Source organism: Clostridium sp. AUH-JLR23 (genome assembly GCF_964238065.1).
GTDB classification, from domain to species: Bacteria; Bacillota_I; Bacilli_A; order Erysipelotrichales; family Coprobacillaceae; genus Allocoprobacillus; species Allocoprobacillus merdigallinarum.
This window is the reverse complement of record NZ_CAXSKY010000001.1, coordinates 1-57,671: the sequence shown is the minus strand read 5'-3', so window position 1 is coordinate 57,671 and position 57,671 is coordinate 1. Positions and strand designations below refer to the sequence as shown.

Annotated in this window: 59 protein-coding genes, 1 tRNA gene and 1 other annotated feature (1 of these 61 running past the window's edge); of the genes, 2 read left to right on the top strand and 58 right to left on the bottom strand. The window is 31.9% G+C overall.

What is annotated here, in order from left to right:
- The 43 genes from ACESR5_RS00300 to ACESR5_RS00090 form a co-directional block, all read right to left on the bottom strand.
- Positions 1 to 238 carry the 5' end (the start) of a DNA internalization-related competence protein ComEC/Rec2 gene (locus tag ACESR5_RS00300; protein WP_373153717.1) on the bottom strand. 1,751 nt of this gene lie to the left of the window's left edge, so only the first 238 of its 1,989 coding nucleotides appear in the window; it begins with the start codon at positions 236 to 238; its stop codon lies beyond the left edge, outside the window.
- Positions 229 to 702 (bottom strand): ComEA family DNA-binding protein, encoded by a 474-nt coding sequence (locus ACESR5_RS00295; protein ID WP_373153716.1) that lies wholly within the window; start codon positions 700 to 702, stop codon positions 229 to 231. Before ACESR5_RS00295 ends, ACESR5_RS00300 begins: the two co-directional genes overlap by 10 nt.
- A 28-nt stretch (positions 703 to 730) precedes the next feature.
- On the bottom strand, positions 731 to 1,729 hold the full coding sequence (gene ruvB, locus ACESR5_RS00290; RefSeq protein ID WP_087242876.1) for a Holliday junction branch migration DNA helicase RuvB: 999 nt from the start codon (positions 1,727 to 1,729) through the stop codon (positions 731 to 733).
- A gap of 10 nt (positions 1,730 to 1,739) precedes the next feature.
- Positions 1,740 to 2,306 carry a Holliday junction branch migration protein RuvA gene (ruvA, locus tag ACESR5_RS00285; RefSeq protein WP_087242880.1) on the bottom strand — a complete coding sequence of 189 codons (567 nt, stop codon included), beginning with the start codon at positions 2,304 to 2,306 and terminating at the stop codon, positions 1,740 to 1,742.
- A gap of 115 nt (positions 2,307 to 2,421) precedes the next feature.
- Complete coding sequence (obgE, locus tag ACESR5_RS00280; protein ID WP_087242882.1) at positions 2,422 to 3,708, bottom strand: GTPase ObgE; 1,287 nt, start codon at positions 3,706 to 3,708, stop codon at positions 2,422 to 2,424.
- A 57-nt stretch (positions 3,709 to 3,765) separates the two neighbouring features.
- A complete protein-coding gene (gene rpmA / locus ACESR5_RS00275; RefSeq protein WP_191341437.1) occupies positions 3,766 to 4,047 on the bottom strand; it encodes a 50S ribosomal protein L27 in 282 nt (93 codons plus the stop codon).
- Positions 4,048 to 4,054: 7 nt separating this feature from the next.
- On the bottom strand, positions 4,055 to 4,378 hold the full coding sequence (locus tag ACESR5_RS00270) for a ribosomal-processing cysteine protease Prp (RefSeq protein WP_168081805.1): 324 nt from the start codon (positions 4,376 to 4,378) through the stop codon (positions 4,055 to 4,057).
- On the bottom strand, positions 4,378 to 4,734 hold the full coding sequence (gene rplU, locus ACESR5_RS00265) for a 50S ribosomal protein L21 (protein WP_087242889.1): 357 nt from the start codon (positions 4,732 to 4,734) through the stop codon (positions 4,378 to 4,380). The genes ACESR5_RS00270 and rplU overlap by 1 nt, the downstream gene beginning before the upstream one ends.
- A 20-nt stretch (positions 4,735 to 4,754) precedes the next feature.
- Positions 4,755 to 4,823 (bottom strand) — a sequence feature (ribosomal protein L21 leader region).
- 69 nt (positions 4,824 to 4,892) lie between these two features.
- On the bottom strand, positions 4,893 to 5,807 hold the full coding sequence (gene xerA / locus ACESR5_RS00260) for a site-specific tyrosine recombinase/integron integrase (protein ID WP_373153714.1): 915 nt from the start codon (positions 5,805 to 5,807) through the stop codon (positions 4,893 to 4,895).
- Positions 5,800 to 7,089: a methylenetetrahydrofolate--tRNA-(uracil(54)-C(5))-methyltransferase (FADH(2)-oxidizing) TrmFO gene (trmFO, locus tag ACESR5_RS00255; protein WP_373153713.1), complete on the bottom strand. Its 1,290-nt coding sequence runs from the start codon at positions 7,087 to 7,089 to the stop codon at positions 5,800 to 5,802. The genes xerA and trmFO overlap by 8 nt, the downstream gene beginning before the upstream one ends.
- Before the next feature lie 36 nt (positions 7,090 to 7,125).
- The gene (gene topA / locus ACESR5_RS00250; RefSeq protein ID WP_373153712.1) at positions 7,126 to 9,201 is read right to left on the bottom strand and encodes a type I DNA topoisomerase; all 2,076 of its coding nucleotides are present in this window, start codon (positions 9,199 to 9,201) and stop codon (positions 7,126 to 7,128) included.
- Between the two features lie 49 nt (positions 9,202 to 9,250).
- On the bottom strand, positions 9,251 to 10,015 hold the full coding sequence (dprA, locus tag ACESR5_RS00245; protein ID WP_373153711.1) for a DNA-processing protein DprA: 765 nt from the start codon (positions 10,013 to 10,015) through the stop codon (positions 9,251 to 9,253).
- A gap of 94 nt (positions 10,016 to 10,109) precedes the next feature.
- Positions 10,110 to 10,871, bottom strand: coding sequence for an aminoglycoside adenylyltransferase domain-containing protein (locus ACESR5_RS00240; RefSeq protein WP_373153710.1), 762 nt, complete (start codon positions 10,869 to 10,871; stop codon positions 10,110 to 10,112).
- On the bottom strand, positions 10,871 to 11,500 hold the full coding sequence (locus ACESR5_RS00235; protein ID WP_087242899.1) for a ribonuclease HII: 630 nt from the start codon (positions 11,498 to 11,500) through the stop codon (positions 10,871 to 10,873). Before ACESR5_RS00235 ends, ACESR5_RS00240 begins: the two co-directional genes overlap by 1 nt.
- Positions 11,485 to 12,372, bottom strand: a complete 888-nt coding sequence (ylqF, locus tag ACESR5_RS00230; RefSeq protein WP_224759470.1) for a ribosome biogenesis GTPase YlqF — start codon at positions 12,370 to 12,372, stop codon at positions 11,485 to 11,487. Before ylqF ends, ACESR5_RS00235 begins: the two co-directional genes overlap by 16 nt.
- 17 nt (positions 12,373 to 12,389) lie before the next feature.
- A complete protein-coding gene (lepB, locus tag ACESR5_RS00225; protein ID WP_373153708.1) occupies positions 12,390 to 12,932 on the bottom strand; it encodes a signal peptidase I in 543 nt (180 codons plus the stop codon).
- Positions 12,933 to 13,021: 89 nt separating this feature from the next.
- Positions 13,022 to 13,372 (bottom strand): 50S ribosomal protein L19, encoded by a 351-nt coding sequence (gene rplS / locus ACESR5_RS00220; RefSeq protein ID WP_373153707.1) that lies wholly within the window; start codon positions 13,370 to 13,372, stop codon positions 13,022 to 13,024.
- Positions 13,373 to 13,482: 110 nt separating this feature from the next.
- Positions 13,483 to 14,202 (bottom strand): tRNA (guanosine(37)-N1)-methyltransferase TrmD, encoded by a 720-nt coding sequence (gene trmD, locus ACESR5_RS00215; RefSeq protein ID WP_087242905.1) that lies wholly within the window; start codon positions 14,200 to 14,202, stop codon positions 13,483 to 13,485.
- Complete coding sequence (gene rimM / locus ACESR5_RS00210; RefSeq protein ID WP_224762536.1) at positions 14,202 to 14,696, bottom strand: ribosome maturation factor RimM; 495 nt, start codon at positions 14,694 to 14,696, stop codon at positions 14,202 to 14,204. The genes trmD and rimM overlap by 1 nt, the downstream gene beginning before the upstream one ends.
- Positions 14,697 to 14,735: 39 nt before the next feature.
- Positions 14,736 to 14,987, bottom strand: a complete 252-nt coding sequence (locus tag ACESR5_RS00205; RefSeq protein WP_087242907.1) for a KH domain-containing protein — start codon at positions 14,985 to 14,987, stop codon at positions 14,736 to 14,738.
- A 14-nt stretch (positions 14,988 to 15,001) separates the two neighbouring features.
- Positions 15,002 to 15,274 carry a 30S ribosomal protein S16 gene (gene rpsP, locus ACESR5_RS00200; protein WP_087242909.1) on the bottom strand — a complete coding sequence of 91 codons (273 nt, stop codon included), beginning with the start codon at positions 15,272 to 15,274 and terminating at the stop codon, positions 15,002 to 15,004.
- A 67-nt stretch (positions 15,275 to 15,341) separates the two neighbouring features.
- Positions 15,342 to 17,660 (bottom strand): cation-translocating P-type ATPase, encoded by a 2,319-nt coding sequence (locus ACESR5_RS00195; protein WP_373153705.1) that lies wholly within the window; start codon positions 17,658 to 17,660, stop codon positions 15,342 to 15,344.
- Positions 17,661 to 17,795: 135 nt separating this feature from the next.
- Complete coding sequence (gene ffh, locus ACESR5_RS00190; RefSeq protein WP_087297697.1) at positions 17,796 to 19,187, bottom strand: signal recognition particle protein; 1,392 nt, start codon at positions 19,185 to 19,187, stop codon at positions 17,796 to 17,798.
- Positions 19,188 to 19,198: 11 nt separating this feature from the next.
- Positions 19,199 to 19,525 (bottom strand): YlxM family DNA-binding protein, encoded by a 327-nt coding sequence (gene ylxM, locus ACESR5_RS00185; protein ID WP_373153704.1) that lies wholly within the window; start codon positions 19,523 to 19,525, stop codon positions 19,199 to 19,201.
- A gap of 1 nt (position 19,526) precedes the next feature.
- Positions 19,527 to 20,507 carry a signal recognition particle-docking protein FtsY gene (gene ftsY / locus ACESR5_RS00180; protein ID WP_087242917.1) on the bottom strand — a complete coding sequence of 327 codons (981 nt, stop codon included), beginning with the start codon at positions 20,505 to 20,507 and terminating at the stop codon, positions 19,527 to 19,529.
- Positions 20,508 to 20,579: 72 nt separating this feature from the next.
- Complete coding sequence (locus ACESR5_RS00175) at positions 20,580 to 23,528, bottom strand: chromosome segregation protein SMC (RefSeq protein ID WP_087297698.1); 2,949 nt, start codon at positions 23,526 to 23,528, stop codon at positions 20,580 to 20,582.
- 14 nt (positions 23,529 to 23,542) lie between these two features.
- Positions 23,543 to 24,931, bottom strand: coding sequence for a cell wall metabolism sensor histidine kinase WalK (locus ACESR5_RS00170; RefSeq protein ID WP_087297699.1), 1,389 nt, complete (start codon positions 24,929 to 24,931; stop codon positions 23,543 to 23,545).
- Positions 24,928 to 25,602 (bottom strand): response regulator transcription factor, encoded by a 675-nt coding sequence (locus tag ACESR5_RS00165; protein ID WP_087242923.1) that lies wholly within the window; start codon positions 25,600 to 25,602, stop codon positions 24,928 to 24,930. The genes ACESR5_RS00170 and ACESR5_RS00165 overlap by 4 nt, the downstream gene beginning before the upstream one ends.
- A gap of 128 nt (positions 25,603 to 25,730) precedes the next feature.
- On the bottom strand, positions 25,731 to 29,051 hold the full coding sequence (locus ACESR5_RS00160; RefSeq protein ID WP_373153701.1) for an SEL1-like repeat protein: 3,321 nt from the start codon (positions 29,049 to 29,051) through the stop codon (positions 25,731 to 25,733).
- A gap of 11 nt (positions 29,052 to 29,062) precedes the next feature.
- Entirely contained in the window at positions 29,063 to 30,718 is a 1,656-nt protein-coding gene (locus tag ACESR5_RS00155) for a CvpA family protein (protein WP_373153700.1), read from the bottom strand.
- A complete protein-coding gene (locus ACESR5_RS00150; protein WP_087936105.1) occupies positions 30,702 to 31,634 on the bottom strand; it encodes a bifunctional oligoribonuclease/PAP phosphatase NrnA in 933 nt (310 codons plus the stop codon). Before ACESR5_RS00150 ends, ACESR5_RS00155 begins: the two co-directional genes overlap by 17 nt.
- A 117-nt stretch (positions 31,635 to 31,751) precedes the next feature.
- Entirely contained in the window at positions 31,752 to 32,948 is a 1,197-nt protein-coding gene (locus ACESR5_RS00145) for an acetate/propionate family kinase (RefSeq protein ID WP_087242930.1), read from the bottom strand.
- A 152-nt stretch (positions 32,949 to 33,100) separates the two neighbouring features.
- A complete protein-coding gene (locus ACESR5_RS00140; RefSeq protein ID WP_087242931.1) occupies positions 33,101 to 33,313 on the bottom strand; it encodes an alpha/beta-type small acid-soluble spore protein in 213 nt (70 codons plus the stop codon).
- Positions 33,314 to 33,605: 292 nt separating this feature from the next.
- Positions 33,606 to 34,037 carry a hypothetical protein gene (locus ACESR5_RS00135; RefSeq protein ID WP_373153698.1) on the bottom strand — a complete coding sequence of 144 codons (432 nt, stop codon included), beginning with the start codon at positions 34,035 to 34,037 and terminating at the stop codon, positions 33,606 to 33,608.
- A 96-nt stretch (positions 34,038 to 34,133) separates the two neighbouring features.
- Complete coding sequence (locus tag ACESR5_RS00130) at positions 34,134 to 34,358, bottom strand: hypothetical protein (RefSeq protein WP_373153697.1); 225 nt, start codon at positions 34,356 to 34,358, stop codon at positions 34,134 to 34,136.
- Positions 34,355 to 34,657: an NUDIX domain-containing protein gene (locus ACESR5_RS00125; RefSeq protein WP_241147449.1), complete on the bottom strand. Its 303-nt coding sequence runs from the start codon at positions 34,655 to 34,657 to the stop codon at positions 34,355 to 34,357. The genes ACESR5_RS00130 and ACESR5_RS00125 overlap by 4 nt, the downstream gene beginning before the upstream one ends.
- Entirely contained in the window at positions 34,657 to 35,853 is a 1,197-nt protein-coding gene (gene thiI, locus ACESR5_RS00120; protein WP_373153696.1) for a tRNA uracil 4-sulfurtransferase ThiI, read from the bottom strand. The genes ACESR5_RS00125 and thiI overlap by 1 nt, the downstream gene beginning before the upstream one ends.
- Positions 35,854 to 35,859: 6 nt before the next feature.
- A complete protein-coding gene (locus ACESR5_RS00115; RefSeq protein WP_087304551.1) occupies positions 35,860 to 36,999 on the bottom strand; it encodes a cysteine desulfurase family protein in 1,140 nt (379 codons plus the stop codon).
- A gap of 72 nt (positions 37,000 to 37,071) precedes the next feature.
- On the bottom strand, positions 37,072 to 38,811 hold the full coding sequence (locus tag ACESR5_RS00110) for a septation ring formation regulator EzrA (RefSeq protein WP_373153695.1): 1,740 nt from the start codon (positions 38,809 to 38,811) through the stop codon (positions 37,072 to 37,074).
- A gap of 159 nt (positions 38,812 to 38,970) precedes the next feature.
- A complete protein-coding gene (rpsD, locus tag ACESR5_RS00105) occupies positions 38,971 to 39,576 on the bottom strand; it encodes a 30S ribosomal protein S4 (RefSeq protein WP_087242940.1) in 606 nt (201 codons plus the stop codon).
- A 288-nt stretch (positions 39,577 to 39,864) separates the two neighbouring features.
- Positions 39,865 to 40,695 carry a hypothetical protein gene (locus ACESR5_RS00100; RefSeq protein WP_373153694.1) on the bottom strand — a complete coding sequence of 277 codons (831 nt, stop codon included), beginning with the start codon at positions 40,693 to 40,695 and terminating at the stop codon, positions 39,865 to 39,867.
- 325 nt (positions 40,696 to 41,020) lie between these two features.
- Positions 41,021 to 41,105, bottom strand: a tRNA-Leu gene (locus ACESR5_RS00095).
- Between the two features lie 43 nt (positions 41,106 to 41,148).
- Positions 41,149 to 41,694: a DNA-3-methyladenine glycosylase I gene (locus tag ACESR5_RS00090; RefSeq protein WP_373153693.1), complete on the bottom strand. Its 546-nt coding sequence runs from the start codon at positions 41,692 to 41,694 to the stop codon at positions 41,149 to 41,151.
- 82 nt (positions 41,695 to 41,776) lie between these two features.
- On the opposite strand from ACESR5_RS00090, the gene ACESR5_RS00085 reads away from it, so the two are divergent.
- Together ACESR5_RS00085 and ACESR5_RS00080 are read left to right on the top strand one after the other, a co-directional pair.
- Complete coding sequence (locus tag ACESR5_RS00085; RefSeq protein ID WP_087242947.1) at positions 41,777 to 43,099, top strand: RsmF rRNA methyltransferase first C-terminal domain-containing protein; 1,323 nt, start codon at positions 41,777 to 41,779, stop codon at positions 43,097 to 43,099.
- Positions 43,096 to 43,545, top strand: coding sequence for an HD domain-containing protein (locus tag ACESR5_RS00080; protein ID WP_087304554.1), 450 nt, complete (start codon positions 43,096 to 43,098; stop codon positions 43,543 to 43,545). The genes ACESR5_RS00085 and ACESR5_RS00080 overlap by 4 nt, the downstream gene beginning before the upstream one ends.
- A gap of 10 nt (positions 43,546 to 43,555) precedes the next feature.
- Here ACESR5_RS00080 and trxA read toward each other — a convergent pair whose 3' ends face one another.
- From trxA to ACESR5_RS00005, 15 genes are all read right to left on the bottom strand, one after another.
- Positions 43,556 to 43,864 carry a thioredoxin gene (trxA, locus tag ACESR5_RS00075; RefSeq protein ID WP_373153692.1) on the bottom strand — a complete coding sequence of 103 codons (309 nt, stop codon included), beginning with the start codon at positions 43,862 to 43,864 and terminating at the stop codon, positions 43,556 to 43,558.
- Between the two features lie 114 nt (positions 43,865 to 43,978).
- Positions 43,979 to 45,835: an ABC transporter ATP-binding protein gene (locus ACESR5_RS00070; protein ID WP_373153691.1), complete on the bottom strand. Its 1,857-nt coding sequence runs from the start codon at positions 45,833 to 45,835 to the stop codon at positions 43,979 to 43,981.
- Between the two features lies 1 nt (position 45,836).
- The gene (locus ACESR5_RS00065; protein ID WP_087242957.1) at positions 45,837 to 47,570 is read right to left on the bottom strand and encodes an ABC transporter ATP-binding protein; all 1,734 of its coding nucleotides are present in this window, start codon (positions 47,568 to 47,570) and stop codon (positions 45,837 to 45,839) included.
- A gap of 41 nt (positions 47,571 to 47,611) precedes the next feature.
- Positions 47,612 to 48,070 carry a MarR family winged helix-turn-helix transcriptional regulator gene (locus ACESR5_RS00060; RefSeq protein ID WP_087304557.1) on the bottom strand — a complete coding sequence of 153 codons (459 nt, stop codon included), beginning with the start codon at positions 48,068 to 48,070 and terminating at the stop codon, positions 47,612 to 47,614.
- 164 nt (positions 48,071 to 48,234) lie between these two features.
- Entirely contained in the window at positions 48,235 to 48,546 is a 312-nt protein-coding gene (locus ACESR5_RS00055; protein WP_087305438.1) for an RnfABCDGE type electron transport complex subunit B, read from the bottom strand.
- Positions 48,536 to 48,721: a hypothetical protein gene (locus ACESR5_RS00050; protein WP_087242963.1), complete on the bottom strand. Its 186-nt coding sequence runs from the start codon at positions 48,719 to 48,721 to the stop codon at positions 48,536 to 48,538. Before ACESR5_RS00050 ends, ACESR5_RS00055 begins: the two co-directional genes overlap by 11 nt.
- On the bottom strand, positions 48,721 to 49,293 hold the full coding sequence (locus ACESR5_RS00045) for an electron transport complex protein RnfA (protein ID WP_087297112.1): 573 nt from the start codon (positions 49,291 to 49,293) through the stop codon (positions 48,721 to 48,723). Before ACESR5_RS00045 ends, ACESR5_RS00050 begins: the two co-directional genes overlap by 1 nt.
- Before the next feature lie 3 nt (positions 49,294 to 49,296).
- Positions 49,297 to 49,947: an electron transport complex subunit RsxE gene (gene rsxE, locus ACESR5_RS00040; protein WP_087242967.1), complete on the bottom strand. Its 651-nt coding sequence runs from the start codon at positions 49,945 to 49,947 to the stop codon at positions 49,297 to 49,299.
- Between the two features lie 13 nt (positions 49,948 to 49,960).
- Positions 49,961 to 50,485: an FMN-binding protein gene (locus tag ACESR5_RS00035; protein ID WP_087242969.1), complete on the bottom strand. Its 525-nt coding sequence runs from the start codon at positions 50,483 to 50,485 to the stop codon at positions 49,961 to 49,963.
- Between the two features lie 12 nt (positions 50,486 to 50,497).
- Positions 50,498 to 52,357 (bottom strand): RnfABCDGE type electron transport complex subunit D, encoded by a 1,860-nt coding sequence (locus tag ACESR5_RS00030; protein ID WP_373153689.1) that lies wholly within the window; start codon positions 52,355 to 52,357, stop codon positions 50,498 to 50,500.
- A 15-nt stretch (positions 52,358 to 52,372) separates the two neighbouring features.
- Positions 52,373 to 53,680 (bottom strand): RnfABCDGE type electron transport complex subunit C, encoded by a 1,308-nt coding sequence (locus tag ACESR5_RS00025; protein WP_087297110.1) that lies wholly within the window; start codon positions 53,678 to 53,680, stop codon positions 52,373 to 52,375.
- A gap of 119 nt (positions 53,681 to 53,799) precedes the next feature.
- On the bottom strand, positions 53,800 to 55,104 hold the full coding sequence (gene rlmD, locus ACESR5_RS00020; protein ID WP_087297109.1) for a 23S rRNA (uracil(1939)-C(5))-methyltransferase RlmD: 1,305 nt from the start codon (positions 55,102 to 55,104) through the stop codon (positions 53,800 to 53,802).
- Complete coding sequence (locus ACESR5_RS00015; RefSeq protein ID WP_087242976.1) at positions 55,064 to 55,882, bottom strand: YihY/virulence factor BrkB family protein; 819 nt, start codon at positions 55,880 to 55,882, stop codon at positions 55,064 to 55,066. Before ACESR5_RS00015 ends, rlmD begins: the two co-directional genes overlap by 41 nt.
- A gap of 33 nt (positions 55,883 to 55,915) precedes the next feature.
- Complete coding sequence (locus ACESR5_RS00010; protein WP_087242978.1) at positions 55,916 to 57,205, bottom strand: HlyC/CorC family transporter; 1,290 nt, start codon at positions 57,203 to 57,205, stop codon at positions 55,916 to 55,918.
- Between the two features lie 123 nt (positions 57,206 to 57,328).
- Positions 57,329 to 57,481 (bottom strand): hypothetical protein, encoded by a 153-nt coding sequence (locus ACESR5_RS00005; protein WP_164483495.1) that lies wholly within the window; start codon positions 57,479 to 57,481, stop codon positions 57,329 to 57,331.
- Positions 57,482 to 57,671: the final 190 nt, after the last annotated feature.

The following is a 57,671-nucleotide window of genomic DNA, read 5'->3' as shown; positions in this document are numbered from 1 at the left end:
CACTTGCTTTGACGACTTCACCTTCAATCACTGAAGGTAATTGTAAAATATAATGTGGCTGTAAATAAAAAATGATACATAAAAGTATCATCAAACATAAATGATATAAAGATAATCGTCGATAAACAAAAATAGCATAAACCCCTAATAACAAATAAAAAAGTGGATGAAGAACTTTTCCCAATGTCAGACATAGAAGTCCTAATGCATAATAGAAACAATGATATCTTATAAGCATAGATATTCCCTAAGCCTTAAATATGTTTTTTCTCCAATTCCACTGATATTCATAATATCCTCAATTGTTTCAAAAGGATGTTGTTGACGATAATCAATAATTTTTAACGCTGTTTTTTCGCCTACTCCCTGCAAACTCATAAGTTCCTCTTGGCAAGCATTATTTAAAGAAATCGCATGCTCTTGTTGGGGTGGTATATATAAACGACTTTCATCTTCAACAATCTTATCACCCTTTACAGAGTTTAAATTAGCTTGCTCAGAAACACCAACCTCATCAATAATATCCTGAATTGTTTTTTCACCTTCAAATTCATACTTTCCTGTTTTTAAAAATTCCCCTTCTAAAATAACATAAGACAAAGAAATCATCTCTTCTTTTTGAACATCTGGTTTTTGAAAATCATATACAATAGAACATATCATTAAAATAATCAGACCTAACACTTGATATTTCTTTTTCATAAATACCTCCTCAAATAAAAAAAGAATCCTAAGATTCTTTTAAAATGTGAAAATGCTGATATGCTAATTCAGTAACAACACGCCCTCTAGGCGTTCTTTTAATCAATCCTGTCTGCAATAAATAAGGTTCATAAACATCTTCTAAAGTCAATGGTTCTTCACCAATGCTTGCAGCAATAGCCTCTAAGCCAACTGGCCCACCACGAAAACGTTGAATAATACCTAATAGATATTTATGATCAACATCATCTAAACCTAATTCATCTACTTTTAACGATTGTAAAGCTTCCACTGTTCTTTCTTTTGTAATAACATCATCACCATTATATTGGGCAAAATCTCTCACTCGTCTAAATAAACGATTGGCAATTCTTGGTGTTCCACGTGATCTTTTGGCTAATTCAATTTTAGCTTCATCATCCATTTCAATATGATAAACCTGGCTGGTACGATTAATAATAGATGTTAATTCTTCAACATTGTAATATTCAAGTTTAGAAACAATACCAAAACGATCTCTTAATGGTGCTGATAAATCACCAGCACGTGTTGTCGCTCCAACAAGTGTAAAAGGTGGCAAATCAATGCGAATAGAACGTGTTGAAGCTTCTTTTCCAATAACAACATCTACATAGAAATCTTCCATTGCTGGATATAAAATTTCTTCTACTACTTTATTCAAACGATGAATTTCATCAATAAATAAGACATCTCCAGGTTCAAGCGAAGTTAAAATAGCAACCAAATCACCAGTTTTTTCAATACTTGGTCCAGTTGTTGCTTTTAAATGCGTTCCCATTTCATTAGCAATAATCATGGACATAGTTGTTTTTCCTAAACCAGGTGGCCCATACAATAAAACATGATCCAATGTTTCATTTCTTAGTTTAGCCGCCCCAACAAAAACTTTTAAATTCTTCTTCAAATGACTTTGTCCAATATATTCATCAAAAGATTGAGGTCTTAATTGATTTTCTTCATCTTCTATATGTTCATTGATATCTAAAACATCATGATTTAAATCCATAGTCACCCTCCTATATCTTGACTAATAAACCTAGAGCTTTTTTTACATACCCATTTGTATCTAGCGATTCATGAGAAAGTGTATTCATCACACGATCAACATCCTGACGTTTATATCCTAAAGCTATCAAAACTTCTACAGCTTCATCAAATTCTACTGATGTTAAAACAATTTGTGATGATGGTATATCAAATTTACCTTGTAAATCTAATACAATCTGTTGAGCGGCCTTAGGTCCAATACCTGGGATTTTTCTTAAATAGGTAATATTTTTGGATTCAATTGCTGAAATAATTGCTTGAACATCACCAGTAGCCAAAATACCAATAGCCGTTTTACAACCAATTCCCTTGACAAGTATCAACTTTAAAAATAAATCTTTTTCTTCTTTGGTTAAAAAACCAAACAAAATAATACCATCTTCTCTGACCTGTTGATACACATAAACTAATGTTTCTTTTCCTTTTGTAAACTGATAAGGATTGGAAACATAAATCAAATAACCAATTCCTTGATTATCTACCACGATATGATCTTTACACATATCGACAATAACACCTTTAATATAACTATACATGTGACAACTCCCATTTCATAATATCCACATCATTATAGCACACTTTTAACATAAATAAAAAAATGAGAAGCAATTTTCTCATTTTTTCATCTATTTCATCTATTATGGAATTGGTCTATTCATAAAACTCAAATTCAAAATCTAAAATTGAAACTGTGTCTCCAGCTTGAACACCTGCCACACGCAAAGCATCATCCAAACCAATATTACGCATTTTCTGTGCAAAACGTTTGACACCATCATCGCTACCAAGCGATGCCATTTGAACAATTTTTTCCACTCTTTCACCAGTAACGTGCCATTGCCCATTACCCATATTATGAATTTCAAATCCAATTTCATCTGGTTTTTCATATGTATAGAGAACACTGTTTTCTGTTTCTTCCTCTTCACTGGCAAATGATGGTGTACGATCCAATAAGTCCGCAATTGCATAAAGAACCATATCTACACCTTCTTGAATCAAAGCAATAACAGGAAAAACAGGAATATCTTCATTCAATTGGGCTTTAAAACGTTCAAGATTTTCCTCAGCTGCAGGTTCATCCATCTTATTAGCAACAATGATTTGTGGTCTATCTAATAAACGATATTTATATTCACCAAGCTCTTTATTAATAGCCAAATAATCTTCATAAGGATCACGACCTTCAGTACCACCCATATCAATAACATGAACAATAACACGACATCTTTCAATATGACGTAAGAACTGATGCCCTAATCCTTTTCCTTGACTGGCTCCTTCAATTAAACCTGGTAAATCAGCCATAACAAATGAACGTCCATCTTTAGATTGAGCCACTCCTAAATTAGGAACAATTGTTGTGAAATGATAATCAGCAATCTCTGGCTTTGCACGTGTTACAACTGATAATAACGTTGATTTCCCCACTGATGGGAATCCAACCAACCCAACATCCGCAAGTAATTTTAATTCACAAATCAAATTATATTTTTCACCAGGTTCTCCGCGTTCGCAAATAGTTGGAGCAGGATTACGACTTGTTGCGAATCGTGCATTTCCACGTCCACCACGTCCACCTTTAGCAATCACCGCTCTTTGCTTATCATGAGTTAAATCAGCTAAAACACGTCCACTATCTTCATCATAAATGACAGTTCCAACAGGAACTTTTAAAATCATATCAGCACCATCTGCACCATGCATCTTTTTAGCCATTCCCTGACCACCGCTTTTTGCTTTATATTCACGATGATATCTAAAGTCTAATAGAGTGGAAAGTGATGTTGTAGCTTCAAAAATAATGCTACCACCTTTTCCACCATCTCCTCCAGCAGGTCCACCTTTAGGTACATAGGCTTCACGACGAAAGGCCACAACACCGTCGCCACCTTTACCTGCTTCAACATAAATATGTACTTTATCAATAAACTTCATCTTTTCACCTTCTTTACCGTCTTTTTCAAAAAAAGAACCCCATATAAGGGGTTCCTATTAAGCAGCTGGATAAACAGAAACTTTTTTTCTTGTTCTTCCGTCTCTTTCAAATTTCACAACACCATCTACTTTTGCAAATAAAGTGTCATCTCCACCTTTTCCAACATTTACACCTGGATGGATTTTAGTTCCTCTTTGTCTGTAAATGATAGAACCAGCAGTACAGAATTGCCCATCAGATAATTTAGCTCCTAATCTTTTTGATTCAGAATCACGACCATTTTTTGTTGAACCAACACCTTTTTTAGAAGCGAATAATTGTAAATCTAACTTAAACATCATGGTTTCATACCTCCATCTTTTTGATTTTCATGTATTTTGAATAAGATTCTTCAATTGTTTCCAGCATGACTTCAAATGTCCCTAGCACCACTTGAATCTGCTCATTCGTATGTTGAACCTTAATATCAATATATCCATCATTAATCTCAATCGTACCTAGCTCTTGTGATAAAAACTGATAATGCACCAATGCATTTGCAATTCCTATGCAAGCAGTACTTACTCCAGCACATACTAAATCTTTGCCATATTCAGCACTTTGAGCATGTCCAGAAACCGTTATTTGAACAATGGATTGTTTATGCTTTTTAATAACAGCTTCAATCATTATTCAGCAGCTTCTGCAGTTTCGCTTTTTGGAGCTGCTTTTCTAGCAGTTTTTTTAATATCTTTGATCACTAATTTTGTATAAGGTTGTCTATGACCTTGTTTTTTATGATAATGCTTTTTAGGATTATATTTATAGATTAAAACTTTCTTTTCTTTACCTTGTTTTTCAACTTGAGCAGTGACAGTAGCTCCTTTAATATAAGGATTACCGATTTTATTTGTTTTATCTCCAATAAATAAAACTTTATCTAAAACAACTTCTTCTCCTTCAGCAACATCTAATTTTTCAACAAAAATAGAATCTCCAACTTCAACTTTTAATTGTTTTCCACCAGTTTCAATAATTGCGTACATGATGTACCTCCTTCTTTTTATAATAATCTCAGACTCGCCAATCAAGGCAGCTAAGCTTTAATACCTTGTATGTGCGGTTGTAGCTAGAGGTCTACAACATTTGTATATTATCATTTTATCATCTTATCGTCAACATTTTTTTCAAATATTCTCACTTCTTAATGATTTTGTTGATTTCTTGGATGTGAGTGATCATAAATTTCTTTTAAATGCTGTTTTGTAATGTGTGTATAAACCTGTGTTGTTGATAAATGAGCATGTCCTAATAGCTCCTGAACAACACGTAAATCAATACCCTGTTCTAATAAATGCGTTGCAAAGGAATGACGAATGGTATGAGGATGAATTTTCTTAGTGGGATCATATGCTTTGACCACACGATTGACAATATCTTCCACACCACGATTTGTTAAAGGTTTACCAAACTTATTAATAAATACAAAATAATGATCCTGTTGTGATTTTGACATTATCTCTTGGCGATCGTTTTCAATATAATCTTTTAACCATGAAGCCGCATAATCATGAAACGGAACGTAACGATCTTTACCACCTTTTCCGTGAATCAACAGCAGTTGTCTAGAAAAATCAATTTGTGATAACTGCAACTCTACAACTTCTGAACAACGCAGTCCTGAGGCATACATTAATTCAAGCATTGCTTTATTACGACGTCCTAATGATGTATGTGTATCAATACTATCTAACAAATCTAACATTTCATCAATATATAAAAAATCTGGTTGACGTTGTGGTTCTTTCAACGATTCAATAAGTAGAAACGGATTATCATCAATGCGTTCTTCTTTTTGTAAATAGCGATAAAGTCCTCTTAGACTACTCATATGATGATTAATCGTTTTAGGTGATAAATTCTTAGTATGTAAATAAGCCAAATAGCCTCTTAAAAAAGAATACTTCACTGTTTCAAAACAAGAAATATTCTCACGCTGACAGTATTGAACAAACTCTTCAATATCTCTTTGATATCCTTTGATTGTTAAAGATGAATAGTTTTTAAAATACTGCAAATAATGTAAATATTCTTTCATTGTCTTATAAAAATCAGACATTTGAAATAAAATCCTCCATTATTTCAATAGCTCGTTTGGCATAGGCATCCTTACGTTCTTTTTTCTTCACACGCACAGCTAAATCAGGTAAAATCCCAAAATTAGCTTTCATTGGCTGAAAATCATCTTCACTACCATGAGTAATATAATATGCCAAAGAGCCCATCACTGTCTCTCTAGGAAAAATCAGTAATTCCTGATCTTGTAAATATCTTGCCATATTAATACCAGCCACTATGCCACTTTGAGCTGACTCCACATATCCTTCAACTCCTGTCATTTGTCCAGCAAAAAACAGATCATCACGATTTATAAACTGATATGTTGGTTTCAGATAGCGAGGCGAACAGATAAAACAGTTTCGATGCATAACACCATATCGTACAATTTTAGCATTTTCTAAACCAGGAATCATATGAATAATACGTTCCTGTTCTCCCCATTTTAAATGTGTCTGGAAGCCAACAATATTATAAAGTGAACCAACAGCATTGTCTTGTCTTAATTGAACAACCGCATATGGTCTTTGACCATCCTTTTCTAATCCAACAGGTTTCATCGGTCCGAAAAGTAAAGTCTGTTTTCCTCTTCTGGCAATTTCTTCAAAAGGCATGCAGCCTTCAAAAAACTTTTCTTCAAAATCTTTTGGTTTAACAACTTCAGCTTCAATTAAAGCTTTATAAAAAGCTTCAAATTGTTCTTCATTCATCGGACAGTTAATATATTCAGCATCTCCTTTATCATATCTTGATTTGAGATAAGCTTTTGAAAAATCAATACTTTCTTTTTCTATGATAGGTGCTGCTGCATCATAAAAATAAAAATAATCTTTCTGCAACAATTGTTGAATATCTTGTGATAAAGCTGAGCTTGTCAGTGGGCCTGAAGCAATAATTGTTGGACCTTCAGGAATCCGAGTCACTTCTTGTCGTACAACTTCAATTAATGGCTGAGATTCGATGTATTCACTAATTGCTTTTGAAAACCCAAAACGATCAACAGCTAATGAACCTCCAGCAGGAACTTGATGTTCTCTGGCAAATTTCATAATTAAACTGTGATTCATTTCCATTTCTTTTTTTAATACACCTACAGCATTATGAAGTCCATCTGCTCTTAATGAATTAGAACAAACCAATTCAGCAAAGTATTCAGTTTTATGAGCACCAGTTGTCTGATGTGGACGCATTTCATATAGACGCACAGGAATATTGCGTAAAATCAACTGATGAGCAGCTTCTACTCCTGCTAATCCGCCCCCTATAATATTGACTCTTTCCATTTGTTTTTCCTTTCTAAAAAGTCCCATATGGGACTTTTATTTAATAATTGTTTTACATTTTGGATAAGCTGAACAAGCTTTAAATTCTCCAAATCGTCCCTTTTTAATGACAATTGGACTACCACATTTTGGACAAACTTCATCTGTCATCACTGGTTCAGCTTTTTTTCGTTCATTTTTAATATATTTACACTCAGGATAATTTGAACATGCTTCAAACTTTCCATAACGCCCTGTCTTATAAATCATTGGACTACCACATTTTGGACATGTTTCTCCTGTATACTCAATCGTTTCAGGTTCCTTTTTAATATATTTACATGTTGGATAGTTAGAACAAGCAACAAACGATCCATATTTTCCTTTACGAATCACTAGATCACCACCACATTCAGGACATGTTTCCCCTGTTTTTTGTGGTTGAATCTGCTCCATCTTATCATAAGCATTTTCTAACAAAGGTTCAAACTTATCTTCAAATGTTGTTAAAGCATGAACATAATCATCATGTCCTTCAGCAATTTCATCAAGTTCTTTTTCCATTTGAGCTGTATATTCAACATTGATAATACTATCAAAGAATTCAACCAGCTTTTCATTTGTTAATAAACCTGACTCCGTTGGTTTAAATGCTTTATCAACAAGTTCAACATATTGTCTTGTTACAATTGTATCAATAATACTTGCATAAGTACTTGGTCTACCAATTCCTAAATCTTCAAGTTCCTTAATTAATTTTGCTTCACTATAACGAGCTGGTGGTTTTGTAAAATGCTGTGTTTTTTGAATATCCTGACTTAATAATTTTTCATCAACTGTCACTTCAGGTAGAATTTCATCAGTTTGTTTTTCATAAGCGCCATAAACTCTTAAATATCCATCAAAGCAAATAACTGAACCACTCGCTTTAAATTCATAACCATTATTATCCAATGAAAGTGTTGTAGCATTCAATTTAGCTGGAGCCATTAATGAAGCAATTGCTCTAGCATAAATTAAAGAATATAACTTATATTCATCACGACTTAAATACTCTTTCACACTTTCTGGAGTACGCATAATACTTGTTGGTCGAATACCTTCATGAGCATCCTGAACATTGTCTTTTTTCTTTGACACCTTCACACTACCGACATAGTCTTGACCAAACTTTTCACCGATATATTGCTTAGCTTCATGAATAAATCCTTCAGATAAACGAATCGAATCCGTTCTCATATACGTAATAAGACCGACAGTTTCATTACCAATATCGACACCTTCATAAAGTTTTTGGGCAATCATCATTGTACGTTTTGCTTTAAAATTCAACTTTGAAGATGCTTCCTGCTGTAATGTAGATGTAATAAATGGTGGTTTTGAAGCACGTTTCTTCTGTGTTTTCTTCACATCAGAAACACGAAACTCTTTATTTAAAGACTCATAAACAGCATTTGTTTCTTCTTCATTATGAAGTTCAATTTTTTTATTGTGATATTTAGCAAGCTCTGCTTCAAATGTCACATCATCTTTTTCAAATTGAGCTTTGACTTTCCAATATTCTTCAGGAATAAAAGCTTCAATTTCTTTTTCTCTTTCACAAATCAATCTCAATGCAACTGACTGAACACGACCAGCTGATTTCGATTTAATCTTTTTTTGTAGAAGCTTAGAAAGCTTAAATCCAATAATACGATCTAAAACTCTTCTCGTTTCTTGTGATTTAACAAGATTTTGATCAATTGTACGAGGATTTTTCAATGCATTGATAACAGCATCACGTGTAATCTCATTAAAAACAATACGATTTGTTGAATTTTCATCTAATCCCAACACTTCTGCAAGATGCCATGAGATTGCTTCACCTTCACGGTCAGGGTCAGTAGCCAAATAAACATAATCAGCTTCCTTCACGCATTTTTTCAACTCTTTCACAACATCTTTTTTGTCTTTATTAATAACATAATTAGGCTTGAAATTATTTTCCACATCGACTCCTAAACCACCTTTTCCAGTAGTTGCCAAGTCCCTAATATGCCCTTTTGATGAAGTCACTTCAAAATCTGCACCTAAATACTTTTGAATTGTTTTTGATTTTGATGGCGACTCAACAATCACTAAATTCTTACCCATCATATTACCTCCTACGTGTTTTCTATTATTAAGTCTTTTTTTTGATTTGTCAACCATAATCTTCATCTTCCATAATATCCTGAGCACTTAAAACAAGTTTAGCTCCCTGTTTAATAAGCTCATTACACCCCTGATAATCATCAAAACGTCCTGGAATACAATAAATGTCTTTTCCTTGTTCTAAAGCATAGCCAGCTGTAATCATGGTTCCACTTTTTTGTTTTGCCTCACTTATTAATATACTATAAGATAAACCCGCAATAATACGATTACGAAATGGAAACAGACGTTTTTGAGGAGCAGTTAAAAAAGGATATTCACTTAATACCAATTGATGTTCTTTAAGCTCCTCATATAATAGTCTATTCTCTTTAGGATAACAGTATTCAATCCCTGTTCCAAGTACAGCAACGGTACGTCCACCATAGGCAATTGCATTTTGATGAGCTACAGTATCAATACCTCTTGCCATCCCACTGACAATGGTATACCCATTTTGAACTAAATCTTTCACAAACAAATGTGTTGCTCGTTTCCCATATTCACTCATATTACGCATTCCCACAACACCAATTGTTTTTGTTTTCAACAATGATAAGTCCCCATAATAATACAAAACAAATGGTGGACAGTTAATCTGTTTCAGCAATTCTGGATATTCATCACTAAAAATTGTTATGTAACGACAATTCATCCTTTTCATTAATTCTACTTTTAATTCTTCATCAACTCTTTCTTTATTCATTAAAGCTTTATAGATTTTTTGAAAATCCCCTTCATACTTTAAAGAAAAATACAATACTAATTCTTCCATATAATTATCCTCCTATTATTTATATACGCAAAAAATTGTCATTTTTCTTTTTTTCCATGAATTTTTTTCAAAAAATAAAAAACAATCAATTTTTCTATTGATTGTTCTGAAGAATCATCAGTGAAACAGATCTTACAAATTGTTCAATTTCTTCATTAACTTGCATGATTTCATCACTTTGATAACAAGATAAAGCCTTCAATATCACTTCATGATTTTGAAGCGGTAAATGTTTCAATCCATAATAAGCCGCCTGTTCTTTTGATAAATACAAATGTGACTGCACAAAAGCTAGAATACGACATAAAGAAAGAATCACGTACATTGGATTCGTTTTAACATCTTGTTGATAGTTTTCCATATCATAATATAAACTATCTAAATAATACAAATCAGGAACTTGTGAAAAAACTTCTGATATCTCTTGCACATCAATAACTTTTCCAAAACGATAAACAATCGTCATATGTGCTGCCAAATCTCGATCAATCCCATTCATTGTACAAATATAATCTAATGGATCATCAAGATACTTTGATAAATGCATTGGGGAAAAATGCAATTCATAAGGTGTGGGATACTCAAAATTTTGACAATACTGTTTCAAAACAACACTTATTTCTAAACCATGTGGTAAAAGATTATGAAGTTTAATAATTTCTTCCATAAGTTTCTCTTTTTGCTTTCGAGATAAAGCATATTCTACAACCAGTAATACATCAACATCACTTTTTTGCGGATGAAAACATCCAAATGCCAAAGAACCGTGCAAATAGACTCCTACATATTGATGGTTTAAAAATGTTTTTATTTTTTGACTAAATTCCTTTAATAATAAAAATATTCTTTCTTCCATTATTCATCAAATAAACTTAATTGTTGATTTAACATTTCAATAACTGGCTGAAAAGAACGTCTATGAATAGGTGTAACACCATATTTTTTGAGAGCTTCTTTATGTTGCTTTGTGGGATAACCCTTATGCTTATCAAAACCATATTCAGGGTATATCTTAGCATAATCCTGCATGATACGATCACGTGTCACTTTAGCCAAAATACTCGCTGCACCGATACTTAAAGATAATCCATCCCCTTTTATAATAGACTGATGTTCAATACTATCACCTAAAGGCATAGCATCTGTCAATGCATAATCTGGGCGAATAGATATATGTTCAATAGCATCCAGCATTCCTTTTTTACTAGCCTGATAAACGTTTAAACGATCGACATCTTCAACATCAATAATTTCAATTTGATAAGCTAATGCATTTTCAATAATAATACGATAAAGTTCTTCACGTTTTTTTTCAGTTAATTTTTTAGAATCATTAATTCTTTCATCATAATAATCTCGAGGGAAAATAACAGCTCCTACAACCAATGGACCAGCCATTGGACCACGACCAGCTTCGTCAAGTCCCACAATATAATGTTTTCCTAAATCATAAGCCATTTGCTCATATTTTAGTCGTTCACACATGTTGGATCCTCCCATGTGATTTTTCCAATGCTACCATCATTGACTTCACTAAAGAAAAGTTCCATAACACGATCATAATCCGTTTCCCCACGTAATGGTTTTATTTTTCTTATTTTTGCAATATGATCAAATGTATGAATAATCCAATCAGGATCATTTTCATCAATTTCTAATTGATAACGTTCTTTTAAAAGTTCAGGATAATGTTTAGACAAATAACGCATAGCTTCAATAAACAAATCATCTAAAGGTAAAATACTTTGTTTGATTGATCCCAATAATGCTATATTTTTGGCCACATGTTCATCATCAAGTTTTGGCCATAATACACCTGGTGTATCAAATAATTCAAAATCTTTAGCAATGCGAATAATTTGTTGAGCCTTAGTCACACCTGGTTTATTTCCCGTCACTGTAGCTTTACGATTTGCCAGTTTATTAATAAAAGTTGACTTCCCTACATTTGGAATTCCCAAAACCATAGCACGAATAGCACGTGGTTTGAGACCTCTGGCTTTTTCCTTTTCCATTTTATCTTTCAAAACAACACGGCATTTTTCAATAACTTTCTGGTATTCATTGAAATTCTTTAGATTCACACTCATAGCCTGATAGCCACATTTTTCATAATATTGAACCCACTGTTTGGTATACTGGTCATCTGCCATATCCTTCTTTGTTAAAACAATAAGACGAGGCTTATTTTTTGTTATCTCATTAATCATTGGATTTTTTGATGAATAAGGAGCACGTGCATCTACCAATTCAATGACAATATCAATAACTTTTATTTTTTCTGTTATTTCTCTTCTGGCTTTAGCCATATGTCCAGGAAACCAATGAATATTCATTTTTGATCCTTGATTAGCCATTTTCATCACCATCCTTTTTAATCAATCCATTGAATATCAGTAAATGGATAGATCACAAGTCCTTTCATTCCAACAAAATCATCAATAGTAAATGGTCCCAACTCTCGAGAATCAGTGGAACGCAAACGATTATCTCCCATCACAAAATATTCACCATCTTGTAAAGTGACTTCAAAGTCATCTGTAAATTGTTCAACATTATAAGTTAATTTTGATTCTTCAACAAAATTCTGATCTAAAAAATCTTGTTGAACAAGCTCATCATTTATATATAATTCATCATTTTCAAAACGTACTGTTTCATTAGGTAATCCTATAACACGTTTAATAATCTTTTCATTAAGCTGCTGACTATCAATCACTACAATATCAAAACGATGGATATTATCTTCTTGAATTCCCATAGCATTAATCATAGCTATACTATGATCATGTAATGTATTTTCCATTGAAATGCCTTCAATTCTTACTGGTATTACAACAAATTTAAAAATACCGATAGTTACAGCAATCACAACTATAATTTCTACAATAGAAACATAGAGTTTCTTTTTGTTCATTCTCATCGCTCCTTTTCTATGTACCTTTTTATTATACATTTAATAGGCTCAAAAGACTAGAAAAAAAGTATGGGACCATCCCATACTTTTTATTTACGAATTTCTTTAATTCTTGCAGCTTTTCCTGATAATCCACGTAAGTAATGTAATTTAGCTCTACGTACTTTACCAATTTTAGCAACTTCAATTCTATCAATGATTGGTGAATGAAGTGGGAAAACTCTTTCTACACCAACTTGGTAAGAAATTTTTCTAACAGTAAAAGTTTCAGAAATTTCTCCACCTTTTCTAGCAATACAAACACCTTCAAATAACTGAATACGTGTTTTATCTCCTTCTTGAATTTTTACATAAACTTTTAAAGTATCTCCAGGTTTGAAATCTGGAATGTCGTTTCTTAATTGTTTTTTAGTAATTTCTTGTACTAATTGCATATTCATGATATGACTTCCTCCTTCACAAAATTTATCTTCGAAGTTCATACGTTATTTAACCAGCGGAGCTTCTGCGTCCAAAGACTAAGAAATATTATCATTTTTTATTATAAAAATCAATCTTTTTTTGTGATTTTTTCTAATATTTTTAATTCTTCATCAGTAAAGTTTCTTGTTTTTAATAAATCAGGGCGTTTCAAATAAGTTTTCTTTAAAGATTGTTCCAAACGCCATTGTCTAATTTTTTCATGATGACCACTCATCAAAACATCAGGAACACAGTTTCCATCATATTCATAAGGACGTGTGTATTGTGGATATTCTAACAATCCTTGACTAAAAGAATCATCTTCATGAGAAGATTCACGAATAGCGCCTTCCAATAAACGAATAATTGCATCACAACATACCATACTGGCAAGTTCTCCACCTGTTAAGACATAGTCACCAATGGAAAGTTCCATATCCACATAGTCACGAATACGTTCATCAAATCCTTCGTAATGTCCACATATAAAAATCAAATGTTTTTCTAAAGATAATTGATAACTTAATTGCTGATGAAATGTCTGTCCCTGTGGTGACATTAAGATGACAAGACTGTCAGGAGTCGTCAGTGTCTTTAAACAATCAATAATAGGCTGACACATTAAAACCATACCTTGTCCCCCACCATAAGGATAATCGTCTACTTTTTTATGTTTATTATCAGCAAATTCTCTAAAATCATGAACGTGAACTTCCACAACCTGTGCATCAATAGCTCTTTTGATAATAGAAGTTTCTAAGAAACCATTAAACATTTCAGGAAACAATGATAAAATATCAATTTTCATTATAAAAATCCCTCTATTAAATGTACGTCTATACGCTTATTTTCTATATCTTCATCAACAATAAAAGCATCAACATAAGGAATCATAATTTTTTCTTTTCCCTTAACAACTAAAATATCATGATGATCATAGAGTTGAACATCTTGTACAACACCAATCAACTGACCATCATTATAAACCTGACAGCCAATAATATCACTGACATAATATTCATCATCACCTAATAAGTTTTCATCTTTACAAGCATAAAGTAAACATCCTTTATATTTTTCCACTAAATTAATATCACGGTGGTTTTCAAAAGTCACTAACACATGTCCTTTATGAAAACGGTGTGAAGCAACTGTCATTTCTATAGTTTGGCCCTGATATTCCAGATAAAGTGTAGCCCCTTTTTGAAATCTTTCTTCAATAAAATCTGTTGATGCTTTTACTTTCAATTCTCCTTTAATGCCATGTGTATTCACGATTTTTCCAACAATGACTTGATTCATAATGTCCTCCTTGAATAAAAAATAGATGTGGAACCACATCTATTCTCCGTAAGATTCAAATTTGATGTCTAATTTTTGATGATTTAAACGTCCACTTACAGACATAAGTTGACGTATAGAATTAGCCATCATTCCTTTTCTACCGATTAATCTTGCAATATCACTTTTTGAAGCATAGACATATAAAACGATTGTATCTTCATCTAATGAAGGCATCTGTCTGACTTCTAATTTATCTTTTTCAATAACAAGTTCACTTGCAAGTTCCTGTAAAGTTTTGACGTAATCCACTTTATATCACCAGCTTATTTTTTTGCTTTTGAATCAGCAAATTTTTTCATAATACCTTTTTGGCTTAAGATATTTCTTACTGTATCAGAAGGTTGAGCACCTTTATTTAACCATGCTAAAACTTCTTCTTCTTTGATTGTGACAACAGCTGGATCTTGTCTAGGATCATAAGTTCCTAATTGTTCTAAGAAACGTCCATCTCTAGGCATTCTTGAATCTGCCGCTACAATTCTATAAAATGGTGATTTTTTTGCACCCATTCTTTTTAATCTAATTTTTACTGCCATAATCTTTCCTCCATTTATTGATTTTGCTTTCCTAGTATAACATATATTTGCAATGTGTCAAGTATTTTTACTTAACATCTTTTGTTTTGAAAGCAATAATATGTCTAACAACCTCTTTAAAGAGCAATCCAATACAAGTAATAATGATTGTGAGAATGATTTGAGAATATGTAAGCATTGTGATGTGTAATAATTGATGGAATAAAAGGATAGCCAAAATAAATCCTAAAACCATAGTTACACAGACAAATAAACGTAATTTCGTCATTGGGAAACTTGAAACAATGACAGCCTGCATACTTATACATGCAAGTGCCAAATACATCATTGTGACACTTTGTTCCATAGGAATATGGAATAATGGTCGACCTGTATAAACAAGTAAAAAACATAATAAGACACCACAAGCATGAGGGAATGTATTTTTTAATACTGTTGGTAAGAACTGACCTTTGATTTTTTGTGTTTGTGGTTCTAACAATGTTAAAAATGATGGCCAAGCTTCAATTGCAAAGTCAATTAAAGTAATTTGAATAGGAATAAATGGGAATGGAATATTACAGATTGCACATGCTATTGTTAAAATAATAGAATAAATTGTTTTAATAAAGAAAACACTAGCAACTCTTGTTAAGTTATTAACAACTCGACGTCCTTCTAAAACAACTTCAGGCAAACATGAAAACTCTGAATTCAATAAAACAATTTGAGATAACTGTTTAACTGCTTCACTCCCTTCAGCAATCGCAATACTACAATCTGCCTCTTTTAAAGCCAACATATCATTAACCCCATCACCTGTCATTGCGACTGTATGACCTTGTCTTTTTAATGCTTCAACAAGCCATTTTTTCTGTTGAGGTGTCACTCTACCAAAAACTGAATATTGATTCACAAGTTCGTCCATTTGACTTTCACTATTTTGAACTTCACTTAAATCAATATACTTATCATAATTTTTCAATCCTGCCATTTGAGCAATCTTAGAGACAGCCAAAACATGATCTCCTGAAATAACTTTCACATCTACACCCTGACTATCAAAATACTGCAATGTTTTTTCAACATCTTTACGTATCATATCAGTTAAAACAATAGCCAAAACGGGTGTCACTTCAGGAAGGGGAGCTTTAGCATCAAGCTTATTTTGAGTATAGGCAATAATAATCACACGTTTACCATTTTCAATCTGCTGCATTAAAGATGCTGGAAGATTCTTCATTAAACGTTCAGGCGCTCCCATAACAATACTTCCATAATCATCAAATGTCATGGCACTCCATTTTCGTTGTGATGAAAAGGCAACCTTTTGACTTGGAACATATTTTTCATTCAGTGTAAAATGATCACATATCGCTTGATAAGTTGCATTGTTATCATCACTATAATGCAAATAAGAACCAAAATATTCTGTAAATGTATCAGATGATAAAGAAGATAAAAACTCTACCTTTTCAACTTTCATTTTTCCATTTGTTATTGTTCCTGTTTTATCCAAACATAATGTATCAACATGAGCAAGTGTTTCTAAAGAATAAATATCCTGAATTAAAATTTTCTGCTTGGCAAGTTTTGTGACCCCTGCTGCCAAACTTACACTCATCAATAGAACAAGCCCTTTCGGCAACATTCCTAACAAACCTGCAGAACTACTGATCACAGCCTGTGACAAAGCATCTTGTCTAAGAAAATAAGCTTCAAGAAATAAAATAATTCCTAAAGGAACAATCATAAAACTTGTCACTTTTGTTACTTTACGCATTGAATTTAATAATTCTGATTGTAATTCTTTTGCTTTTTTGACTTCATTTGTTAAACGTGATGTATAGTTATCTTCACCAACATGAATAACTTTTGCATAACATTTTCCACTAATAACACTACTTCCTGAAAGCAAATCACTTTCTTGATTTTTATGAATAGGATCAGATTCTCCAGTTAATAAAGATTCATTAGCTTCAATTTCACCATCAATAACAACACTGTCACAACAAATCTGATCTCCTGCTTCTAAAATCATAATATCATCCATTACGATTTCATCAACATGAATTGTCACTTGTTGCTGATCTCTTAAAACTTTAACATGAGGAATCATCAGCAATGATAACTCATCAACCAGCTTTTTAGCGTGTATCTCTTGAATAATTCCTATACAGACATTAGCAATGATAATCACAATAAAAACAAGATTTGACCAAGCTCCAACAAGCGCTAAAGCAATCGCAATTAAAACATTTAATAAATTAAATAATGTACAAATATTTTCGCGAAATATCTGACTATAACTTTTACTAATTGTTTTTTGTTGTCGATTAACTTCACCACGTTGCTGACGTTGTAGCACTTCACCATAAGTTAATCCTTTAATTTGTTTTTGATCCATTTTACTATCTCCAATCATTTATTTTCCTATAATACTATCATACTTTCTGTATAAATTCTTTTATTTTATATTTTTTTACATAGCTTCACAACATGCAAAAGCCTTATTGATTATATCATCAATAAGGACTTTTGGCTATCTTTTCTTTTTCTTCTTATGTCTTTCCTTTTTACGATTAGGATTAAAATTCATACGATTTTGTGGCCTTTGCGTAGGCATACCCGTTGTTGGATCTAAATTTCCCATCTGTTTCATCATTTGTTTAGAAGCTTCAAACTGTTTTATCAAACGATTGACATCAGCCACACTACGTCCACATCCTTTTGCAATTCTTTCTTTACGTTTAGCATTTAAAATAGAAGGATCACGTCTTTCTTCTAATGTCATGGAATATATAATGGATTCTGTTAATTTTAATTTTTTATCAGTATCTTCATCATTGATTTGAGGCATTTTTGGCATACCTGGAATCATCTTTAAAATACCAGATAAAGGTCCTAATTTTCTAACTTGATGCATTTGTTCAAGCATATCATCCAAACCAAAAGTACCACGTTTCATACGTTCAAATGTTTTCATTGTTTCTTTTTCATCATAAACATCTTGAACTTTTTCAACCAATGAAACAACATCACCCATTCCTAAAATACGATCTGCCATACGATCTGGATAGAATAAATCAATCGCATCTAATTTTTCACCAGTCCCAATGAACTTAATCGGTACATGTGTAATATGACGAATAGATAGTGCTCCCCCACCTCGTGAATCACCATCTAATTTTGTTAAAACAGCACCTGTAATTTGTAAATGATCATGGAATGATTGAGCAACATTGACAATATCTTGTCCTGTCAAAGCATCAACAACTAATAAGATTTCACTAGGATGAACAATATCTTTAATATTCTGTAATTCATTCATTAAAGGTTCATCAATATGTAAACGCCCAGCAGTATCAATAAGAACAACATCATGATGATTCGCATAAGCATAATTCATAGCCTCACTGACAATTTGTTCTGCTTTCACATCTGTTCCCTTTTCAAAGACTGGAATATCTAATTGTTCCCCAAGCGTCTTTAACTGATCAACTGCGGCTGGACGATAAATATCTGCCGCAACCAATAATGGATTTTTACTATATTTTTTAGATAATAATTTTGCAATCTTTCCAGAAGTTGTTGTTTTCCCAGAACCTTGCAATCCAACCATCATAATAACTGTTGGTTTTTTTGATAAATCTAGTTCACTGACTGTTGTTCCTAATAATTCAACCAACTCATCATGAACAATCTTGACAACGACCTGTCCAGGTTTTAATGAACCTAAGACATCCTGTCCCAAAGCTTTTTGTTTCGTATTTGCAATAAATTCTTTAACAACTTGAAAATTCACGTCTGCTTCTAATAAAGCCAATCTAATTTCTCGAAGCATCTCGTCCATATTTTCTTCTGTTAAAGTTGCTTGTCCTCTAATCTTTTTTAAACTCTCCTGCAATCTTTCAGAAAGCGATTCAAAAGCCATATTTTATCCTCCTATATCTTCTTTAACATTTCTAAATAATCTTTCATTTGTTGATTATCAATTTGCTGATTTTCAATTTTTTGAATCAAAGCCATACGCTCAATATGCTTTTCCATTAAATGAAGCTTTGACTCATATTCTTCTAATGAAGCTACTGCTCGTTTTAGTTGATCATATACAGCATTACGAGAAACCATCAGGTCTTCAGCAATTTCAGACAAAGAAAAATCTTCTTCATAATATAACGATAAATATTGTCTTTGTTTATCTGTCAATAAATCACCATAACAATCCATCAACAAATTCACACGTTGTGTCTTTTCTAAATGTGATGTCATATTATTTCTCCAATAATCCTTTGCATAAACCATAGATATATTGTTCAAGATCAAATTCCTGTAAATCATCCATTTGTTCACCTAAACCAACAAATTTAACTGGAATATTTAAAGCATCTTTAATAGATAAAACAATACCACCTTTAGCAGTTCCATCCATCTTTGTTAAAACAAGACCTGTAATATCTGTGATTTTAGAAAATTCCTGTGCCTGTGAAACTCCATTCTGTCCTGTTGTCGCATCAATAACCAAAAGAGTTTCCTGTGGTCCCTGTGGTACAACACGCTTTATGATACGATTCATCTTTTCTAATTCGTTCATGAGATTCACTTTATTTTGTAAACGTCCGGCTGTATCACAAATCAAAACATCCACTTTTTGTTCTTTTGCACGTTTTAAAGCATCAAAGACAACTGAAGACGGATCTCCACCTTCTTTACCTTTCACACATTCAATACCTAGACGTTTAGCCCAGACATCTAGCTGATCAATGGCCCCAGCTCTAAAAGTATCACCTGCAGCAACCATGACTGTCTTACCTTCATTTAGCATCATATGAGCCAACTTAGCAATCGTTGTTGTTTTCCCTGCACCATTGACACCAATCATTAAAATAACTGTTAAATCTTCATCATCATAATTGATTTTTGTTGTCATATAGGAATCATTGGCATAAATAACAAACATCTTATCAATAATAATTTCATTAATTTCTTTAGGATCTTTGATGTTTTGAAGACGAACCTCTTTTTTAATTTCATCCACTATTGTCATAACCATATTGACACCAACATCACTCATAATCAAAATATTTTCCAGTTCTTCAAAATAATCATCATCTATTTCACGATAACGTGCTGCTAATTCATTAATTTTTGATGAAAATGAAGAATTAGACTTATCCAAACCAGCTACATATTTATCATTTTGTTTCGCTGACTTTCCTACTAATGTTTCTTTGATTTTACTAAAAAAGCCCATAAACATCCTCCTCAAACTGATTGACATATCATAAAGATAACACTTCTTGATGATATGTCAATATTTTTTCATCTATGATGCCGTTTGTGCCAAATCAATAGCATCTTTTAATTTCACACTCACAAGTTTTGTCACACCTTTTTGTTGCATAGTAGCTCCATATAACAAATCACATTCTTCCATTGTTCCCTCACGATGAGTGACAACAATAAATTGTGTCTGATGAGAAAACTCTCTTAAATATTTGGCAAAACGTTCTACATTCGCAACATCCAAAGCGGCTTCAACCTCATCTAAAATACACATTGGCACTGGTCGCACACGTAAAATAGCAAATAGACATGAGATGGCAATCAATGCTTTTTCTCCTCCCGAGAATAAAGTAATATTCTGAACTGCTTTTCCTGGTGGCTGTACGTCAATGTCAATTCCTGTTTCTAAAATATTATCAGGATCACTATATTTCAATTCCGCTTTTCCACCACCAAAAAGATTTCTAAACACAATATTAAATTCATGATTAATCTTTTCAAATGTTTCACTAAAACGTGAAACCATGATTTCATCCATTTCATCAATAGCTTTTAAAATACTATCCTGAGCATGAATAAGATCTAAACGTTGGTGATTTAAAGTTTCATAACGTGTAGACACTTCTTCATAATCTTCAATAGCCTGTAAGTTGACATGTCCCAAAGAATCAATCTGATGTCTTAATAAACGTACTTCTTCTTTGGATTTTTGCATATCAATATCACGAGCATATTCTTCACTGGCAAATTCATATGTCATCTTATATTCTTCATTTAAACGCTGTAAATGATTTTGCAGTTCTGTTTCCTGTTTGGCTTTATCAACCTGCTTTTGTGTCATATCGTTTTGAATTTGTCTTAAATGAGCTCGTGTGACTTTCAAAGTATCTTCCAGCTGATCATTTTCATTAACAAAACTCATACGCAATTCTCGCTTAGCCTGAATACTTTCAGTTAAACGATCTCTTCTTTTTTTAGCTTCATTTAGCTCTTGAAGCAATTGATTATCTTGCGTTCCTTTTTCAATCTCTGATAATTCAACGCTTTGATGTGTTAAACTTTCATATTCACTTTTGGCAATCTGTAATTCACTTTTCTTATTTGTGACAACCAACTCCAATTTAGCAAATGACATCTGTTTTTGTAGAAGATTATGAGAAATTTCTCTTGCTAAATTATCTAATTCATTAAGTTTGGCTTTCTTCATTGTTATATCTTGTTCACTTTGACGGATGGTTTCCTGTAACAATTCTAATTCACGTTTATTTGTTAAAAGTGATGAAGATTGTTTAAAACTTCCTCCAGTTAATGAACCACCCACATTGATGACTTCACCAGCCAAAGTTACAATTTTATATCTGGCATATGTTGCTTTTGATAAAAGAGATGCATTTTCTAATGTATCAGCTACAATCACATGTCCTAATTGATTCAAAACAATCGTTTTAATTTTATCAGGATATCTCACAAAATCACTCATAACACCTAAAAATCCTTGTGTATTTTGACATACCAGTAAATGTTCTTCTCGCAAATGTCTTTCCTTCATTGTTGTGATAGGTAAAAATGTTGCTCGTCCTGATTTATTATTCTTTAAAAAATGAATAGCATGTCTCGCATCTTCATCACTATCAGTCACAATAAACTGCACTGCATTTCCTAAAGCAACTGCTAAAGCTGTTTCATATTCTTCTTGAGTTTCCAATAAATCTCCAAGTACACCTACAATTCCATTCATGGAATCTTTAGCTTTTATAATAGAACGTACACCATAACTATACCCAGATTTGTTTTCTACCAAATCAACCAGCTGCTCTCTACGGTGACGGTCTTGATGCAATTTTAAATTAAGATTTTCAATATCCTGTCTTAAAGCATTCATCTGAGCACGATTTTTTTCCTGAGAAGCTTCCAAAGTTAATTTTTCTTCCTTTGTTTCATTATAACGATTAACACGATCATTATATTCACTAATAGCATCTTGTAAAATAGCTTTTAACTGTTCCATACGTGCCTGTAAATCTTCTTTGTTAGTTGTCTCTAAAATATGTTTACGATTAGCATCAATCTCAACTTTTTGTGTTTCTAATTGATTAACATTATTCATAGCTGTTAAAAGTTGGCCTTGAAGTCCATTGACTTCCTGATCCAAATCAAACATCTTTTTCTTTAAGCTTTCATTTTGTTGTTCATTAATTAAGATTTGTCCTTCAATTGTCACTTTTTCTTTATCCAGTAAATCTAAAGATTGATTTAAATCCTGTAAAGATTGAGATAAAGTTTCAATTCCTTTTACCAGTACACTTACTTCAATAGACTGTAACTGTTCTTTTAAATCCAAGTAAATTTCAGCTTTTTCCTTTTGACGTTTTAATGGTGAAATCTGTTTTTCTAATTCCAAACAAATATCTTCAACACGATCCAAATTATCCTTTGTTCTTTCTAATTTTCGAATCGATTCAAGCTTTCTTTTTTTATACTTCGCCACACCTGCCGCTTCTTCAAACATTCCTCTTCTTTCTTCAGGCTTACTATCAGCGAATGAAGAAATATTCCCCTGTGAAATGATGGAAAGTGAATCTCTTCCTAAACCTGTATCCATAATTAAATCAACAATATCTTTTAAACGACATGGTTCCTTATTAATTAAATATTCTGCCTCATTATTTTGACGATATAAGCGTCTTGTTATTTCTACTTCATTATAATCAACATTCATAAAACGATCTTCATTATCAAATACAAGTGTCACTTCAGCAACATTTTGTGCCTTACGGTCTTCACTACCATTAAAAATAACATCGGACATATTAGAACCACGTAATGATTTCACTGACTGTTCACCTAATACCCATCTGACAGCATCGCTGATATTCGATTTTCCACAACCATTAGGACCAACTATCCCAGTAATTCCTGGTTGAAATTCAATGACTGATTTATCGGCAAATGATTTAAAACCATGTAATTCAATTCTTTTTAAATACATAAATCAATTCCTTTCTAACCATGATTTTCTTTTTTTATAAGTCTTTCACTAATATGAAATGATTTATTCTGAGGCAAATGAACGGTAAAACGACTGCCTCCTTCTTCTCTTGATATAACATCAATACGTCCCTTATGTAAATCAACAATTCTTTTTACAATAGATAACCCTAATCCATTACCTTCTACACTTCGTGATTTATCTTGACGATAAAAACGTTCAAAAATATGTGAAATAGCTTCTTTGCTCATACCAACACCCGTATCCTCGATACTGACTTCCACTTCTTTAGATGTTTTCTTGACATGTACCATGACAACTCCATTATCTTGTGTGTATTTAATCGCATTGTTGATCAAATTAATCCACACTTGTTCTAAACGTGACTCATCTGCTTCAATACGAATATCATTTTTAGGTATTTCAAATTCTATTTCAATATTTTTACTTAACGCAAAATTATCTTGTGTTTCAATAACACGATTTAACTGTTCAATTAACGAGAACTCACTGATTTCCAATTTAACATCTTCACCTTCCAATAAAGTTAACTGTAACATATTTTTAGAAAGTGTAGATAAACGTTTACTATGAAATAAAATGATATCTGCATATTTTTGACGTTGCTCATCAGTTAATTTTTCATTCTTTAAGATTGTCGCAAAACCTTGAATAGCCGTTAAAGGCGTTTGAAACTCATGTGAAACATCAGATATGAACTGTTGACGTGTTTCATCCTGCTTGGCAAGCTGTTGAGCCATTTGATTAAAACTGCGATTTAAACGTGCAATTTCATCCTTACCAGTATAATTAACACGAACACGATAATTTCCTTTTGATAATTCATTTGTTGCTTTAGTTAAACGTGAAATAGGTTTAACAATAATATCAGCAATGACTAAAAATGTGATACTTCCAGCAACAAGCATACAAAAGACAGCTATTAAAGCAGAATCCAGGAAAATCATTTCCCTTTTACTCATATCTTTTTGAACATAGACAATATAATTTTGATTTTTGACTTCAAAAGATTTTGCATAAATACGTATAGATGAATCTTGTAAAATAATACTTTGTCCTATATTTTCTCTTAAAACATCTGTTTCTTCATGAGAGAGATGTTCTCCTTTGATATTTCCATAAGTCTTTTTTTGACCATTACTTTCAATATAAAAACTCACTTCTGAAGTTGAGGCATAACCCTGTAATATTTTATCTAAATCATCTCGGTCGATTAATTGAATAAAATCTTCTATAAGTTCTGTTGAATTTTTAAGTTCTTCAACAGCCAGTAACCCCAGTTCATTTGCATTTTTACGCAATGAAAAATATCCAGCAATTGAAAAACTAAATAAAATACTGACTAAAAATCCAATAATCAGCTTCCCATAAATGGATTTCATGGTTCAACCTCAATCTTATATCCTAATCCCCTGACTGTCACCACTTTAAATCCAGGCAAATGTCCTAAATTTTCACGAATACGTTTAATATGAACATCTACAGTACGATCAAATCCATCATAATCCATTCCCCAAATTTTTTCAATTAACTGTTCACGAGTAAAAATCTGATTAGGATTTTTCGCTAATTCAAAGGCCAATTCAAACTGTTTTAAAGGCAAATGAATTGTTTGATCTTTATATCTGATTTCATATTTATCACCATCAAAAACCACATCATGTAAAGTCACAATATTCTGACTATTGATACTATATCTTTTTAAAATTGTTTTCACTCTTGCTAAAAGTTCATCAGGATCAAATGGTTTTGTCACATAATCATCTATTCCTAATGAAAAACCTCTTAATTTATCTGCTGACTGTGATTTGGCAGTTAACATAATAACGGGAATGTCTTTCATTTCCTTCATTTCCTCTACCAATTGAAATCCATCCATCACTGGCATCATAATATCAACAATTGCTAAATCAATATATTCATTTTCTAAAAGATGTAAAGCTTCCTCTCCACTGGCAGCCTGAACCACTGAGAATCCCTCTTTATCTAAATAAAAACGGATCAATTCTCTAATATGTTCTTCATCATCAACTATTAAAATCTTTGATTTCATAATCTTTCCACCTCAATTCATTTTGTAATTATATCATAATTATGCGTGAATTCCTATATTTATTGTTATTCCCTTATGAAATATACCAAACTTTATTCCATAATAAAAACAACACATCTGTGTTGTCCTTATTTTATCTTTTTAGGATGCAAAAATGACTTTCTTTTAATCACTTTCATTAAATCATTTGCCCCCTCAATATGAGCATCCAGTGCTTTTTGACACCAGTATTTAGCATCTTTTAAAGAAACCTGTGTTCCTTGTCCATACGTATATGCTCTCGCAAGATTGAGATAAGCGTGTCCATTATTAAGGTTGGCAGCTTTTAAAAATAATTCAAAAGCCTTTTTTAAATCTTTGCTGACACCATCTCCTTCTTTATAACAAACTGCCAGATTATTCATGGCCCCTGCATGTCCACAATCAACAGCCTGCTGATAATAGGTGATTGCTTTTTGTTTATCTTCAAACTCTTTACCAGCTTCAAAATCATATAGCACAGCCAGATTATAAAGCGATGAAGCATGATTCATCTTGGCAGCATGTTGAAAATAATCAATCGCTTTTGAATAATCCTGTTGAACACCTTTTCCATCTTTATACATATTTCCAAGTGCATAATAAGCGCGTGGTGATTGCATATCAAGCGCCTTTTGATAATATTCTATAGCTTGATCATTGGATTGTTTCAATATGCCCCATTCATACATTCTCCCCATTTCGACATATCCATCTGCTATACCATTTTGACCAGCCAATTCATAGTATTGTACAGCTTTTTCTATGTCCACTTCAATTCCTAAGCCATCTTCATAGAAACGGCCAACATGATACATAGCTCGAGCCCATTGATTTTTAGCTGCTTTTAAATATAATTCAAAAGCATGTAATAAATCGACCTTTGTCCCTATACCATTTTCATAACATGAGGCTTCATTGCAAATGGCAGGCGAATAATTAAACTTTGCACTTTGACGATAAAGCTGTAAAGCTTTTTCTTCATCCTTTTGACATCCTAGTCCCAGTTCATACATGACACCCAAACCACATAAAGCTCTTGGATATCCTTTTTGAGCTGATAATTCATAATAATATTTGGCCTGAGCAAAATCCTGCTCTACACCGATTCCATGTTCATAACAAAAAGCTAAATTACATTGACAGACTTCATCATTCAGTTGTGCACCCTGTTGATAATATTCAAAAGCTTTCGTTAAATCAACCGGCACTCCTCGACCTTCTTCATAAATAAGACCTAAGCCACATAAAGCACGTGGATTATTTTGTTTAGCAGCCTCCTGATAGTATTGAATAGCCTTAGACATATCCTGTTCTACACCCATACCATCTTCATAACAGTATCCTAAACGCCATTGGGCAACATCAAATCCTAAATCAGCTGCCTGTTGATAACAGGAAATAGCCTGAGATAAATCTTTTTCAACTCCAATACCGAGTTCATAACAGCAACCTAAATTTGTTAAACCACGCAAGTTTCCAGATTCCGCCGATTTTTGATAACACTCTACAGCCTGTTGTTCATCTTTTTGACAGCCAATCCCGTTTTCATAATAGTAGCCTAAAGTACACAAAGCGGCTCCATCATGTAAATTAGCTGCCTGTTGATAATAATCAAATGATTTTTCTAAATCAACATCAACGCCTAATCCTTCATCATAGAAATAACCTAAACAACAAAGTGCACGAGGATATTGATATTGAGCAGCCTGCTCATACCATTTTCTAGCTTCCTGATAATCAGGTTGACCGTCAACGCCCTGTTCATATAAATAAGCCAAGTTACACATAGCTCTTAAATGTCCTTGTTTTGCAGCTAACAAATAAAAGGTTTTGGCTTTTTGTAAATCAGGTTCTACCCCAATTCCCACTTCATAGCAATATCCTAAATTACATTGCGCCACATCATAACCTAAATCAGCAGCTTGTTGATAAATCTCTATAGCCTTTGACAAATCCTGCTCAGTTCCAATACCAGCTTCATAACAATAACCCCAGTTTGTCATACCATGTAAATGACCTGCCTTGGCAGATTGACGATAATATTCAAAAGCTTTGGCTGTATCTTTTTTTGTTCCTATACCCATTTCATAGTAGTATCCTAAAGTACACATCGCTTGTGCATCTTGATCATTGGCAGCTTTTTGAATATATTCAAATGCCAGCTTTTCATTTTTTTCTATACCTATTCCTTTTTCCAAATAATAGGCATACTTATTGATAGCTGGATAATAGCCATAATCCGCACTACGCTTAAGATAATCCAAGGCTAATGCAGGATGTTCATCTTCAATCATATGTCCATAAGCCATCATAGCACGAGGATATCCCATATTCGCACTAAGTAAATACAGTTCTTTTGCTTTTTTTAAGTCAACAGGAGTTCCAATTCCCATTTCATAGCAATATGCCAGATAACAATGAGCAGGTGCATAATTTTGTGACGAAGCCTGCTGATACCAATACACAGCCTGTTCACTATCCTGTTTAACACCTTCACCAACTTCATAGGCAAAACCAACTTGAACCTGTGCAACAGGCAGACCATCTTTGGCACCATCCAAATACCATAAAAAAGCTTTTTCAAGATCTTTAGCGACACCTATACCATATTCATAACAATATCCAATGCTATATTTAGCTTGTGTATATCCTAAATCTACTGCCTGTTTATAATAAGTCATGGCTTTCATTTCATCTTTGAGCGTTCCATAACCAAAGCAATAGCATTCTCCTAAATAATAAACAGCTCGAGGATATTGATCTTGGGCAGACTTTTCAAAATATTCAAAAGCCTGCTGTAAGTTGCTTTGACAGCCTATCCCCTTTAAACAGCAATAAGCATAATTACAGGCTGCCAGACTATCACCTAAATCAGCAGCCTGCTGATAAAAAGCAACTGCCTGTTCCTTATTGACTTTTGTTCCTAACCCCACTTCATTCATATATCCAAGTGAACAAATAGCTTTGGCATGTGAATGATAAGCTGCTTTTTCAAACAATTGATAAGCACGATATTCATCCTGAACTCTATCCTGTCCATTCATATATTGTAGACCTAATTGAAACAATTCATTGGTAGATAAAAGCTGATCGTTATCTTCCTCTAGTGAATATCTTGACAACAAACAGATATCAACACCTTTGGCTTCAGATCCATCTTCAATATAATAATGTTCTTCTTCTAAATAAGGTGAATGTGTTAAATCCGGAAAATCCAAGATGTCATATTTATTCATCAATTCATAAACTTCATTTTCCACATCTTCTTCTAAGCAAAATAAAGTTTTCACTTTCATTAAAGCATCATTGCCATAATCATCTTTCAAATAGACCCATGCCATATCTGTATAAGTGATGGCAATAAAATCTATTTTCCATTTCCCAAATAGAGGTTCATACATTTTTAAACGTTGAAATAATTCACCCATAATCTTCCTCCTTATTGAATCGTAATTGAAGAAACAGTTTGTGAAGTCGATTCATCATTGACATATTCAATCGTCACTGTATCACCCGCTTTGACAAAAGGCAACTGAGCATTTAATGAAATAGGTGCAATAAAGACATGATTCGAATCTTGAAGCTGGAAATAATATTGTGAATTTCCATTAACAACAACTTCATGAATATCACTGACAACAGCTGTTAATTTTTCTGTATCATAATCAACATTTGTTTTACCATTATCTTTCAACAATGCATAATATTCTTTTTCTGCTTCGGCAACGCTATCACCAACTGAAACAATCTGATAATTTTCAACACTGACAAACGCATATTTTTTAACAAGACCTGCACTATCTTTTAAAGACATAAAATATGTTGGTTCTCCTCCAGCATTAATCAAAATAGGGAATGTTGCCGTATATTTTAAATCTGTAACTTTTCCTTCAGCAGAAGACATTGCTGAAAATTCTTCTGCTCCACTAATCGCATAATATTTGGCTTCTTTCGTACGCATATTAATCAATGCAAATCCTACATTGGAAGCATCATTAGATACTGATGTTAAACCTGTATATAAATAAACATCATCATTTAAAGCTATATAATTATATCCGTCTGTTGGTTTTAAAACACCTTTTTGAGAGAAAATCGTATTAAAGAAACCGTGTGTATATTTTCCCCAGTTATTAAGCTGTTCTATTAACAATTCAGAAGGATAAACACGATCAATCCATGTTGGAACATCTTGAATATCATAATATTGACAGTCACCACTCACAGCATCAACTAACACTGCACCTGTGATATCTTTACCACCAAATAAACCAATTTTATAAGTATAAGTCGGTGCTACCCAATATGGATGTCCATCATCATCAATTTCAAATGAAGGTGTTTCAAACATTTTAGTTGGATAGTGAACACGTAAATGACGATCAATATTTCTAAAGAATAAATCAGAATGTGAGTATTTCATTCCTTCATCTAAACGAACAACTTCACTTTCCTGTGTCACCATATCTACGCGAATATAGGCAGGTAATCCCTCACGATGATTCGTAAACCATTTAATCAAATCACTATATGATAATGTTGTGACTCTATAAGGTTTATCCTGATAATTGATTTGAACATAATCATTATCAACTTCAAATTGTGAAACGTAATCGACAATCTCACCCATTTTACGATCTCCTAAACGTTCAGCACTCTCTTTATCAACAACAGGAATTGACTGATAATTCACTTTAGGATTATCTTTATAGAAATCAGCATTTTTATCAACATCTAATTGTTTTTGATAACTCGATGCAAAAAAGATAGGTGAACTGATTAATTGTCCAGCAAAGACATAAACTAACAATAACGCAATCACTACACTAAGTATCTTATTTACTTTATCAAATGAAGCCTGAAATAAACTTCTTAATGCTATAAAAATAACAAGCAGAATACTGAAAAAGAAAACAAAATCAGGTGATCTCAAATTAATAGGAATCAAAACAAAGTATTCAACAATCAAAAAAACAATCAAAACAATGACCAATGCCTTTATTGTCCCGCCTTTTTGGGGCTGACGTTGTTGAAAAAATTGACGTTGCCTATTTTCTGTCATTCTTGTAAAAAACTTTTCAAATATATTTTCCATTGATTTTCTCCTTTAATTTTTCAATAAGTTCTTCCAATTCATCTAATGATTGAAGGGTTGCTCCTGCAGCATAAGCATGTCCACCACCATGGAAAAGCGCTGCCACTTCATTAACAGGAATACCACGACTTCTGATACTCACACGATAGTTGTTGTCTTTTTTATTTTGAGTCACAGCCATCCATACAGAATACTCTTCAAAATTAGCTAACACATTAACATAAGAAGACCCTTGTTCTCGACTCATCTGTAATGCTTTTAAATTTTCATCACTCAAATAATACCATGCGATATGACCATCTTCCTGATAATGATTATAAATAAATTTTGTAATTTCTAAATCCTGTTTTGTACGCATATAAAGCTTCTGATATAATTTTTCAATATCAATTCCCATATCCAATAGATAAGAAGCTGCTTCAAAAGTTTTTTGAGATGTCGAATGATATAAAAAGCGATTGCTATCTCCAATAATTCCTAAATACAAAGCATTGGCAGCTTCTAATGGGATTTGAGCTTTCCCACGTTTCATTAATAAAGTTACAATTTCACTACATGAAGATGCTTTTTCATCTTCAATATTAATATCACCATATGAATCAACAACTATATGATGATCAATCTTTAGTATCTGATCACACACAGATATATCCCCATCAATACGTTCACGATTGGCTGTATCTAAAACAATTCCTAAAGTATAACCTTTTTTGATTTCACCCATTTCAAAAGAAGGATAATACTTTAATAAATCACTGTTCATTTCACCAGCTAAAACAATATTTTTTTGTGGATAGATTGATTTTAATGTCCAATACATTCCCAGTTGTGAACCAAATGCATCTAAATCAGGATTCACATGTCTATATATAATAACCTGATCAAACTCTTTTCTAATTCTTAATATTTTATCCATTTCTCATCACCTTTGTTTATCATAATACCATATTATCACATAAATATGAACTTATAAAAGATTTATTCTTCTATATCAAAATAACCATAATAAAAAAGAGTTGATCATTCAACTCTCTTATAGCCCTAATAATCTGACTGTATCTCTTGCAATCATAACTTCTTCATTTGTTGGAATAACCATAACTTTAATTTGTGAGAACTGATGAGAAATCACTCTATTTTCATCACTTCTCACAGCATTTAGTCTTTCATCCAAGAAGACACCAAAAGCTTTTGAAACATCATCAATAATCAAACGTCTTAAATAAGCTGCATTTTCACCTACACCAGCTGTAAAGGCAATCGCATCGCATCCACCAAGTTCAGCATAATAAGCTCCAATATATTTAGAAACAATTCTTGCATATAATAAACTTGTTAATAATGCTCTATCATCACCTTCTTTAAATAAAGCATTTTCAATATCACGAGAATCTGATGAAATTCCTGAAATACCAAGCATACCAGATTTCTTATTATAAATTTCTAAGACTTCATCTGGTGTTTTATTTAATTTCTTGCATAAATAAGGCATAATAGATGGATCAACATCTCCACAACGTGTTCCCATCATAACTCCTGCAAGTGGTGTGAATCCCATAGATGTATCAATACATTTTCCATTTAATACTGCTGAAATACTTGCACCATTACCTAAATGACAAACAATAACACGTGATTCAGTTGGATTTCCTAACATATCAATCACTTGTTCAGAAACATATTTATGGCTTGTTCCATGTGCTCCATAACGTCTCACTTTTAAATCTGTGTAATATTCTAATGGTAATGGATATAAATATCTTTCTTTATCTAAACTTTGATGAAAAGCTGTATCAAAAGTAAAGACATGCTGTACATTAGGTAATTCTGCTTTAAATGCACGATATCCAATTAGATGTGCTGGATTATGTAAAGGCGCTAATTCACAAAGTTCTTCAACCTTTGCGACAACATCATCATCAACAACAGCACTATCACTAAAATATTCTCCACCATGAACAATACGATGTCCAACAGCATCTATTTCTTTTAATTCTGTCACGACTCCTTCATCAACCAATGCTTTTAAAAGCATTTCTACAGCGACCTGATGATCAGGAATCGGACATGTCGTTGTCTTTTTTTCTCCATTATATTTTATTGTAAAAATACCATCATCCATCCCAATTCTTTCTACAATTCCTGATGTAATGACTGTTTCTTCAGGCATTTCAAATAATTGAAATTTTAAAGATGAACTTCCTGCATTGACTGCCATAATTTTTGTCATATTTTTATTCCTCCTACAATACATAACATATATTTATTGTACATAAATTGTAGAATAAACTCAACAAAAATTTGAAAGCGAATACACTTTTTATCAAAAATGAAAAAACCCTACTCATAATAAAGATTATGACTAGGATTTTTTATAATAGCTTAACGATTTTGAGATTGTCTACCTGCCATCTGATTTTGTCCCATTTCAACTAATCTCTTAGTGATTTCACCACCAACAGATCCGTTAGCACGAGATGTTGCATCAGGTCCAAGATTAACACCAAATTCATTAGCGATTTCGTATTTCATTTGATCAATTGCATTTTGAGCACCAGGAACAACTAATCTATTTTTTGAATTTTTTGAGTTCATTGCTTTCACCTCCTGACACAATTAGTTTGTGTCAAGGTGACAAAATTATTCATTTATTTTAAAAAAATTTTGTAAACTCTCTTTTTAAAAAGAATATGACTGACATCATACTCATTTTTATTAAATGTTCCTGTCAATTTAATATATTATATTTGATATTTTATTACAATTAACGAGATTGAAATATTATAAAATAATTTTACCAAATCATTAAGATATCTCAATTAAAACTTTTATTCATTAGTAACTGCTAATCTTTTTTATAAAAATTAAATTTTCAATTTGATATACATCAATATGATTTCTCTAGCCACACACTATTTTCAATATAAACTTTATTATTACTAAAAGAAATATTTACAGTATTACTACTGATTGCAGATTTATTCGTCATAAAGAACATCATAGATAAGATAAGTGTTATTATACCTACCCCTGCAATTGATAAAAAGATTTGAATCAATTTAAGTAATAAATTCATTTTTTCACTTAATATCTCTATAACCACAAGAATAACAGGTATAAGAAAAATATCTATAATCACAAGTATATTAATCATTATACTTATAAATGGGTGAAAATATGTATGAATATCTAATTGACGATTGATGAAATATTGTACTAAAATCAAACTTACCGAGATAACATACCACCATGATATTCTTTGTTTCCATTTAGGTAGCAAATGAAATTGAGTCGATATATCTTTTAATAACTTTTGCATATAAGATTTCCTTTCAACATAGCAACCTGACTTGAATAATCGGTTATAAATTAACAAAACATCATATATATTCAAAATAAAAAAAACTTTTTATATTTATAATCTTTGTGCTCCATGTTTATTTTTCATTTCAAAATATAATGATATAAGATTTTGATGATATAGAACGAATTTTTCTTGTTTCAAAAGATTTGTTATATCTTCAAGACTTGCCCATTTCACATTTTGTACTTCTTCATCTTGTATAACTAAATTTTGAATATTGACAAGATAACGGATAAGATAAATATCATCAAGATCTTGATCAAAATGAATTGTCAAAAAAGTCTTATATCTTTTAAAGATAATTGAATACCTAATTCTTCATAAACTTCTCTTTCAGCTGCCATATAACTCGTTTCATTCATCAATGCACTATCACCAGCACTCATATCCCATAATCCTGACCATGTTTTTCTTTTCTTAAATCTTTGTTGTATCAACATTTCATCTCGATCATTAAAAAGGCAAATATGAACAGCAAGATGATAAAGATGAGAAGGAATCTTCTCGCTTCTCATCATCTTTTGATTTGTTTTTACTCGATCCTGCGTATACAAATCCCAAATTTCATCATTCATTAAAACAAATCCTCTACTTCTTTATAATGATCATCAATAACAATTGTTTCACATTGTTCAATGCATTCATTAATCATCGTTTGATAATCCCATGTTTCTTCCAATGCTTCAGCTTTATAGCTTTTTGGTTTTGTAGCAGGCTGCTTTGGTGTAAAAATTGTACAGCAGTCTTCGTGTGGTCGAATAGAAATATCATATGTTCCAATTTTTTGAGCAATATCAATAATTTCTAATTTATCCATACAAGCAACTGGTCTAATAACTGGCATATGAATCACTTCATTAATAACAGACATACTTTCTAAAGTTTGAGAAGCCACTTGTCCAATGCTTTCACCATTCACTAATGCTAAACATTGATTTTGATGTGCCACGCCTTCAGCAATTCGATACATCATTCTACGCATAATTGTCATTGCATAACTTTCATCACAATGATCATATACAGCTAACTGCAAATCTGTAAAAGGAATGATATGTACGGTAATTTTTCCATGAGTATAATGTCTTAAAACATCAACAAGATCTAATACTTTTTCTCTTGCCAATTCATTTGTATATGGCGGTGAAGCATAGTGAATACATTCAATATCAACGCCACGTTTTAATGTTAAATATCCGGCAACTGGTGAATCAATCCCACCTGATAACATCAATAAAGCTTTTCCACCAATACCAACAGGATAACCACCAGCACCTTGAATCACATTATCCATAACATAGGTACATTCTTTACGCAATTCAACTTGTATTAATATTTCTGGATGATGAACATCTACTTTTAACTCTTTTGATGTATGATGAAAAATATATCCAGCAATAGCCGTATTGATATCATGTGAGTGAAGTGGATAATCCTTATCATTACGCTTTGTTTTGATTTTAAAAGTATGCCCTTCATTTTTCTCTATAATCTGTAAACATACTTCTTTTATTTTTTCTAAATCACTTTCCACTTTATAACAAACTGAAAAAGAGTGAATGCCAAAGACTGTTTGTAACTTCTGACATACAGCCTCTGGATTTTCATTATTTAACATAATATATAAACGATCAAAAGACATTTCATATCTTAAATGTGAAAACTCTTTTAATATTTCCTTTGTATTCTGTGTTAATTTACGAATAAAAAGTTTACGATTTTTCCCTTTTGTTGTGAGTTCTCCAAATCTGACTAAAATATGACTACATTTCATTGACAATTACCTCTGTTTCTTAATAGTTTTTAAAGTTTTCTTTAAATAAAATAAAAATTCATCTAATTCATCTTGTGTCGTATGATGAGAAAAACTAATACGAATCGCACTTTTAGCAATATCTTCTCGAATTCCCATCGCCTGTAATGTTCTTGAAATATCATTTTTATGAGATGAACAGGTACTTTTGGTTGATACATAACATTCATACATTTCTAAAGCATGTAAAATCACTTCTGGTTTATACCCTACACATGAAAAATTGAGAATATATGGTGAAACATGCTCACTAGGTGTATTGATGACAATATCAGGTATCTGAGTGAGCTGTTCTCTTATATAATGATTCAAAGAAGTCACGTATTGATATTTCTGTTCTAAATTTTCTAGAGCTAATCTTAATGTTTTCGCAAACATTGTATGTGTAGCTGTATTAGATGTTCCTCCACGCAATTGATGTTCCTGCTGACCACCATTAATTAATGGAACTAATGACGTAGATGTTTTTTTATATAAAACACCACTTCCTTTTAATCCATAAATTTTATGTGCTGAAAAACTCGCTAAATCTACATGAGTGAGATCAATAGGCATCTTTCCTAAAGCCTGTACCATATCGACATGTAATTTTATTTTTGGATTGATCTTTTGAATCATCTGATAAACCTTTTCAATAGGAAAAACCATTCCCACTTCATTATTCACATACATCATCGTGATTAAAATTGTATCTGGTCTGATTGCTTCTTCCAGCTGTTTTAAATCAAGATTTCCTGAAGCATCTACTGATATAAAATCAACTTCAAAACCAAAGACATCTCTTAATTGAATACATGACTGATAAACACTGGAATGTTCTACTGCAGTTGTAATGATATGTTTTCCTCTATTTTGATATTGAAAAGCACATCCTTTAATAGCTGCACTATTAGATTCACTGGCACCACTTGTAAAAATAATTTCTTCTGGTAAAACATGTAATAATTGTGCTGTTAATTCTCTTGATTTTTCCATTAAAGCACTTGTTTTTAATCCTAAAGAATATAACGAATCAGCATTAGCAAAATAATCATTTAATAATGACTGATACATATGATTCACTTCTTGGTTCAATGGTGTTGTTGATACATAATCTAAATAAATCATATCTTTCCTCCATAGTTCATTATATGTATATATACCATTTTTATTAAGAAAAAGCCACTAAAAAAGTCCAAATTAGGACTTTTCGCTTGTTTTTTGAATTAAATTTTCATATGAACCTGGCTGAATCTTTTCAATAATATCTACTGCAGTTGATAGAGCTTTTGTGTACTCACCATTTCTAAATAAGACTTCTGCCTTTGTTAATTCAGTATTCACCTCTAAAAAAGTAGAACGATAACGATTTCCAAAAACAATAGCTTCTTCAACCATTTCAGCTGTGACAATTAAGTTATGGACATTATCATATAATTTATAAATAATATCTCTTGCACTATCAACACGTTTAGATAATTCAGATAATTCCACTGGACGGTGCATACGATAGGCTTGAATCTGTGCTGCTTTATCGTAAGAATCCTGAATATAATCTTTGTAAGATTCATTGATCATAGGTAAGTGTTTATTCTTAATTTCAGATTTGATTTCCAATAATACAATATTAATATTTTCTAACTCATCAATAGCACGCTGTTCCTGTAAATATAAATGATCACGAAATGCAAAGAATGAATTTAAGTCATCCTGATGAGTTAAAGCTGCATTTTTTATCTTTTCAACTTTATCAATCATTTGTAAGTAAGAGAAATTACCTGCATTCATTTCTTCTTCTAAATCATAAGATTCTCTTAAAATCTGATCAAAGTCTTTATATTTTTCTTGAATATCAACATAATCTTCATTAATCAAATATAAATTTTCAATACGATTTTGATCAATTAAAGCTTGTTTATACTGATCATAAATCTGAGTAATAACTGTATAAGATTCATCCCATTTTGTTTTAAAATCATCATATGATTGTTTTTCAACTTCTAAATCTTTAATAATAGCATCAATATCATCAACTAATTTCTGTAAGACTTCGCCAACATTTTCTAATTGTAATTGTTGAATATGTTGAGTTGTTGTTTCTAAAGTGGATTGGATGGCCTGATAACGTGCAGATACATTTAACTTTTCTAACGCAAATTCTCCATTAGACATATCTTTAATCAAATTATCCAAATAATGAATCTTTTTAGGAATATACTGTCTGACAATAGCGATATAATCAGGTAACTCCTGTAATCGGGCATTTAACCAATCTACTTTTTTATCAATATCCTGTGTTAAATTTTTAGCATCTTCAAACCTCTGATTATTCATCATATCTTCAAGCTTTACAAAAGAATCATCAAGATTATTAAAAATATTTTTAATGCCCTTAACAAAATCTTCTACTTTAAAACGGATTGTTTCATAGTAATCTATCAATTGTCGATACTTTTCTTTCACACGAATAATTTCAATTCTTTGAACATTCTCAATTTCAGTAATCTCTTCAATTTTTGCCAGTAAAGCTTGAGAATCATCTTCATAGATTTTCAACATGCTTTCTAATTCTTTCATTTTAGAAGATATTTTTCTAAGTTTACCATAAAAAAGCTGTTCATCTACTTCATTAACCAATACACCTAATTGATTTTTCTGATAATCTGTAATACGTTCAAATTCCTGAGCATATTCTTCATATTTTTCCAGAACCTCTGGCATATTTTTAGAAATACTGTGGACTCTTCCTAAACGATATTGTAATGGCAGTGATTTAATGCCATTCATGCGATTTTCCACATCCACAATTAATTTCCTATATTTTCTTAATCTCATTCCCCTATAAAATAAAAGTAGTATTACAAGCGCAACAATACCTATACCTATAAAAATGAGATTACGTATACCTATTTGTTCAATCAATCTCATAATATTATCCATCATTTAAAATTCCTCTCTTTTCCTAAGTTTTATTTTATCATAAATAGAAAGGTATTTCATCATCTTTTTCCAAAATCCTACATAGACAAGAGATATACTGCCATCAAAAGAAAAAAGTATTGAACAAAATAACTGTCCAATACTTTGATATTGATCATCTTATCCTAAACGGTTGTAGTATTCAACGATAAGTGATTCATTGATTTCTTGATTTAATTCTGATCTTTCAGGTAATCTGATGAATTTACCTTCCATTTTATCAGCATCAACTTCAACAAATCCTGGTACATGTGTTTGAGAAGCTAAAGCGTTTTTGATAATTTCTAATGAACGAGAACGTTCTTTAACAGAAATAACATCTCCAACTTTAACTTGACAAGAAGCGATATCAGTTTTAACTCCATTTAATAAAATATGTCCATGGTTAACTAACTGTCTTGCTTGTCTTCTTGTTGTTGCAAAACCTAATCTATAAACAATATTATCCAATCTAGATTCTAGTAAACAGAAGAAATTGTAACCAGTAACTCCTTCCATTTTTCCAGCTCTTTTGAATGTGTTATGGAATTGTTTTTCATTAACTCCATACATATGTCTTACTTTTTGTTTTTCAGCTAATTGTAATCCATATTCTGTTAATTTCTTTCTTTTTTGACCATGTTGACCAGGTGCATATGGTCTTCTTGCTAATTCTCTACCAGTTTCTAATGTTGAAAAACCTAAACGTCTAGATTTTTTCCATTGTGGTCCAGTATAACGTGACATTTTCTTTCCTCCTATTGTTTTATTTGGCATAAAACAATAACATGCATAGATCAGTTAGGGTGTGTTTGTACTAAGTATTTCTCTTTGCAGCAAGATACTCTACATCCCTTTGTCACAAACGCATGGGCTAACCCTCTATGTGCTGCTATCATTTATTGCACTAATACATTATAACAAGCTTTTTTATATTGTCAAATATTTTTTTCAATATCAACAGAATATCTATTTTATCTTTATTTTTCATCCTCAAATCATGTTTTTATAGTCTCCATTCAAAAACACAAACCATTACATTTCATATTCATCATACATATAAGCATGTTTTAAAAATTCATAATCATCAAATAAAGCACCATTTGCAGTATCTACATCAAATTCTTCAAAAATAAAGTCATCCAAATTCAAACCTAAATCTTGAATATGCTCAACGAAAGCTTGTCTATCATGATAATACATATCCAAAAGTGAATGTTCATCTTCCCAAATACCAAAGCCTTCTCCAGCCATAATTTCTATATCGTGAAGAGTTTGTACATTTGGGTGTTGTTCAATATCTTGAATCTGAATATCAAATATATAATCATCACCAAAATCATACCATAACGAAAAAGTATCTCCCTTTTTCAAATCTAGTTCATCTAAGAAAACATCTGATGCATAATCATCTAACATTTCTTCATCACATTGATCACAACCAAATTTTCCCTGATCAGTTATAAATGTAAAAAGATGAGTACCCTCTGCCTGAAACATGGTTAATATATAATATGCCAATTCATCTAAAGGCATATGATAAGGGATACGTACCTGGCGATGAATATACTTTTCTAACTCTCTAACCACAATACGACATATGACTGTTTTCTTCATTTCAGGAATAGCTTCCATCATATGTTCTAAATATTCCTGTAAAACACCTTCAAACAATTCATCCTGAAATTGAAGCTGATTCAAACATAATGTCATGGCTAACATAATACCTTTCTTTAAAAAATAAGGACTTTCATCTCCTGCTACATCTTCAAATTGACGAATAATATCTTTTAATTCATCAGATTCATTTAAAATAATATCATCATAAATATGATCAACACATTCAAAAATATGATTTTCTAACATATTTTTACACCTCCTGATTTTATTTTACAATATTTCCAAAATATTCATAGAATAACATATGTTTTTGATCTATTTTCTTCACTTTTTCGTCATTTTTTTCCAAGAATATTATCAAATATAGTCATTTTTTCTTTTATCCTGTCGAATTTTATATGAAAACTACTCCTATAAAATTCTTGAAACAGCTTATCAGTCATATCAATTCATCATCTTGTGTATAAAAATATGTATTGAGCCATAAAAAAATATCGAACAAAATTCTTTATCTTGTTCGATACCTTCATGTTAATGAAAAAGAAATCTTTTCCATGATTTTGTATTCAATTGGTGCCTGAGGTCGGACTCGAACCGACATGACATAGGTCGCAGCATTTTGAGTGCTGTGCGTATACCAGTTTCGCCACTCAGGCAAATCAAATTGCTTATTTATTATATTACATATCTTTTTAAAAATCAATAAAAATCGCAATTTATTTCATGATCATTATATATACCAATAGCCTGCAAATAACTATATATAATTGTTGGACCTACAAAACAAAAACCATGTTTTTTTAAATCTTTAGAAATTTGTGTAGATAGTTCATCACTTGATGGAACATCCTGTGATGTCTGATAATGATGTTGAACCGGTTGAAAATCAACATAAGACCATATAAAAGAATCAAAACTTCCATATTGTTTTTGAATTTCAAGAAAAGCTTTGGCATTCGTTATAATTGCCTTCATTTTTAAACGGTTCTTGATCAATCCTTCTGTTTGCATTAACTCATCATATTTTTTTGAATCATATAAGGCAATGCGATGATAATCAAAATGATCAAGAGCCTTATCATATAATTCTTCTTTTTTTAAAATAATATCCCAGCTCAGTCCTGCCTGTAAACCTTCTAAAACTAACATTTTATATAATTGCGTTTCATCATGTTGAGGAATACCCCATATATGATCATGATAAGCGATTAAACGCTCATTATATGCCCATTGACACCTTTTCATACCATCACCGTTTCTTATTTTAACATATCTTTTCTAGTTTACATAGACATTTTTCACTTGTATAATAGCATTGGTGAACAAAATGAATGAATTATTTAAAAATGAAATGAAAACAATATTAAAAGATGAATATGATGATTTTATACAATCATTACAAAAGCCTCCTGTTAAAGCTTTTTATTTAAATCCTTTAAAAAAGGATTGTCTACATTATTTCAATCAGGATGCTATTTCTCCCCATCCAGTTGTACCAGATGGATATTATTTTGATTATGAAAAATACCCACTAGGAAAATCTCCTTTTTTCTCTTGTGGTTTGTATTATATTCAAGAACCAAGTGCCATGCTTGTTGCTCATTTTTTAGACATTCAAAAAGATGATTATGTATTAGATATGTGTGGTGCTCCAGGAGGAAAGAGCTGTGCAGTAGCTAGTCGATTAGGTCCTCAAGGCTTAATGATTACCAATGATATCAATACATTGCGTGCCAAAATTCTTTCTGAAAATATTGAAAGATTTGGTTTAAAAAATACCATTGTAACCAATTGTGATCCTATTCAATTTACAAAAATTCTTCCTGAATTTTTTGATAAAATCATTTTAGATGCACCTTGTAGTGGTGAAGGGATGTTTAGAAAAGATGAACAAGCTATCACAACATGGTCCCCTGAAAAAGTACAGGAGTGTGCCTATATTCAACGACAATTGATTGATCAGGCGATGCAATTATTAAAGCCTGGAGGGACACTGATTTATTCTACCTGTACATATAATACAAAAGAAAATGAAGAACAGATCAAATATATTCTTGAACGATATGATTGTTGTTTAAAGCCACTCAAAAGAAGTCATGGAATGGCTAATGGCATTGGACTAGATGGAGTTGTTCGTTTATATCCGCATCATTATCAGGGCGAGGGACATTTCATTGCCTGCATTCAAAAAAATGGTCAGTCTGTATCTAAAAAATACAAGCCTATGAAACCTCATATTTCTAAACAAAATCAAAAACTGGTTGATGAATTTTATCAGAAATATCTCAACATTCCTACTCCTGATTATCTTTATGACAATCATAATCATATTTATGCTCTCATGCCTCAATTCCCTGATTTACAAGGAATACGTGTTTTACGCAATGGACTTTATCTAGGGGAATGTAAGAAAAACAGATTTGAACCAAGTCTTGCTTTAGCTTTAACATTAACTCAAAAAGACGTCAAACAGTTTTATCGTTTTCATGAAAATGATGATGAAATCAAACAGTATTTGCATGGAGAAGCCATCCAGGGATCAAACCACAAAGGTTATGGTGTCATTTTTGTAGAAGATTATCCTCTTTCTTTCTATAAAGAAAGTCAAGGCTTAGCTAAAAACTTATATCCAAAGGGGTTAAGAAGATGAATCGTTATGAAACATTAAAAGACTATTTCTTTACACATATTGAAGAACAATGTCATGGTATTTATAAGCAAAAAGCTTTACTACACAGCATTCAAGTCTCTACTTTATGTCAGAAACTTGCCTTAGAACATCACTTAGATGTTGAACTTGCAGGCATCATTGGATTATTTCATGACTACATTCAATTCACTCAACATTCCTCATTCCAGCATGGTCTAAGATGTAGTGAATGGATCAGTAGTATTTTAAGTGAATTTCAGGATGATGAAAAAGCTATTATTCAACAAGCCATTGCTAGACATAGTGAAAAAGATAAAGTTGATGATGCATATAGTGAGATTCTTAAAGACGCTGATGTCTTAGCCCAATACTTTGCTGAAACAGATATTGTTTTATCAGACGAAGGACAAAAAAGACTTAAAAAATATCTCCCAGAAAAAATCTAGGAGATATTTTTTATTTCAACATATTTTCTAAAGTTTCATAAGGAACAAATCCTAATTGACGATTGACAGCTTGTCCTTTTTTAAAAGTTATCAATGTTGGAATAGATTGTACACCAAATTGCATTGCAAGAGAAGGTTCCTGATCTACATCTACTTTCACAACTTTGACTTCAGGATGTTCCTGTGCCAATTTATCAATACTTGAAGCTAACATTTTGCATGGTCCACACCAGTTTGCAAAAAAATCTACAAAAACAACATCATTTTGAGCAATAACATTTTCAAATTCCTGACTGTTAACATGTAAAACTTCTGACATAAAATGCCCTCCTTTATTTTATTATAGTTTTCTTTTTTTGATTACATACAGAGTTTAACATAGACTTCTTATTTTTACAACGAATGTGCTTAAAAAGAAAAAGGTCTGACGACCTTAATCCATTTCAATAGCTCCTGTATACAATTGATAATATTTACCTTTTTGTTTCATCAATGTTTCATGGTTACCTCTTTCAATGATATGACCATGTTCAAGAACCATAATACAATCACTATTTTTAATTGTAGATAATCTATGAGCAATAACTAATGTTGTTCTTCCTTCCATTAATCCATCCATACCCTTTTGAACAAGAGTTTCTGTTCTTGTATCAATAGATGAAGTAGCTTCATCTAAGATTAAAGCAGGAGGATTCGCAACAGCAGCACGAGCAATCGCAATTAATTGTCGTTGCCCTTGAGAAAGATTCGCTCCATCTCCAGTTAACATTGTATCATAACCATCAGGTAGATGTTTGATAAAAGCATCTGCATTAGCAAGTTTAGCAGCTTCAATACATTCTTCATCAGTCGCATCTAAACGTCCATAGCGAATGTTATCCATAACAGTTCCTGTAAATAAGTGTGTATCTTGCAATACGACACCTAATGAGCGACGTAAATCATCTTTCTTAATTAATTTGATATCAATACCATCATAAGTAATCGTTCCACTTTGAATATCATAAAAACGATTAATTAAGTTTGTAATAGTTGTTTTACCGGCACCAGTTGCTCCAACAAAAGCAATTTTTTCACCAGGATTAGCAAATACATCAATATCATGTAAAACCATATGATCATCAAAATAACCAAAGTTGACATTTTCTAATTTCAAGTCACCTTTCATTTCAACCAATTCTACTTCACCGTTTGCTCTTGGATGACGCCATGCCCAATGTCCTGTACGTTTATCAGTTTCCACCATTTTCCCATCAACAAATTCTACACGACATAATGTCACGATACCTTCATCTACTTCTTTTTCCTGATCCAACAATTCAAAAATACGTTTCGCTCCAGCTTGTGCCATAGCGATAGAATTGATTTGCATAGACACTTGCCCAATTGGGTTATTAAAACTTCTATTCAATGTCATAAATGCAACAAGTGTTCCAATTGTTAATGAAGAATCAAAACCAGATAATGCCAAAACAGCTCCAATCACCGCACATAAAATATATGACATATTTCCTACCTGAATGGTAACTGGCATTAAAACATTGGCAAATTTATTAGCTTGATATGAACTTTGACGTAATTCTTCGTTAATATCTCTAAAACCTTCAATAGCTTTTTCTTCATGGTTAAACACTTTAACAACTTTCTGTCCAGAAATCATTTCTTCAATATAACCATTGACTTTTCCTAATGTTTCTTGTTGTTTAATAAAATATTTTGCTGAACGTCTTCCAATAGAACGTGAAATAAAGAGAATAATACAAACCATAATGACACTTATTAATGTTAAAGTCACATTTAACATTAACATTGATATAAGAACAGTAATAATTGTAATAGCACTTGAAGTAAACTGTGGAATAGATTGACTAATTAATTGTCTTAAAGTATCAATGTCATTTGTATAAACAGACATAATATCTCCGTGAGTTGTTCTATCAAAATAACGAATTGGTAATGATTCCATGTGTTCAAACATTTCTACACGTAAATCACGTAAGAAACCTTGTGTAACAGTAACCATAATACGGGTATAGGCATAAGCAAAAACAATTCCTGCCAAAAAGAAACAAGCCATAACAGAAAGAGCAGAAAACAATCCAGAAAAATCAGGAGATGGTTGTCCAATTAAAGGCATAATATAATCATCAATTAATCTTTGTTGGAATACCTGGCCCTGTACACTACAAATGGCCTGTCCAATAATACATATTAAAACAATAACTATAGCCAAACCATAACGTTTAAAGACTTTCTTTAAAAGACGTGCTAAAACATTTTGTTTTTTCATATTATGCTTCCTCCTTTCCTTTTGTCTGTGTTTCATATATTGTACGATAAATACCACTTGTTTTTAATAAATTTTCATGTGTATCAAAATCATCAATAACACCATCATTTAATACAATAATACGATCTGCATTTTGCACACTTGATACACGCTGTGAAATAATAATTTTTGTCGTATCTGGAATACGTTCTTCAAATGATTTTTGAATACTTGCATCAGTCGCAGTATCAACAGCACTTGTTGAATCATCCAGAATTAATATTTTTGGTTTCTTTAACAATGCTCTGGCAATACATAAACGTTGTTTTTGTCCACCAGAAACATTTGTTCCACCTTGTTCAATATAAGTATTATACTTATCAGGGAAATCTTGAATAAAATCATCAGCACAAGCCAAACGACATGCTTCCTGACATTCTTCTAAAGTCGCATTTTCATTTCCCCATCTTAAGTTCTGTAAAATAGTTCCACTGAATAAGACATTGTTTTGTAAAACAACAGCTACTTCATTTCTTAATACTTCCAAATCATATTTTCTAACGTCTTCACCACCAACAATGACACTTCCTCTATCAACATCATAAAGACGACTGATTAAGCTGACAAGTGTACTCTTAGCACTTCCTGTACCTCCAATGATTCCAATTGTTTCACCAGAGTGAATGTGGATATCAATATCTCTAAGTACTGGTTCACCTGTTCCATGTTTATAAGAAAAAGTCACATGATCAAAAGTGACAGATCCACTTTTCACTGTTTTTAAGGCATTTTCAGGAGAAACCAAATCTGATTTTTCATTTAAAACTTCGGCAATACGTCTTGCTGAAGCAAATGACATTGTAATCATAACAAATGCCATAGATAACATCATTAATGACATCAAAATATTCATGATATAACTAAATAATGTCGTCAATTCTCCTGTTGTTAGAGTTCCACCAACAACACTCTTTGCTCCTAACCATGATAAAAGTAAAATACATCCATAAACAGCTGTCATCATAGCAGGGTTGTTTAAAGCCAATACAGATTCAGCCTTTACAAATAAACGATAGATATTTTGTGCAGCTCTTTTAAATTTTTCATTTTCATATTTTTCTCTGACGAATGATTTGACAACACGAATAGCGACAACATTTTCTTGAACACTTTCATTTAAATCATCATATTTAGGAAAGACCTGATTAAAATAACGTGTCGCTGTAATCATGATAAATCCTAAAACAATAATTAAGAATCCCATTGCTCCAACAAAAATCAAACTTAATTCATGATTAATCATAAAAGCCATTGTCAGGGCACAAATTAAGTTCATTGGTGCACGAATACACATACGAATAATCATCTGATAAGCCATCTGAACATTCGTCACATCTGTTGTTAAACGTGTAACAAGTCCAGCAGTACTGTATTTATCTATATTAGAGAATGAAAATGATTGAATATTTGTATACATTCCATCTCTTAAGTTAGCAGCAAATCCTGTTGAAGCCTTTGCGGCATATTTCCCAGCTAAAAAACCAGTTGATAAAGTTCCAATTGCAATAATAAACATGATAAATCCATATTTATATACAGCATTAATATTTCCAGCTTCAATTCCTAAATCAATAATTCTTGCCATTAACAAAGGAATCAAAATCTCCAAAATAACTTCGACGATAACAAAAAACATTGTTAAAAAAGAATCTTTTTTATATTGTTTGATTTGTTTCATCAATGTTTTAATAACCATATAACCACCCCTTCTTTAAAGATTTGTAACCAACACGATTGCTAATCTGTAGATTCCTGTTCATTTTTAGACATATTTTGAATCATATGATCCGCAACATCTATAAATGTTTCAATTTGTTGAGTTGTTAAACCATCAGTTAATTTATCATGAAGTTGCATCATAGCCTGATTAATCCATTCATGAATCTCTAAACTTTTTTTGGTTAAAACAATTTTTTTCAAACGTCCATCATAATCTACAGGAACACGTTCAATCAACCCCCTCTTATTCATCAAGGTCAGCATTTCAGAAGTCGTTGAACGATTAATAGAAAATTCCTCTTCAATATCCTTTTGAAAAGTATCCTTGCCTTCACTGTCTCTTAATTGAATAAAACCAATGATCCATGTTTGCATCATTGTCGCTCTATCATGTTGGGGTCCCAAATGTTTATCCATATTTCTTTTCATTAAATTGCTTAATGTTTTAATACGATATCCAATTGGATCTCTAAACATCGTACCACCTCCATTGTTCGGTTACGAACAGTATTATAATACACATTTTTTTGAATGTAAAGCATTAATATATAAGAAGTCCAGTATTTTTAAAATGATCACTCAAAACAAAAATATAAAAAAAAGGAAATTGACACTTCATAGTCAATTTCCATATCAAACATTTAAATTGAAACGTTTACTGTTTTTCCATCTGGTCCAGGTGTTTCATTTAAATAATTTGCAATTTTTTCTCTTGTTTCCTGATTGCTGACAACACAGGCAGACACTTTTGATGCTTCTCCTTCAACCAAAGCACCAGCAAAACCAGCACATCCTGGATAACCACAACCACCACAATTGGCACCTGGCAACATTTCTGTAACATCGCTGATACGGTTATCTTCTTCAACACGAAGATATTGATTCGCTATACCTAAAACACATCCAAGTACAGCTCCAATAACAAGCAATGCTAAAATAGCACTAATTTGCATCTTTGACTTCCTCCTTATGATGAGCACTGTGATGAGAACAAGCAATGTTATTGCATCCTACACATTCACTCATATCTTCACACCCTTCTGGTTTTGGTGTGTGTTTATTTAATAAATATGTTCCAATAAAGATGGCTATTAAAATAACTAGCCAAATAATTGCCCAAATAGTCATTAAACAAGACCTGCGATTCCGGCAATAGCACATGCCATAATACCAGCAGTAATTAATGCAATTGGTGTTCCTTTAAAGCTTTCAGGAACATTTGCAATGTCTAATCTTTCACGAATTGTCGCAAAAACATAAATAACAATTGTAAATCCAATTGGTACTGCAAGACCTGCAACCATAGCTTCAATAAATGTATAACCAGCACTGATATTATCTAATGCTACACCTAATACAGCACAGTTTGTTGTAATCAAAGGTAAATAGACACCCATTGATTTATAAATTTCTGGACTTGTCTTTTTCAAGAACATTTCAACAAATTGTACTAAAGACGCAATAACCAAGATAAATGTAATTAAATCCAAATAAGTAATATTTAATGGAGTTAATACATAATAGTATAAAAGATATGTGATAATTGATGCTAAGAAGATGACAAATGTAACAGCATATCCCATGTTCAAAGCATTTTTAGGTTTCTTAGAAACACCTAATAATGGACAAATAGCATAAAACTTACTTAATACAACGTTATTAACAAACGTTAAACCTACAAATAAACTTACTAATTCCATAAACTATTTGACCTCCGCTTTCTTTGCTTTATTAGCTTTTCTTACTTTTAAGAATTGAATAAACGCAAGAATTGTTCCTAAAGTAATGAAGGCTCCAGCAGGTTGAGTAAACAAGCTGATTGCGTAATCACTAAAGAAACTAAATTGGAAAATAATCTGACTTGCATCAAATGGATTATATAATGATAAACCACCTGTTCCAATTAATTCTCTAAAGAATGAAATAATCACAACTGCAAATGTATATCCAAGCCCCATTCCTAAAGCATCTAAAATAGAGTCAACAACACCATTTTTAGAAGCAAAGCTTTCTGCTCTTCCTAAAATAATACAATTGACAACAATTAAAGGAATGAAAACACCTAATGATTCATACAAAGCAGGTGTATATGCATTCATAAGCATTTGAACACATTTAACAAGTGTTGCAATAATAACAATAAATACAGGTATTCTAATTTCGTTAGGAATGATTTTTCTTAATAAAGAAATAATAAAGTTACTCATTAACAAAACACAAATAACAGCCATTCCCATACCAATTGCATTTGTTAATGAAGTTGTAATTGCTAGGGATGAACATAGACCTAACAATAAAACAAAGATTGGATTTTCAGCAATTAATCCTTTTTTAAATATATCAAATTTCTTCATCTATGTTCCCTCCTTACTTATAGTTTTCATTGTAATGTTGTGTTGCTTGTTCAATTCCTTCAACAACAGCTGTTGAAGAAATTGTAGCACCAGAAATTGTATCAATAGAATCACCAATGTTCTTACCTACAACACTACTAATAAATGCTTCGCCAGCAACTTGATCACCAATACCTTTTGTTTCAGTACTGCAATCAATAATTTGTAATCCTTTATATGTTCCATCTTTATCTAAAGCAATCAAAGCTTTAACTTCTCCCCCATATCCTTGAGCAGCAGTTTCATAAATATATCCTACAGCACTTCCACCTTTATCGGCTTCATATACTGAAACCAAAGCAGGATAATCACTTAAAGAAACATCTAAAGCTTTAAATTCTTCACCACTAGAATAAATTTTGACTAAATTTTCCTTAACACTGGCAATTTTTTGTTCTTGAATAATGGGATCTGTCATGCCATTAACAAATGACAAAGCGCCTCCAGCTAAGCCAGCCACAATTGCAAGGAAAACAGTTAATTTAACAATATTTTTCATCTTATTTCCCTCCTACTTTGTTTGATCAATAGCTTCCTGAATAGCATTGACAATTCCTTTTGTTGTAACTGTTGCTCCTGTTGATGTATCAATTCCAGAAACATCAGCCCATTTAGTTTCGCCATTTAAAACATTATCATGGAAAGTTTTGGCTTTTTCATTTAAACTTCCACCTGTTCCTGATTCGATTAAATCTTTTCCAAATCCACCTGTTTCTCCAGCGTATTCAACAACTTCTACTTTTGTGACAGTTTCATTTGCTTTATTCACAGAAACTTTAACTGTCATTGGATTAGCATCTCCACCAAATCCTTTTGCTGTTAAAGTATATGTGTAAGTATCACCATCAACAACCGGTGCTTTTTGAGCTTGTTCAATCGCACCTTTTATAGCATTGACAATTCCTTTTGAAGTGACTGTCGCACCTGTTGATGTATCAATACCATCAACATCACTTGTAGAAAGACTACCATTTAACACTTGATCATAGAAAGTTTTGGCTTTTTCATTTAAATTTCCACCTGTTCCTGATTCGATTAAATCTTTTCCGTATCCACCTGTTTCACCAGCGTATTCAAGAACTTTAACAGATTCAACTGTATCACCATCAATTTTAACTGCCACTTTCATTGGATTAGCACTTCCACCAAATCCATTAACTTGCATGACATATCCATCATCAGTTGTTTCAAGATATGTCCATTGAACTTTATTAGCTTCTTCTTCAGCCTTTTTCTTTTCTTCTTCCTCTTTTGCTTTTTGAGCTTCTAATGCTTCCTGTTCAGCTGCAGCAACATCATTTTTAATACCTGTGCTGATACCAAAGACACATGCAACAGCTACAACTAAGCTAATACCAATAGCAGTCCATTGTTTACCAACATTTTGGTCAGTTCTACCTAAAACAAATGAGTCAATTAATGGTGTTAACATATTCATCATTAAAATTGAGAATAATACACCTTCAGGATAATTCGCTTTTAAACGAATAATCATTGTTAAAAATCCTAAACAAATACCATAAATAATCTTTCCTAACGGACTAGATGGTGATGTAACTGGGTCCGTTGCCATAAAGACAGCCCCAAACATTGCTCCACCTAAACAGAAATGAATTAATGGATAACTTATAGGATCTAATCCATTCACTAAAGCAAACACTTCAGCTAAAACTAAGATTGTTCCCATATAAGCAACTGGAATTCTCGCATCATAAACTTTTCTGATAGCTAATATAATTCCAACAATTAAAATCAATACAATACAAGTTTCTCCTAAAGCACCAGTATGATTACCGAAGAATAAATCACCTAAAGTATAAGAGAAGCTTTCTCCACCTAGCCATGAAGTTCCAGCCAACATTGTTGTTGGTGTTGCTTTTGTTGCAATATCAATACCATTTACAGTATCAGGAATATTTGCAATCAGTTCTGCACCATAAGCCAAATGTACAACAACACGACCAACTAAAGCTGGATTGAAGATATTGTGTCCAAAACCACCATAAACCAATTTACCAAAGAATATAGCAATAAATGAACCAATAGCTGTCACATATAAAGGTGTTCCAGCTGGCAATGTTAATGTAAAGATAATAGCTGTTACCCATGCAAAACTATTTTTCAAATAAGTGAGAACTTTTTCTTTATGAATAAGTGCCCATACAGCTTCAGTTGCAATCGCAACAACCAAAGAAACAATATACATCAATGCAACATGCATCAATGGATCATTTGTTGTAAAGTTATAGTAATAATAATATAAAGAATAAGCAACTAGCACCAAAAGACCAATTGTCAAATCTCTCATAATACGATGTGTAGAGAGCTTTTGTCTATAATTTGGTGATGTTTTTTGTAAAGTAATTTTCATTAATCTTCACCCTCCCTACGCACTCTTTTTTCTTTGTGCTAACTGGTAACGACGTTTTGCTTTTGCAACCATATCTGTCACTTCAATCTTACTTGGACAAATATATGTACACATACCACATTCAACACAACGAGATGTATCTAATTTTTCAATAAGTTCAACATTGGCTGCCTTTTCTGCCTGCATAATACGTACAGGTTGCAAATGCATTGGACAGTGCAATGTACATTCACCACATTTTAAACATGGTAATGGTTGAATATTTTCTTTTTTCATAACTGTAATGGCATTGTTATGAGAATAGATTACAAATGTATCATTCATAACAGATTTTCCCATCATTGGTCCACCACCAACTAAGAATCCATCACAATCTTCATCAATATATCCACCAATTTTTTCAACAATATAATTAACTGGTGTTCCAATTGCGACATCAACATTTTGTGGTTCTTTCAAACCATTTCCAGAGAATGTCACAACACGACGTGTAATTGCTTCGCCTTGACGAATTCCTTTAGAAACAGCAATTGCTGTTGATGAGTTATTGACAATAACACCTATTTCAGCAGGTAAACGATCATATTCCTTTTTAAAGACTGTACGAATCAATACTCTTTCCCATCCCATAGGATAACGATCAGGAACTTCACGTGGTTCAATGTTATCATAGTTTTTAGCTTCTTCTACTAAGAGTTCCATTAAATCAGGTTTATGTTCCTTAATAGCAATAATGGCTTTTTTAGCTCCCGCAGCTTGAATTAAATAATGTGTCCCATCAAAAAGTGCTTTAATATCTCTCTTCATAGCGACATGATCACTTGTTAAGAATGGTTCACATTCTACACCATTAATTAAAATTGTTTCAATGTTTTGAACATTTTCATATTTAACATATGTTGGGAATCCAGAACCACCTAATCCAACAATTCCCAATTCTTTAATGGCTTTAATAATATCTTCCTGACTCATATGATCAGGATCACTGACTTCATATGCTTTTACTCTTTCATCTTTATGATCATTTTCAATCACAATATGATTTTGTAAACGCTTTGAAGCATGCATACGTTTTTCTATTCCCTTAACTGTTCCAGAAACTGGAGAATAAATTGGAACGTACATACTTTTACGTGTTGCCAATTTTGTTCCAATGCAGACATGATCTCCTTCTTTAACATGGACATCAAAATCTGTTGCAACTCCTAAAACAAGGGGAACATAAATAACGTCAGGTGTTTCGATAGTCAAAATAGGTTTATCTTTAGTTAAGCCTTTTTGGCCATCTAACTTTACTTTTCCTTTTCCAGATAAAATTGACATTATATCCCTCCATATCTTTAAAATACTAGTATAGTATAGCATTTTTTTATGTATTTGGAAATAGAATTATATCCTATGTTCACAAAATGTTCACAAAAAAAGTTTCCCATAAAAGGAAACTATTTTCTAATCAGACTAACCACTGTATCAAATTTGGCAGAATATGGATATGTATCTATAGGAATGATCTTTTCTATACGATAATATTTATCCAATTCTTCTAAATCTTTCGCTAAAGAAGATGGGTGATCACTGACATATATAATATGTTTTATTTTTGATAAGATAAAACTTTGTTTAAAAGCATCACTTAATTCAGAACTTCTTACAATCACTTCATCAAAATGATTCTTCTTGCATTGTTGAATACATGCTTCATGAACATTTTGACAAATCCATTGAACATTATCTTTAACCAAGAATTTTGCATTTTCTTTTGCATCACGAATATGATAATTCTTTTCATCAACAGCAACAATATTTTGTTTTAAAGAAAGTTCTAATAAACCTATTCCACAATTCAATGATAAAATCTTTGAATTTTCAGATAATAAAGAACGAATTGTATCAAGTTTTATTTTTTCCATTTGAGGATAAACAGGAAATTCAGATTTTATCGAATATAAATACTTCTGATCAAAACACTGGAATGGCAAATAAGATTGTCCATAAGCCTTTTTATATCCTTGCATTTCAAATTGCTGATAACGTGTTGTATTGATTGTATACCAGATACTTTTCACTTCAGGAATTTGACTGATATCATTGATGACTTCCTGTTTCATGCCATCCTGTCCAGTCACAAATAAAACTTGAATTTGTCCATCAATATTTCGCATACGCATAAAGCGTAAACCTTTTTTTACTTTATCGTTATAATCTCTGACATGATGTTCATTTAAAATATCTTCAATTTTTTGAATACATGTATTGATCAAGGAATCTTGCATTGAACATTGATTCATTAAAGTTAAATATTTTGTTTCACGCTGAAAAATTCCAGCATGTACTTTTCCCTTAAAATATGTTATAGGCAAAGACACAACCTGACGATAATGTAAAGTTTCAGGTGCTTTTATTGTTTTTTGAATAGGTAAACGTTCTACATCAAAATGTGTGTATTTCTTTAAGGCATCTTTCAATAATCCTTTTTTAAATGATAAATGTTTTGAATATTCAAGCGTTGTTAAAGCGCAGCCTTGACAATTTGTGTACTCTTTACAAACCGATGGTTGTCGATATGGTGACTTTTGAATATATCTGACAACTTTTCCCTTTGTAAATTGACGTGTTCTTTCAATGATTTCAACATCTACAATTTCACCTGGCAAAGCATCTTGAATAAAGCATATCTTTTTTTCAATATACCCTATTCCTTCACCATTAATTCCCAATTTCTTTATTTCTACTCTTTCTTTTCTCATCAGAGATCCTCCTGAAATATAATATATTTGTAATATACATGCCAACATAGAAAAATTCGGCAGTCCAGTTAAAAACAAACAAAACAATCACAATAGAAGCCAATGGTCCATATACGGACTGATAATCAGCAATTTGAAAATAAAAACTCAATGCATAGTATAATATCAATAGTAATACACTGGCAACCAATGCCCCTTGAAAAGCATCGCTATAATGAATTTTCATTCTTGGTACAATCATATAAATGCCCGTCAAACAAAAACAAATCAAAGCATATAATAAAATATGACGAATACCCGCATAAGAATATAAAAAATTAAAAATATACGCTAAAGGGCCAATTGCTGTGATTGCGATGACACCAATCAATAACAATAACAGATAAATTGTTACTTTAATTGTATATATATAATACCCTAAAATAGTTTCTTCTGTTTCTGGGTGATACATACGTTTACTAATTTCATATATGTTACCAACACCTCTTGATACTGTATAAATAGATACAAGGATTGTGACAAAGGCAACAGTATTAAAAGAACGTGACTGTAAAATATCTATCAGCATTTGTGCATATTCTTTGACTACAAATTGTTCAATGATATTCTGTAAAATAGTCATATCAATATTAAACAGTGATGTTCCTATTGCAATCAATGTAAATGCTGGTATTAACAGCAACAGAAGATAAAAAGATAAGGCCGCAGCAGCATACGATGGTATAGCAGTACGATAATCATCATATATAATTGTACATCGCTCATAGAATTCTCTCATAAATGGCCTCCCACCAATAAGAGAGGAAAAACATTAACTTTGTTTTTCCTCCCCTTTCTCGTCTTCATTTTCAAATCCCTTTTTTAAATGCAACAATACAATTCTATTCTTATCAATTTCTTTGATTGTAAATATAACCGAATCAATAATGATTTCCTGATTGATTTCAGGACTTCCATTACACTGTCCTAAAACCAAACCACCAATAGACTCAAAATCTTCTGAATCAAATGATGTTTCACAAACATCATTAACCTCATCAATATTCAAACTTCCATCAATGAGATATTCACCTTGACCCAAATCAACAATGGACTGTTCAACTTCATCATATTCATCATCAATTTCGCCAACGATTTCTTCTACAATATCTTCTAAAGTTACAATTCCACTCATGACACCATATTCGTCTAATACGACCGCTAATGACACATGATCTTTTCGCATAGCTTCAAAAACATCAGAAATCTGATTGAATTCATAAACAAAATAAGTATCACGCATGATTTTTGTTACATCAAAATCTTCACGGTGAACATCATATAAAAACAAGTCTTTAATATATAATACACCTATAATTTCATCATATGAATCATTATGAACAGGTAATCTTGAAAATTGAGATTCTCTAAAAGCCAAAATAATTTCATCATAAGTCGTATCATCAGAAATACTTTCAACATGAATTCTTGGGGTCATGACTTCTTTAATTTCAGTATCACCAAATTCAAACACATTATGAATCATTTCTTTTTCTTCATCTTCCAAAACGCCTTCTTCATGAGAAACAGTAACGATGGTTTTTAAATCTTCTTCTGTCATTGTTGGACCTTTGTTAGCATCGCCACCAAAAAGACGAACAAAAAAGCCTGAAACAATATTTAAAATAGCCACAACAGGAGTAAAGATAATAACGATAAACTTAATGAAACGACATACTCCAAAAGCAATAGATTCAGCATTTTGCGTAGCTAGAGATTTAGGCGTAATCTCACCAAAAATTAATATAATTAAAGTCACAACACCTGTTGCAAGTGCAACACCCGTTCCTTCATTACCTAAAATACTAATCACAAAAGATGTCGTTAAAGAAGAAGCAGCAATATTGACTAAATTGTTTCCTACCAATATCGAGCTTAATAAACGTGTCTGATCTTCTAATAATGACCGAATGAGAATCGCTTTCCTATTATTTTCCTCCGCCAATGTCTTTACTCTTATTTTATTGATTGACATAAACGCTGTTTCACTCATTGAAAAAAGAGCCGATAATGAAATAAGCACAATAAAAGTAAAAATCATGACTATCTGACTCGAGTCCATTTTGATACATATCTCCTTCTCATCACATAAATTTCCTAAATATTACTATAAAACCATTGAATTGTCAAACGACCTCTACTTTATAGTATAATATCATTTTTAAAATTATCAATAAAATCCATCTTAAGATTTATTTTTATCTTTCATCTCTAACCACTGCATCCATTCACGATGTTGTTTACGTTTTTGTACAAGAAAAAGAATAGGAAAAACAATACTGCTAACTGCAATCATCCCTAAAAAAGACATTATTAATGTTTGGTTAATCATTTCCATCTATTTTCACACTCCATTTTTATTATAACAAAAAAAGTACACCCATGACAGATGTACTTTGTGAATTATTATAATAAAGATTGATATCGTAAATTGAAAAACTAAATTCCATCCCTAAATCAATTTATATGGAATTTAATTTTACAAATCCAATGATAGAATTTAATTCTGCAAACTTTTATAATAATAG

Excerpts from the sequence above, each read along its gene's own strand:
- ACESR5_RS00045 (WP_087297112.1), bottom strand. The coding sequence starts at position 49,293 with ATGGAATTAGTAAGTTTATTTGTAGGTTTAACGTTTGTTAATAACGTT.
- rplS (WP_373153707.1), bottom strand. The coding sequence starts at position 13,372 with ATGAATATGCAATTAGTACAAGAAATTACTAAAAAACAATTAAGAAAC.
- ACESR5_RS00015 (WP_087242976.1), bottom strand. The coding sequence starts at position 55,882 with ATGAGAGAATTCTATGAGCGATGTACAATTATATATGATGATTATCGT.
- ACESR5_RS00090 (WP_373153693.1), bottom strand. The coding sequence starts at position 41,694 with ATGAAAAGGTGTCAATGGGCATATAATGAGCGTTTAATCGCTTATCAT.
- dprA (WP_373153711.1), bottom strand. The coding sequence starts at position 10,015 with ATGGAAGAATTAGTATTGTATTTTTCTTTAAAGTATGAAGGGGATTTT.
- ACESR5_RS00115 (WP_087304551.1), bottom strand. The coding sequence starts at position 36,999 with ATGATTTATTTAGATTATGTATCAACAACACCATTGAACCAAGAAGTG.
- rimM (WP_224762536.1), bottom strand. The coding sequence starts at position 14,696 with ATGAATCAAGTCATTGTTGGAAAAATCGTGAATACACATGGCATTAAA.
- trmD (WP_087242905.1), bottom strand. The coding sequence starts at position 14,202 with ATGAAAATTGATATTTTATCATTGTTTCCTGAAATGTTTAATGGTTTC.
- ACESR5_RS00065 (WP_087242957.1), bottom strand. The coding sequence starts at position 47,570 with ATGGTTATTAAAACATTGATGAAACAAATCAAACAATATAAAAAAGAT.
- rpsP (WP_087242909.1), bottom strand. The coding sequence starts at position 15,274 with ATGGCAGTAAAAATTAGATTAAAAAGAATGGGTGCAAAAAAATCACCA.
- ffh (WP_087297697.1), bottom strand. The coding sequence starts at position 19,187 with ATGGCTTTTGAATCGCTTTCTGAAAGATTGCAGGAGAGTTTAAAAAAG.
- trmFO (WP_373153713.1), bottom strand. The coding sequence starts at position 7,089 with ATGGAAAGAGTCAATATTATAGGGGGCGGATTAGCAGGAGTAGAAGCT.
- ACESR5_RS00155 (WP_373153700.1), bottom strand. The coding sequence starts at position 30,718 with ATGGAAAATATATTTGAAAAGTTTTTTACAAGAATGACAGAAAATAGG.
- ACESR5_RS00170 (WP_087297699.1), bottom strand. The coding sequence starts at position 24,931 with ATGAAATCCATTTATGGGAAGCTGATTATTGGATTTTTAGTCAGTATT.
- rlmD (WP_087297109.1), bottom strand. The coding sequence starts at position 55,104 with ATGAGAAAAGAAAGAGTAGAAATAAAGAAATTGGGAATTAATGGTGAA.
- rpmA (WP_191341437.1), bottom strand. The coding sequence starts at position 4,047 with ATGTTTAAGTTAGATTTACAATTATTCGCTTCTAAAAAAGGTGTTGGT.
- ACESR5_RS00060 (WP_087304557.1), bottom strand. The coding sequence starts at position 48,070 with ATGTTTAGAGATCCAATTGGATATCGTATTAAAACATTAAGCAATTTA.
- ACESR5_RS00070 (WP_373153691.1), bottom strand. The coding sequence starts at position 45,835 with ATGAAAAAACAAAATGTTTTAGCACGTCTTTTAAAGAAAGTCTTTAAA.
- ACESR5_RS00140 (WP_087242931.1), bottom strand. The coding sequence starts at position 33,313 with ATGAACTCAAAAAATTCAAAAAATAGATTAGTTGTTCCTGGTGCTCAA.
- rsxE (WP_087242967.1), bottom strand. The coding sequence starts at position 49,947 with ATGAAGAAATTTGATATATTTAAAAAAGGATTAATTGCTGAAAATCCA.
- ylqF (WP_224759470.1), bottom strand. The coding sequence starts at position 12,372 with ATGGCTAATCAAGGATCAAAAATGAATATTCATTGGTTTCCTGGACAT.
- ACESR5_RS00125 (WP_241147449.1), bottom strand. The coding sequence starts at position 34,657 with ATGAATGATGAAATTTGGGATTTGTATACGCAGGATCGAGTAAAAACA.
- lepB (WP_373153708.1), bottom strand. The coding sequence starts at position 12,932 with ATGAACAAAAAGAAACTCTATGTTTCTATTGTAGAAATTATAGTTGTG.
- ACESR5_RS00005 (WP_164483495.1), bottom strand. The coding sequence starts at position 57,481 with ATGGAAATGATTAACCAAACATTAATAATGTCTTTTTTAGGGATGATT.
- ACESR5_RS00050 (WP_087242963.1), bottom strand. The coding sequence starts at position 48,721 with ATGACTATTTGGGCAATTATTTGGCTAGTTATTTTAATAGCCATCTTT.
- ACESR5_RS00165 (WP_087242923.1), bottom strand. The coding sequence starts at position 25,602 with ATGAAATCAAAGATTTTAATAGTTGATGATGAAGAACATATTAGAGAA.
- ACESR5_RS00270 (WP_168081805.1), bottom strand. The coding sequence starts at position 4,378 with ATGATTGAAGCTGTTATTAAAAAGCATAAACAATCCATTGTTCAAATA.
- ACESR5_RS00195 (WP_373153705.1), bottom strand. The coding sequence starts at position 17,660 with ATGGATCAAAAACAAATTAAAGGATTAACTTATGGTGAAGTGCTACAA.
- ylxM (WP_373153704.1), bottom strand. The coding sequence starts at position 19,525 with ATGACATCACATTTAGAAAAGACACAACGTGTGAATTTGTTGATGGAT.
- topA (WP_373153712.1), bottom strand. The coding sequence starts at position 9,201 with ATGGGTAAGAATTTAGTGATTGTTGAGTCGCCATCAAAATCAAAAACA.
- ftsY (WP_087242917.1), bottom strand. The coding sequence starts at position 20,507 with ATGGGCTTTTTTAGTAAAATCAAAGAAACATTAGTAGGAAAGTCAGCG.
- ACESR5_RS00150 (WP_087936105.1), bottom strand. The coding sequence starts at position 31,634 with ATGGATAAAATATTAAGAATTAGAAAAGAGTTTGATCAGGTTATTATA.
- ACESR5_RS00080 (WP_087304554.1), top strand. The coding sequence starts at position 43,096 with ATGAATCGTTATGAAACATTAAAAGACTATTTCTTTACACATATTGAA.
- ACESR5_RS00055 (WP_087305438.1), bottom strand. The coding sequence starts at position 48,546 with ATGCAAATTAGTGCTATTTTAGCATTGCTTGTTATTGGAGCTGTACTT.
- ACESR5_RS00010 (WP_087242978.1), bottom strand. The coding sequence starts at position 57,205 with ATGGACTCGAGTCAGATAGTCATGATTTTTACTTTTATTGTGCTTATT.
- ACESR5_RS00235 (WP_087242899.1), bottom strand. The coding sequence starts at position 11,500 with ATGTGTGAACGACTAAAATATGAGCAAATGGCTTATGATTTAGGAAAA.
- ACESR5_RS00160 (WP_373153701.1), bottom strand. The coding sequence starts at position 29,051 with ATGGGTGAATTATTTCAACGTTTAAAAATGTATGAACCTCTATTTGGG.
- ACESR5_RS00135 (WP_373153698.1), bottom strand. The coding sequence starts at position 34,037 with ATGCAAAAGTTATTAAAAGATATATCGACTCAATTTCATTTGCTACCT.
- ACESR5_RS00175 (WP_087297698.1), bottom strand. The coding sequence starts at position 23,528 with ATGTATTTAAAAAGAATTGAATTACATGGTTTTAAATCATTTGCCGAT.
- ACESR5_RS00035 (WP_087242969.1), bottom strand. The coding sequence starts at position 50,485 with ATGAAAAATATTGTTAAATTAACTGTTTTCCTTGCAATTGTGGCTGGC.
- obgE (WP_087242882.1), bottom strand. The coding sequence starts at position 3,708 with ATGAAGTTTATTGATAAAGTACATATTTATGTTGAAGCAGGTAAAGGT.
- ruvB (WP_087242876.1), bottom strand. The coding sequence starts at position 1,729 with ATGGATTTAAATCATGATGTTTTAGATATCAATGAACATATAGAAGAT.
- rpsD (WP_087242940.1), bottom strand. The coding sequence starts at position 39,576 with ATGTCACGTTATACTGGACCACAATGGAAAAAATCTAGACGTTTAGGT.
- ACESR5_RS00145 (WP_087242930.1), bottom strand. The coding sequence starts at position 32,948 with ATGACAAAAATTATGGCAGTCAATGCAGGAAGTTCATCTTTAAAATTT.
- ACESR5_RS00100 (WP_373153694.1), bottom strand. The coding sequence starts at position 40,695 with ATGTTAGAAAATCATATTTTTGAATGTGTTGATCATATTTATGATGAT.
- trxA (WP_373153692.1), bottom strand. The coding sequence starts at position 43,864 with ATGTCAGAAGTTTTACATGTTAACAGTCAGGAATTTGAAAATGTTATT.
- ruvA (WP_087242880.1), bottom strand. The coding sequence starts at position 2,306 with ATGTATAGTTATATTAAAGGTGTTATTGTCGATATGTGTAAAGATCAT.
- thiI (WP_373153696.1), bottom strand. The coding sequence starts at position 35,853 with ATGAAATGTAGTCATATTTTAGTCAGATTTGGAGAACTCACAACAAAA.
- ACESR5_RS00025 (WP_087297110.1), bottom strand. The coding sequence starts at position 53,680 with ATGTCAATTTTATCTGGAAAAGGAAAAGTAAAGTTAGATGGCCAAAAA.
- ACESR5_RS00110 (WP_373153695.1), bottom strand. The coding sequence starts at position 38,811 with ATGGATAATATTATGAGATTGATTGAACAAATAGGTATACGTAATCTC.
- ACESR5_RS00240 (WP_373153710.1), bottom strand. The coding sequence starts at position 10,871 with ATGGAAGAAAGAATATTTTTATTATTAAAGGAATTTAGTCAAAAAATA.
- ACESR5_RS00295 (WP_373153716.1), bottom strand. The coding sequence starts at position 702 with ATGAAAAAGAAATATCAAGTGTTAGGTCTGATTATTTTAATGATATGT.
- rplU (WP_087242889.1), bottom strand. The coding sequence starts at position 4,734 with ATGTACGCAATTATTGAAACTGGTGGAAAACAATTAAAAGTTGAAGTT.
- ACESR5_RS00030 (WP_373153689.1), bottom strand. The coding sequence starts at position 52,357 with ATGAAAATTACTTTACAAAAAACATCACCAAATTATAGACAAAAGCTC.
- xerA (WP_373153714.1), bottom strand. The coding sequence starts at position 5,807 with ATGTCTGATTTTTATAAGACAATGAAAGAATATTTACATTATTTGCAG.
- ACESR5_RS00085 (WP_087242947.1), top strand. The coding sequence starts at position 41,777 with ATGAATGAATTATTTAAAAATGAAATGAAAACAATATTAAAAGATGAA.